At 74.9% G+C, this 40,932-nt stretch carries 41 protein-coding genes; 31 read left to right on the forward strand and 10 right to left on the reverse strand.

What is annotated here, in order from left to right; all coding sequences use genetic code 11:
- Nucleotides 1-20 precede the first annotated feature (20 nt).
- The gene (locus EPD83_RS12455) at nucleotides 21-866 is read left to right on the forward strand and encodes a DNA-formamidopyrimidine glycosylase family protein (protein WP_128366013.1); all 846 of its coding nucleotides are present in this window, start codon (nucleotides 21-23) and stop codon (nucleotides 864-866) included.
- Between the two features lie 21 nt (nucleotides 867-887).
- Here the strand turns inward: EPD83_RS12455 and EPD83_RS12460 are convergent, their stop codons facing one another.
- Complete coding sequence (locus EPD83_RS12460) at nucleotides 888-1,346, reverse strand: GNAT family N-acetyltransferase (protein WP_128366014.1); 459 nt, start codon at nucleotides 1,344-1,346, stop codon at nucleotides 888-890.
- Nucleotides 1,347-1,531: 185 nt separating this feature from the next.
- Here EPD83_RS12460 and dnaK point away from each other — a divergent pair, with 185 nt between their 5' ends.
- The 6 genes from dnaK to EPD83_RS12490 all read left to right on the forward strand — a co-directional run bounded on the left by dnaK (nucleotide 1,532) and on the right by EPD83_RS12490 (nucleotide 8,625).
- Complete coding sequence (gene dnaK, locus EPD83_RS12465; RefSeq protein WP_128366015.1) at nucleotides 1,532-3,436, forward strand: molecular chaperone DnaK; 1,905 nt, start codon at nucleotides 1,532-1,534, stop codon at nucleotides 3,434-3,436.
- On the forward strand, nucleotides 3,433-4,134 hold the full coding sequence (gene grpE / locus EPD83_RS12470; protein ID WP_128366016.1) for a nucleotide exchange factor GrpE: 702 nt from the start codon (nucleotides 3,433-3,435) through the stop codon (nucleotides 4,132-4,134). The genes dnaK and grpE overlap by 4 nt, the downstream gene beginning before the upstream one ends.
- Nucleotides 4,135-4,163: 29 nt before the next feature.
- Nucleotides 4,164-5,204 (forward strand): DnaJ C-terminal domain-containing protein, encoded by a 1,041-nt coding sequence (locus tag EPD83_RS12475; protein ID WP_128366017.1) that lies wholly within the window; start codon nucleotides 4,164-4,166, stop codon nucleotides 5,202-5,204.
- Nucleotides 5,205-5,218: 14 nt separating this feature from the next.
- A complete protein-coding gene (locus tag EPD83_RS12480) occupies nucleotides 5,219-5,674 on the forward strand; it encodes a heat shock protein transcriptional repressor HspR (RefSeq protein WP_128366018.1) in 456 nt (151 codons plus the stop codon).
- Nucleotides 5,675-5,713: 39 nt separating this feature from the next.
- On the forward strand, nucleotides 5,714-7,465 hold the full coding sequence (locus tag EPD83_RS12485) for a DUF2252 family protein (RefSeq protein ID WP_205859518.1): 1,752 nt from the start codon (nucleotides 5,714-5,716) through the stop codon (nucleotides 7,463-7,465).
- 140 nt (nucleotides 7,466-7,605) lie between these two features.
- On the forward strand, nucleotides 7,606-8,625 hold the full coding sequence (locus EPD83_RS12490; RefSeq protein ID WP_165566650.1) for a YihY/virulence factor BrkB family protein: 1,020 nt from the start codon (nucleotides 7,606-7,608) through the stop codon (nucleotides 8,623-8,625).
- 97 nt (nucleotides 8,626-8,722) lie between these two features.
- Here EPD83_RS12490 and EPD83_RS12495 read toward each other — a convergent pair whose 3' ends face one another.
- Together EPD83_RS12495 and EPD83_RS12500 are read right to left on the reverse strand one after the other, a co-directional pair.
- On the reverse strand, nucleotides 8,723-9,712 hold the full coding sequence (locus tag EPD83_RS12495; protein WP_128366669.1) for a hypothetical protein: 990 nt from the start codon (nucleotides 9,710-9,712) through the stop codon (nucleotides 8,723-8,725).
- Nucleotides 9,713-9,807: 95 nt separating this feature from the next.
- Nucleotides 9,808-10,599 carry a tryptophan-rich sensory protein gene (locus EPD83_RS12500; RefSeq protein ID WP_128366670.1) on the reverse strand — a complete coding sequence of 264 codons (792 nt, stop codon included), beginning with the start codon at nucleotides 10,597-10,599 and terminating at the stop codon, nucleotides 9,808-9,810.
- 146 nt (nucleotides 10,600-10,745) lie between these two features.
- Between EPD83_RS12500 and EPD83_RS12505 the strand changes: the two genes are divergently transcribed.
- The 6 genes from EPD83_RS12505 to EPD83_RS12530 all read left to right on the forward strand — a co-directional run bounded on the left by EPD83_RS12505 (nucleotide 10,746) and on the right by EPD83_RS12530 (nucleotide 18,259).
- A complete protein-coding gene (locus tag EPD83_RS12505) occupies nucleotides 10,746-12,236 on the forward strand; it encodes an LCP family protein (protein ID WP_128366671.1) in 1,491 nt (496 codons plus the stop codon).
- Between the two features lie 52 nt (nucleotides 12,237-12,288).
- Nucleotides 12,289-12,552 carry a ribonuclease E inhibitor RraB gene (locus EPD83_RS12510; protein ID WP_128366672.1) on the forward strand — a complete coding sequence of 88 codons (264 nt, stop codon included), beginning with the start codon at nucleotides 12,289-12,291 and terminating at the stop codon, nucleotides 12,550-12,552.
- Between the two features lie 146 nt (nucleotides 12,553-12,698).
- Nucleotides 12,699-15,263 carry an ATP-dependent Clp protease ATP-binding subunit gene (locus tag EPD83_RS12515; protein WP_165566651.1) on the forward strand — a complete coding sequence of 855 codons (2,565 nt, stop codon included), beginning with the start codon at nucleotides 12,699-12,701 and terminating at the stop codon, nucleotides 15,261-15,263.
- A 117-nt stretch (nucleotides 15,264-15,380) separates the two neighbouring features.
- Nucleotides 15,381-16,079, forward strand: a complete 699-nt coding sequence (locus EPD83_RS12520; protein WP_128368209.1) for an LppX_LprAFG lipoprotein — start codon at nucleotides 15,381-15,383, stop codon at nucleotides 16,077-16,079.
- The gene (locus tag EPD83_RS12525) at nucleotides 16,060-17,739 is read left to right on the forward strand and encodes an MFS transporter (RefSeq protein WP_205859519.1); all 1,680 of its coding nucleotides are present in this window, start codon (nucleotides 16,060-16,062) and stop codon (nucleotides 17,737-17,739) included. Before EPD83_RS12520 ends, EPD83_RS12525 begins: the two co-directional genes overlap by 20 nt.
- Nucleotides 17,740-17,749: 10 nt before the next feature.
- On the forward strand, nucleotides 17,750-18,259 hold the full coding sequence (locus tag EPD83_RS12530) for a mycothiol transferase (protein WP_165566652.1): 510 nt from the start codon (nucleotides 17,750-17,752) through the stop codon (nucleotides 18,257-18,259).
- A gap of 72 nt (nucleotides 18,260-18,331) precedes the next feature.
- On the opposite strand, the gene EPD83_RS12535 is transcribed toward EPD83_RS12530, so the two are convergent.
- A complete protein-coding gene (locus tag EPD83_RS12535) occupies nucleotides 18,332-18,604 on the reverse strand; it encodes an acylphosphatase (protein WP_165566653.1) in 273 nt (90 codons plus the stop codon).
- Between the two features lie 45 nt (nucleotides 18,605-18,649).
- Between EPD83_RS12535 and EPD83_RS12540 the strand changes: the two genes are divergently transcribed.
- Entirely contained in the window at nucleotides 18,650-19,456 is an 807-nt protein-coding gene (locus EPD83_RS12540; protein WP_128367624.1) for an Fpg/Nei family DNA glycosylase, read from the forward strand.
- 10 nt (nucleotides 19,457-19,466) lie between these two features.
- Here the strand turns inward: EPD83_RS12540 and EPD83_RS12545 are convergent, their stop codons facing one another.
- On the reverse strand, nucleotides 19,467-19,934 hold the full coding sequence (locus EPD83_RS12545) for a MarR family winged helix-turn-helix transcriptional regulator (RefSeq protein ID WP_128367625.1): 468 nt from the start codon (nucleotides 19,932-19,934) through the stop codon (nucleotides 19,467-19,469).
- 64 nt (nucleotides 19,935-19,998) lie between these two features.
- Between EPD83_RS12545 and EPD83_RS12550 the strand changes: the two genes are divergently transcribed.
- Nucleotides 19,999-20,364, forward strand: a complete 366-nt coding sequence (locus tag EPD83_RS12550) for a VOC family protein (protein ID WP_128367626.1) — start codon at nucleotides 19,999-20,001, stop codon at nucleotides 20,362-20,364.
- Between the two features lie 6 nt (nucleotides 20,365-20,370).
- Here the strand turns inward: EPD83_RS12550 and EPD83_RS12555 are convergent, their stop codons facing one another.
- Both EPD83_RS12555 and EPD83_RS12560 read right to left on the reverse strand, forming a co-directional pair.
- Entirely contained in the window at nucleotides 20,371-20,787 is a 417-nt protein-coding gene (locus EPD83_RS12555; protein ID WP_128367627.1) for a hypothetical protein, read from the reverse strand.
- A 57-nt stretch (nucleotides 20,788-20,844) separates the two neighbouring features.
- Nucleotides 20,845-21,630: an exodeoxyribonuclease III gene (locus tag EPD83_RS12560; RefSeq protein WP_128367628.1), complete on the reverse strand. Its 786-nt coding sequence runs from the start codon at nucleotides 21,628-21,630 to the stop codon at nucleotides 20,845-20,847.
- Between the two features lie 55 nt (nucleotides 21,631-21,685).
- On the opposite strand from EPD83_RS12560, the gene EPD83_RS12565 reads away from it, so the two are divergent.
- From EPD83_RS12565 to pyrE, 4 genes are all read left to right on the forward strand, one after another.
- On the forward strand, nucleotides 21,686-22,597 hold the full coding sequence (locus EPD83_RS12565) for an alpha/beta fold hydrolase (protein ID WP_165566654.1): 912 nt from the start codon (nucleotides 21,686-21,688) through the stop codon (nucleotides 22,595-22,597).
- On the forward strand, nucleotides 22,594-23,370 hold the full coding sequence (locus EPD83_RS12570) for an SDR family NAD(P)-dependent oxidoreductase (protein ID WP_165566655.1): 777 nt from the start codon (nucleotides 22,594-22,596) through the stop codon (nucleotides 23,368-23,370). Before EPD83_RS12565 ends, EPD83_RS12570 begins: the two co-directional genes overlap by 4 nt.
- A 52-nt stretch (nucleotides 23,371-23,422) precedes the next feature.
- Nucleotides 23,423-23,881 carry a hypothetical protein gene (locus EPD83_RS12575; protein WP_128368175.1) on the forward strand — a complete coding sequence of 153 codons (459 nt, stop codon included), beginning with the start codon at nucleotides 23,423-23,425 and terminating at the stop codon, nucleotides 23,879-23,881.
- Nucleotides 23,882-23,961: 80 nt separating this feature from the next.
- Nucleotides 23,962-24,516: an orotate phosphoribosyltransferase gene (gene pyrE, locus EPD83_RS12580; protein WP_128368174.1), complete on the forward strand. Its 555-nt coding sequence runs from the start codon at nucleotides 23,962-23,964 to the stop codon at nucleotides 24,514-24,516.
- Nucleotides 24,517-24,574: 58 nt separating this feature from the next.
- Here the strand turns inward: pyrE and EPD83_RS12585 are convergent, their stop codons facing one another.
- Nucleotides 24,575-26,026 carry an alanine/glycine:cation symporter family protein gene (locus EPD83_RS12585; protein ID WP_165566656.1) on the reverse strand — a complete coding sequence of 484 codons (1,452 nt, stop codon included), beginning with the start codon at nucleotides 26,024-26,026 and terminating at the stop codon, nucleotides 24,575-24,577.
- A complete protein-coding gene (locus EPD83_RS12590) occupies nucleotides 26,026-26,457 on the reverse strand; it encodes a universal stress protein (protein WP_128366338.1) in 432 nt (143 codons plus the stop codon). The genes EPD83_RS12585 and EPD83_RS12590 overlap by 1 nt, the downstream gene beginning before the upstream one ends.
- A gap of 116 nt (nucleotides 26,458-26,573) precedes the next feature.
- Between EPD83_RS12590 and EPD83_RS12595 the strand changes: the two genes are divergently transcribed.
- From EPD83_RS12595 to EPD83_RS12645, 11 genes are read left to right on the forward strand one after another with little or no spacing between them, the layout of a single operon-like run.
- Nucleotides 26,574-27,224: a LemA family protein gene (locus EPD83_RS12595; protein ID WP_128366337.1), complete on the forward strand. Its 651-nt coding sequence runs from the start codon at nucleotides 26,574-26,576 to the stop codon at nucleotides 27,222-27,224.
- Nucleotides 27,225-27,267: 43 nt separating this feature from the next.
- The gene (locus EPD83_RS12600) at nucleotides 27,268-28,503 is read left to right on the forward strand and encodes a toxic anion resistance protein (RefSeq protein ID WP_128366336.1); all 1,236 of its coding nucleotides are present in this window, start codon (nucleotides 27,268-27,270) and stop codon (nucleotides 28,501-28,503) included.
- Between the two features lie 6 nt (nucleotides 28,504-28,509).
- Nucleotides 28,510-29,103, forward strand: coding sequence for a hypothetical protein (locus EPD83_RS12605; protein ID WP_128366335.1), 594 nt, complete (start codon nucleotides 28,510-28,512; stop codon nucleotides 29,101-29,103).
- Entirely contained in the window at nucleotides 29,103-30,527 is a 1,425-nt protein-coding gene (locus EPD83_RS12610; protein ID WP_128366334.1) for an AAA family ATPase, read from the forward strand. Before EPD83_RS12605 ends, EPD83_RS12610 begins: the two co-directional genes overlap by 1 nt.
- Nucleotides 30,524-31,840 (forward strand): hypothetical protein, encoded by a 1,317-nt coding sequence (locus EPD83_RS12615; protein WP_165566657.1) that lies wholly within the window; start codon nucleotides 30,524-30,526, stop codon nucleotides 31,838-31,840. The genes EPD83_RS12610 and EPD83_RS12615 overlap by 4 nt, the downstream gene beginning before the upstream one ends.
- The gene (locus EPD83_RS12620) at nucleotides 31,837-32,805 is read left to right on the forward strand and encodes a glutamate ABC transporter substrate-binding protein (protein WP_165566658.1); all 969 of its coding nucleotides are present in this window, start codon (nucleotides 31,837-31,839) and stop codon (nucleotides 32,803-32,805) included. Before EPD83_RS12615 ends, EPD83_RS12620 begins: the two co-directional genes overlap by 4 nt.
- A complete protein-coding gene (locus tag EPD83_RS12625) occupies nucleotides 32,802-33,953 on the forward strand; it encodes a hypothetical protein (protein WP_165566659.1) in 1,152 nt (383 codons plus the stop codon). Before EPD83_RS12620 ends, EPD83_RS12625 begins: the two co-directional genes overlap by 4 nt.
- Complete coding sequence (locus EPD83_RS12630; protein ID WP_165566660.1) at nucleotides 33,950-36,319, forward strand: serine/threonine-protein kinase; 2,370 nt, start codon at nucleotides 33,950-33,952, stop codon at nucleotides 36,317-36,319. The genes EPD83_RS12625 and EPD83_RS12630 overlap by 4 nt, the downstream gene beginning before the upstream one ends.
- On the forward strand, nucleotides 36,316-37,425 hold the full coding sequence (locus EPD83_RS12635) for a protein phosphatase 2C domain-containing protein (protein ID WP_205859520.1): 1,110 nt from the start codon (nucleotides 36,316-36,318) through the stop codon (nucleotides 37,423-37,425). Before EPD83_RS12630 ends, EPD83_RS12635 begins: the two co-directional genes overlap by 4 nt.
- Nucleotides 37,418-38,695 carry a vWA domain-containing protein gene (locus EPD83_RS12640; protein WP_128368092.1) on the forward strand — a complete coding sequence of 426 codons (1,278 nt, stop codon included), beginning with the start codon at nucleotides 37,418-37,420 and terminating at the stop codon, nucleotides 38,693-38,695. The genes EPD83_RS12635 and EPD83_RS12640 overlap by 8 nt, the downstream gene beginning before the upstream one ends.
- Nucleotides 38,692-39,462, forward strand: coding sequence for an FHA domain-containing protein (locus EPD83_RS12645; RefSeq protein ID WP_165566661.1), 771 nt, complete (start codon nucleotides 38,692-38,694; stop codon nucleotides 39,460-39,462). The genes EPD83_RS12640 and EPD83_RS12645 overlap by 4 nt, the downstream gene beginning before the upstream one ends.
- Here EPD83_RS12645 and ligD read toward each other — a convergent pair.
- Complete coding sequence (gene ligD / locus EPD83_RS12650; protein WP_128368520.1) at nucleotides 39,459-40,370, reverse strand: non-homologous end-joining DNA ligase; 912 nt, start codon at nucleotides 40,368-40,370, stop codon at nucleotides 39,459-39,461. The genes EPD83_RS12645 and ligD overlap by 4 nt on opposite strands.
- Nucleotides 40,371-40,541: 171 nt before the next feature.
- Here ligD and EPD83_RS12655 point away from each other — a divergent pair.
- A partial coding sequence (locus tag EPD83_RS12655) for an ATP-binding cassette domain-containing protein (RefSeq protein WP_164896835.1) occupies nucleotides 40,542-40,932 on the forward strand: 391 nt, incomplete at its 3' end.

A 40,932-nucleotide genomic window follows, 5' to 3' on the forward strand; every position in this document is an offset into this window, starting at 1 on the left:
GTCGGTCGCAGGATGGTGCCGTGCCCGAGGGCGACAGCGTGTACCGGCTCGCGCGCCGGCTGGACCGGCAGCTCACCGGGCACGTCGTCGTGCGCTCGCAGCTGCGCCACCCACGGCTCGCCACGGCCGACCTCGCGGGCCGGGAGGTGCTCGACCACGAGACCCACGGCAAGCACCTCCTCACCCGGTTCGGCCCTCTCGGGGACGAGGACGGCTCCGACGCCGGGCTCACCCTCCACAGCCACCTGCGGATGGACGGCGAGTGGTCCGTCACCCGGCCCGGCCGCCGCCTCCCCGGCCGGATCATGCACGAGGTCCGGCTCGTCCTCGGCCTCGACGACGACCGGACGGTGTGGGGGCTGCGCCTGCACGACCTCGACCTCGTCCGCACCCCGGACGAGGGGCGGCTGCTGGCCCACCTCGGCCCCGACCCGCTACGCGCGGACTGGGACGCGGTCGAGGCGGTACGCCGCCTGGCCGCCGACCCGGACCTGCCGGTCGTCAGCGCCCTGCTCGACCAGCGCCGCGTCGCCGGGCTCGGCAACCTCTGGGCGAACGAGCTGGCGTTCCTCGCCGGCGTGAGCCCCTGGACGCGGGTCGGCGACGTCGACCTGGCCGCGCTCGTCGAACGGGCCGCGACGATGCTGCACCGCTCGGCCACCGTCCCGTGCGCCTACCAGGTGACCACCGGGTCCTCCCGCCGCGGCAGCGAGCACTGGGTCACGGGCCGGGTGCGTCAGGGCTGCCTGCGCTGCGGCGGACCGGTCCGGGTGGCCGCCGAGATCCCCGGCGACGCCGCGAACCGGCGCACCTGGTGGTGCCCCCACTGCCAGCCGGGACCGGGTCCGGAGGCCCGACGCCGGTGAGTCCACGACGCCTCGGCGCGCTCACTCGTCCTGTGCGGGCATCTCGTAGGTGACGAGCGAGGTCGCGGACGCGACCCGGTCGTAGGTCGCCCGCGCGCGCAGGTTGTCCTCCGAGGTGATCCAGCGGACCGCGCCCCAGCCCTCGTCGGTGGCGACCTGACGGACCCCGTGGAGCAGCGCCGTGGCCGCTCCGCCTCCGCGGGCCGCGGGGTCGACGAACAGGTCGTCGAGGAAGCAGCCGGTGCCCGCCAGCAGCGGGCGCGGGTAGGGCCGCAGATGGGCCAGCCCCGCGGCGGGAGCCGACCCGTCGCGCACGAGCAGCCCCCGGAGTACGTGAACGGGGTCGTGCAGCCACGACCAGACGAGGTCCAGGTGCGCGCCCGTGACCGGACGGCCGTAGAACTGCAGGTAGCCGGCGTACAGCTGCCGCCACCGGCTCTCGTCCTCGGCTCCCGGCGGGCCGACCTGCCACGCGGTCATCCCCGCACGCTAGCCGCGGGGGTCCTGGGCCGACGGCCGCGGTGCGGGAACAACGCCCGCGCCCCACAGGTTGAGCCTGGTGAACGCAAGTTTGGTCCCGCGGATTTGCGCAAGGTCGTCCGCTCGATCTACCTTGAGCCCAGACCACTCAACTCCTCACCATCAGCACAGCAAGGAGCACCCCCATGGCCCGTGCAGTCGGTATCGACCTCGGAACCACCAACAGCGCGGTCGCCGTCCTCGAGGGCGGCGAGCCGACGATCATCGCGAACGCCGAGGGCGGGCGAACCACCCCGTCGGTCGTCGCCTTCTCCAAGGGCGGTGAGGTCCTCGTCGGCGAGATCGCCAAGCGTCAGGCCGTCACCAACGCCGACCGCACCATCCGCTCGGTCAAGCGCCACATGGGCACCGACTGGGCGACCTCGGACATCGACGGCAAGACCTACAGCCCGCAGGAGATCAGCGCCCGCATCCTCCAGAAGCTCAAGCGGGACGCGGAGTCCTACCTCGGCGAGGACATCACCGACGCCGTCATCACCGTCCCCGCCTACTTCGACGACGCCGAGCGCCAGGCCACGAAGGAGGCCGGCGAGATCGCGGGCCTCAACGTCCTGCGCATCGTCAACGAGCCCACCGCCGCGGCACTCGCCTACGGCCTGGAGAAGGGCAAGGAGGACGAGCAGATCCTCGTCTTCGACCTCGGTGGCGGCACCTTCGACGTCTCGCTCCTCGAGGTCGGCAAGGACCCCGAGGACGGGTTCTCCACCATCCAGGTCCGCGCCACCTCCGGTGACAACCAGCTCGGCGGCGACGACTGGGACGACCGCATCGTCCAGCACCTCCTGACGACCGTGAAGAACAACAGCGGCGTCGACCTGGCCAAGGACAAGATCGCGATGCAGCGCCTCAAGGACGCCGCGGAGCAGGCGAAGAAGGAGCTGTCGTCGGCGAGCTCGACGAACATCTCCCTCCAGTACCTCTCGATGTCCGAGAACGGCCCGATCCACCTGGACGAGAACCTCACCCGGGCGCAGTTCGAGCAGATGACCAAGGACCTGCTGGACCGCACCCGTCAGCCGTTCGAGAACGTCATCAAGGACGCGGGCGTCTCGGTCGACCAGATCGACCACGTCGTGCTCGTCGGCGGCTCCACCCGGATGCCGGCCGTCAGCGCGCTCGTCAAGGAGATGACCGGCGGCAAGGAGCCCAACAAGGGCGTCAACCCGGACGAGGTCGTCGCGCTCGGCGCCTCGCTCCAGGCCGGTGTCCTCAAGGGCGAGCGCAAGGACGTCCTCCTCATCGACGTCACGCCGCTCTCGCTCGGCATCGAGACCAAGGGCGGGCTCTTCACCAAGCTCATCGAGCGCAACACGGCCATCCCGACCAAGCGCAGCGAGGTCTTCTCCACCGCCGAGGACAACCAGCCCTCGGTCCTCATCCAGGTCTTCCAGGGTGAGCGCGAGATCGCCCAGCAGAACAAGGCGCTCGGCACCTTCGAGCTCTCCGGCATCGCCCCGGCCCCCCGTGGCGTCCCGCAGGTCGAGGTGACGTTCGACATCGACGCCAACGGCATCGTCAACGTCTCCGCCAAGGACCGCGGCACCGGCAAGGAGCAGAAGATCACCATCTCCGGCGGGTCCGCCCTGTCCAAGGAGGAGATCGAGCGGATGGTCAAGGACGCCGAGGCGCACGCCGAGGAGGACGCGAAGCGCCGCTCGGAGACCGAGGCCCGCAACATGGGCGAGTCCCTCGTCTTCAGCACGGAGAAGTTCCTCTCCGAGTCCGGCGACAAGGTGTCCGACGAGCACCGCAAGCCCGTCGACGAGGCGCTGGCCGCGCTCAAGGAGGCCATCAAGCCCGACAGCGGCGCCTCCACCGAGGACATCCAGGCCAAGATCGACGCCCTCAACACCTCCTCGCAGGAGATGGGCGCGGCCGTGTACGCCGCGGCCGCCGAGCAGGGCGAATCCGGCGACGTCCCGGGCGGCGAGGCCGGTGACGGCACCACGCAGCCCGGGAGCGGCTCCGACGACGACGTCGTCGACGCCGAGGTCGTCGAGGACGACGAGGACCCGAAGGAGACGAAGTGACCGACGAGTCGAGGGACGACCCGGTGGACACCGGGACGGCCGACGACCAGCCGGTCCGCGCCGAGGAGGCGGCCCCGGAGCAGTCCGGGGCCGCCCCCGGCCCGGGGTCGGAGGGCGAGGGCGTCACCGGTGGCGAGGCCGCCGGTGACGGCGCCGCCCCGCCGCCCGCCGCCGAGGACGACGCCGTGGTGGAGGGCGAGCCCGACACCGGGGCCGACACCGACGCCGAGGTTCCGGATGCCGGGGCCTCCGCCGACGCGGTGCTCGCGGCCGAGCGGCTCGCCGACCTCCAGCGGCTGCAGGCCGAGTACGTCAACTACAAGCGCCGGGTCGACCGGGACCGGGCGGCGGTGCAGGAGCGCGCCGTCCGCGACGTCCTGGAGTCCCTGCTCGGGGTGCTCGACGACATCCACGCCGCGCGCGAGCACGGCGACCTCGAGGGCGGTCCCTTCGAGCGGATCGCCGACAAGCTCGAGGGCACGCTCGGCCGGTACGGCCTGACCCGCTTCGGCGGCAAGGGCGAGCCGTTCGACCCGCAGCAGCACGAGGCGCTCATGCACGCCCCGTGGCCCGCGGACGACGACGAGCTGCCCGCCGACGCCTCGGCGACGACCGTCGTCACCGTCCTGCAGCCGGGCTACCGTGCCGGTGAGCAGGTGCTGCGGCCGGCGCGCGTCGCGGTCGCCGACCCCGCCTGACCCACCCCCGCGACGGAGAGGAGACGCCGATGGCCAGCCAGGACTGGTTCCAGAAGGACTTCTACGCCATCCTCGGCGTCCCGAAGGACGCCGACGCCACGACCATCAAGAAGGCCTACCGCAGGCTCGCGAAGCAGTACCACCCGGACCGCAACGCCGGGGACGCCGCCGCCGAGCAGCGGTTCAAGGACGTCGGTGAGGCGAACGCGGTGCTGTCGGACCCCACGCAGCGGCAGGAGTACGACGCCGTGCGCTCGATGGCCGGGGGTGGCGCCCGCTTCCGGGCCGGGGCCGGCGGCGGGGGCGGTGGTACCGGCGGCTTCGAGGACATCTTCAGTGCGTTCGGCGGCGCCGGTGGTGGCGGCACCCGGGTGCGCTTCCAGCAGCCCGGGTCCGGCCACGCCGGCGGGCAGGAGGACATCAACGACCTCCTGGCGCAGATGTTCGGCGGCGCGGCCGCCGGCGGCCGCGGCGGTGACCCGTTCGGCGGGGCCGGCTACGGCGCGCCGCGCGGTCCGCGTCCCGGCGCCGACGTGCAGGCCCGCACGACGCTGCCCTTCCGCGACGCCGTCGAGGGCTCGACCGTCACCCTCACCACCGCCGACGGCGGCCGGGTCACCGCGAAGATCCCCGCCGGAGTCCGCGACGGCCAGAGGATCCGGCTGCGCGGCAAGGGCCGGGAGGGCGACCCCGGCGCCGCGAGGGGCGACCTCATCCTCACCGTGAGCGTCGACCGGCACCCCGTCTTCGGGCGCTCCGGGGACGACCTCACGCTCGACCTGCCCGTGACGTTCGCCGAGGCCGCCCTCGGCGCCACCGTCCGCGTCCCGACCCTCGACGGGTCCAGCGTGCGGGTCAAGGTCTCCCCCGGCACCCCGAGCGGCCGGGTGCTGCGGGTCAGGGGTCGTGGCGTCCCGGCCGGCGGCGGCGCCGGCGACCTGCTGGCCAAGGTGCAGGTGCTCGTCCCGCAGCGCCTCACCGACGAGGCGCGACAGGCCGTCGAGACCCTGCGTGACGCCGACGGCGACAGCGACCCCCGTGCCGGCCTGTTCGAGCAGGCCGGCACCTGACCGGAGGTTCCCCGATGGCGAGACTCGACCTCTCCGCGTTCGCGCCCAACGACGACACCCCGGTGTTCGTCATCTCCGTCGCGGCCGAGCTCGCCGGCATGCACGCCCAGACCCTGCGCCAGTACGACCGGCTCGGCCTCGTCATCCCCTCGCGCACCAAGGGCGGTGGCCGGCGCTACTCCCAGCGCGACGTCGCCCTGCTCCGCGAGGTCCAGCGCCTGTCGCAGGAGGAGGGCGTCTCCCTCTCCGGCATCGCCCGCATCCTCGAGCTCGAGAACCGGGTCGACGCCCTCCGCGCCCGGGTCACCGAGCTGTCCGCGCAGGTCGAGGCGCTGCAGGCCGGCTCCGGCCGCACCACCCGGGTGTTCTCGGTGAGCCCCACCGGTGACGTGTACGCCTCCCGGCTCGGCGAGCGGCCGCGCACCACCCGCAGCCAGGCGCTCGTCGTGTGGAGCCCCCACCGCCGCTGATCCCGCCCGGCGCCCGGGACCGGCTGGTAGACAGGCCCCATGCCCCCCGCGAAGCGTGCTGCCCGGAAGACGTCCACCGGCTCGACGGCGAAGGCCGCGCCCGGGTCGTCGGCGTCGGGGTCCGGCGGGGACGGGACGTCGGGGACCCGCAAGCAGGCGACCTCGACCGCGCGGTCGCGCTCCGGCACGACGAAGACCTCCGGCGCGAAGAAGACCGCCGGGACGAAGAAGACCGCCTCCCGCACGCAGAGGACGTCGGCGGCCTCCCGCGGCACGACGGCGCGCACCGGACCCAAGGCGACGACCAAGAAGAGCAGCCCCGCGGCGCCGAACAAGTCGGCCCCGCGTCGGAAGGGGTCGTCCGGGCCGTCCACCTCGGGTAAGCGGGCCCCCGCGACGTCCCGCGGCACCCGGGACACGGCGATGGGCGACCGGGACGGGGCCTCCCGCCTCGACGCCTTCCGTCGCCTGGCCGAGGCCCGCGCGGGCGGCGACATGGTCCCGCTGCCGCGCAACATCGACGGTCACGACCGCCGCATCCACGTCCGGCAGACGATCCGCGAGGACCACCAGTCGCGCATCGCCTCCGCCTCGGACGACGCGAAGGAGAAGTTCGACAAGCTGTCGGGCTCGCTGTTCTCCTTCTTCCGCGGCACCGCCCTGCTCTTCTACCGGGACATGGCCGGCGAGGACGCGTGGATGCCCACGGTGCTGTGCCTCGGCGACGTCCACCCGGAGAACTTCGGCGTCATGCCGAGCGCCGACAACGTCCCGTTCTTCGGCGTCAACGACTTCGACGAGGCCTACTACGCCCCGTTCACCTGGGACCTGAAGCGCGGCGCCGTCGGGTTCATCCTCGGCGCCGAGGAGGAGGGCGGCAAGGGTCGCAAGAAGCAGCGCAGGATCGCCGAGATGTTCATCAAGGGCTACGTCGAGGGCATGTCGCGCTTCGCGCGCGACGGCGACGAGACCCACCACCAGCTGCGCATCGACAACGCGCCCAAGATCGTCAAGACGCTGCTGGAGGACTCCCTCAACGCCCGCGCGGAGTGGCTGAAGGAGGACTACCACGACGAGTACGGACGGGGCTTCAGGGCGAGCAAGAAGCTGGTCCCGGAGTCCACCCGCGTCGAGGAGTTCCAGGAGGTCCTGAACCGCTTCGTCGAGGAGAGCGGCATGACCGTCCCGCCGCGTGCCGGCGAGATGAAGGTCAAGGACGTCGCCGCCCGCATCGGGCAAGGCACCGCGTCGCTCGGCCTCACCCGCTACTACGTCCTCGTCGAGGGACCGACGAAGGACGGCAGCGACGACGTCATCATCGAGCTCAAGCAGGCCCGCCGCTCGGCGCTGGACGGCCTCGTGCCGCCGACCGACTTCGGCATCCAGGGGACGGGCGAGCGCATCACCGAGGCCGCCCGGGTGCAGCTGGTCAACGGCGACGTGTTCTTCGGCCACGTCGAGCACGAGGACATGAGCTTCATGACCCGGGAGCGCTCGCCGTACAAGAACGAGATCGACCTCGACGAGCTGTCGACGAAGGCGTGGAGGAAGTACGCGCGGCTGTGCGGGCAGACCCTCGCCCACGCGCACGCGCTGTCCGACGACGCCGGCGAGCGCGACGTCGACATCGAGCCGCTCATCCTCGACGCCATCGGACCGCCCAAGCTGTTCCTCGAGGACATGCTGGCGTTCGCGATGGACGCCGCCGACCGGGTCCGGCGCGACCACGCGCACTTCCGCGCCGACCACGCCCTCGGCGCCTTCGCCTCCGTGGACCGCGTCTTCCGCTGACCCCGGCCGGCTCGACGCCGGCTCCTCGACGGTTCATCGCCGGCGCACAGCCGGAGTCCAGCGGGTTCCCCGGGACCGGGAGCAGCGTCGATATCGACGCCGCCGCCCGACGGCGCCATCCCACCCGGGAGGAGCGCGTCATGACCACCTCCACGATCCCGCGGGCCCCGGTGGCCCGGAGCCACCTGGGCCGGCCCGCCTGGCTCTACGTCATCCGCCGGTCGGTGCACGAGTTCTCGCGGGACCGGTGCACCGACCTGGCGGCCGGGCTGACCTACTACGGGGTCCTTTCCCTGTTCCCGGCCGCGATCGCCCTGGTCTCGGTCGTCGGTCTCGTCGGGCAGGGCCAGGCGGCCGTGCGCACCCTGACCGGCATCCTGCGCGACGTCGGGGCGGGCTCGGTGGCCACGACGGTGCAGCCGGTCCTGATGTCCCTGGCCCAGACCCACCGGGCGGGCACGGCGTTCGGGATCGGGCTGCTGGCCGCCCTGTGGTCGGCCTCCGGCTACGTCGCCTCGTTCGGGCGGGCCATGAACGTCGTCTACGACGTCGGCGAGGGGCGTCCCGCCTGGACGCTGCGCCCGCAGATGCTCCTCGTGACCCTCGCGGCCGTCGCGCTGGTGGCGCTGGTGGCGGTCGGCCTCGTCGTGAGCGGCCCCGTCGCCTCCGCCGTCGGCCGAGCGCTGGGGCTCGGCTCCACCGTCGTGCTGGTGTGGGAGGTCGCGAAGTGGCCGGTCGTCCTGGTCGCCGTGGCCGTGGTCGTCGCGCTGCTCTACTTCGCCACACCGAACGTCCGCCAGCGGTTCCGCTGGGTCAGCACCGGCGCGCTGTTCGCGATCGGCGTCTGGGCACTCGCGTCGGCGGCCTTCGGCGTCTACGTGACCGGGTTCTCGCACTACGACCGGACGTACGGCTCGCTGGCGGGCGTCGTCGTCTTCCTCCTCTGGCTCTGGATCACCAACCTCGCCCTGCTCTTCGGCGCCGAGCTCGACGCCGAGCTGGAGCGGGGCCGCGAGCTCCAGGCCGGCATCCCCGCCGAGGAGACCGTGCAGCTCCCGCTGCGGGACGACCGCGGCATCCGCAAGAGCGAGGCGACCCTCGCCGACGACGTGGGCCGCGGAGCCGTCCTGCGTGGGTCCGCCGGCGCGCGGGAGAGCTGACCCCGGAACACAGCGCGGCGGCCGTGTCGACCCGGCCGCCGCGCTGTCCTGTGTGTGCGTGCGGGCGTGCGAGCCGCGGCCCGGACGCCCTCCGCGGTCAGCGGGCGGGCAGGCGGGTGATCCAGTACGAGGCCGACCCGGGGTCGGCCACCCCGAAGCGGGCGTTGACCGCCCAGAGCCACCCGCCGGCGAGCGTGGCGGTCGAGGGGACGTCGAGCGTCTCGTCCTCGGCCCGGCCCCGCCAGCGCGCGGTCCAGCCGTCGGCGGTCGCGGTGAGACGCAGCACCGAGACCTCGTTCTGGCCGCTGCCGCGCACGACGTAGGCGGTGTTCCCGTCCAGCTCGATGCCGTCACCGCCGGTGATGCCGGGCCCGCCGGAGACCGGGACCGCCGCGGTCACGCCGGTGCCCGGGTCGACGGCCCAGAGCCCGCCGGCGCTGCTGTGGTCGAGCAGCAGCATCCCGTCGGACAGCTCGCGGATGCCGTTGGCGGCGAGGTTGCTGCCGTCGTAGCCCGGCCACTCGCCGGTCAGGGGCAGGTACGTCGGTGCCGCGCCGGTCGGCATCCCGTCGGGGCCGACGGCGATCGCGGTGAGCCGGTCGACGCGCGAGTCGGTGACCCACACCGTGGTGTCCGTGACGACGAGGTCGTTGAGGAACCCGCCGCCGGGCACGACGACGTCGTAGCGGACGGCGCCGGTGCTGCCGTCGACCGCCCAGACGTGCGCCTCGGCGCCGACGTTGCCGGCGGCCCACACGAGGTTCGAGCGCCCGTCCCAGAAGAGACCGCGCAGCTGGCGGCCCTCGGCCCCGGGGAGCAGGAGCATGCTCGTGGCGGCGAGGAGGTCGCCGGTGACGATGCGGCCGTCGGCGAGGGAGCCGACGTAGTAGCGCGTGCCCGGCCCGGAGGTGATGCCCTCCGGCCGGATGCCGTCGGGGAGGGGAACGGTCTCCGGCGCGCGCGGGGCGCGTCGGGCGAGGGCCGACTCGGGGAGGGCGACGGCCCCGACGGCGGCGAGGGCGGCGACGCCCAGGGCGCTGCGGCGGGACGGTCGGAGGTGGGTGGGGCGGCTCGAGGTGCTGTCCATACCCCACGATGCACAGGTCGGGCCGCCCACGGGAACCCCCCGGGCGGTCCGGGCGCGTCCCCGTCGAAGGCCGGGGACCCGGGCCGAGGCGGCGGTCAGGCGGCGAGGCGCGTGCGCTCCCCGGCGCTGCCGCCGAGGACGACGACCGCGGCCACCACCGCCGCGAGGCCGACGGCCACCGACGCGGGCTCGTCGGCGAGGCGGGCCCACCCCACCCAGCCGAGCCCCCACGCGATGGCCAGCGCCACCGACCAGCGGCCGGCGAACCGGCGGTTCAGCCACACCCCGAGCGCCGCGACGCCCGCGAGGACCACGACGGTGACGACGACGGCCGCCGTGCCCCCGTCCAGCGTCACCCCGCTGCCGGCGAGGGCGGCGAAGACGTTCGCGAACGTCGCGACGCACACCCAGCCCAGGTGGAGCCCGAAGGTGCCGTCGACGAGCAGCGACTCCGCGACCCCGTAGGACGGCCGCCGGTGCAGCCGGTCGACGAGGACGAACAGCGTGCCGGCGAGGGCGACGATGACGAGGACGCTGACCCAGACCCAGCCCTGCTGGGTGACGAGCAGCCAGACGGCGTTGAGCACCATCGACGCCGCGGCGAGCCAGCCCGTCGAGCGGTGCCGGGTGTCGGTGGCCTGCTCAGGCAGCCACTGCCACACGGTGTAGCCGAGGAGGCCGAGGTAGATCGGCGTCCAGATCGAGAACGCCGGGCCGCCGGGGGCGATGAGCGTGGCGTCGGCCGCGAGCGAGCCGCCCGCGGACTCCTCGACCCGGGTGCCGATGACCCCGAGGCCGACGAGGGTGCCGACGACGCAGAACACCTCCGCGACCGTCACGGCCACCTGGCGACGTCGGTCGGCGGGCTGGGCGGGGCGCGGGCTCACCCCGTCATTCGACCACGACCGCGCGCCGCCGGGTGCCCGCCCGTGTTCCCGCAGGTCCGGACCGTTCCGGCGCGCCGATCCGCGGCGTATCGTGGCGAGATCGGAGGACGTCGACGACACGCTCGCCCGAGCGGGAGAGAGCCAGGGTGCACGAGGGCGAGGACGCCAGGGTTCCGCGCTTCTACCGGAAGGTCGCGCTCGGCACCGTCGTGCCCGGAGCCGGGCTGTTGAGCTCGCCGTGGCGGGCGCTCGGCGGGGTCCTCGTCGCCGCCTGGGGGGTGAGCATCGTCGTCGTCGCCGTCCGGCTCCTCACCGGCGGCGGCCCGCAGGATGTGCTGCTCCGGCTCGCGGTCGACCCCGGCGCCCTCGAGGCGCTGGCCGTCGTCGTCGGCGTGGCGGCGGTGCTCTGGGTCGGGTCGATCGTGCTCACGGCGGTGCTGGCGTGGGCGCCGCGCGACCGCCGCCACGTCGTCCTCGAGGGCGTCGCGGCCACCGCCGGCTGCCTGCTCGTCGCGCTGCCGGCGATGACGGCCGCCCGCTACCTCGACGTCCAGGCCGGCCTCGTCACCGACGTCTTCGCGTCGGCCTCCACCCCGGGCCCGGTCGAGGAGGTCCCCGGACGGCCGGCGCCGGCGCCCGTCGACGCGCCCTCGCCCGCCGCCGACCCGTGGGCGAAGATCCCACGGGTCAACCTCGTCCTCCTCGGGTCCGACGCCGGACCCGACCGCACCGGTGTGCGCACCGACTCGATGGTCGTCGTGAGCATCGACACCCGCACCGGCGACACCCTGCTCGTCGGGATCCCGCGCAACCTCGAGAACGTCCCCATCCCCGCCTCGGACCCGCTGCACCGGCTCTACCCGAACGGGTACGACTGCGGCGACCAGTGCCTCATGAACGGCATCTGGACCCTCGCCGAGGACCACCCGGACCTCTTCCCCCGCGGGGTGAACCCGGGGCGCACCGCCACCGTCGACGTCCTCGGCGCGGTCACCGGGCTCGACATCTCGCACTCGGTCGTCATCGACCTCGACGGCTTCCAGCAGCTCGTCGACGCGATGGGCGGCGTGGACATCGACGTCACCGAGCGGGTGTGCGTCTCGTGCCACCTCACCCCCAGCGGGCAGTTCGCGTGGACGTCGGACAAGCACGAGTGGATCGACCGCGGGCGGCAGCACCTCGACGGGTTCCACGCCCTCTGGTACGCCCGGTCGCGGGCCACGAGCGACGACTACAGCCGGATGCGCCGGCAGCGGTGCGTCGCCGGGGCCGTCCTGCAGCAGGCCGACCCGGCCCGGCTGCTCGCCCGCTACCCGGCCATCGCCAAGGCCGTACGCGGCAACCTCTCGGTCGACATCCCCACCGACCAGCTGCCCGCCTGGGTCGAGCTCGTCGACCGCATCCAGTCCGGCGGCTCCATCCGCTCGCTGCCGCTGACCGACCAGGTCGTCGACCCGGGCAACCCCAGCTACCGGAAGATCCACCGCCTGGTGCGTGCCGCGCTGCGCCCACCGGCCGCCTCGTCCCCGCGGCCCGACAGCACCGCCAGCCCGGCGCCGTCGCGCACGAAGCGGCCGGCCACGGCGTCGCCGCGGCCCGACTCCGCCCGCGGCCTGTCCCTCTCCGCCACCTGCTGACCCCCTCGGGGGGATCTCCCCAGGGGGGCGCGGGCTCGGCCATACTGCGAGCATGACCGAGCACCTCCTCGTGTTCCCGGACCGCGACGTCGCGGAGCAGGTGGCGGACGAGCTCGCGGAGGAGGGGTTCACCGAGGTCCGCGTCGTCCGCGAGGCGCTGGCGGGCGAGGAGGACGACGAGGACCACGAGTGGGGCGTCTACGTCCGCGAGAAGAACGTCGCCGACGAGACCGGACCCGTCGAGAGCGGACTCGAGGACCGTTTCTCCGCCCTCGTCGCCGAGCACGGCGGCTGGTACGACCCCCACCCCCGCTGACGCCCACCCGCGCCCGACCCACGCCGCGTCCCCACCCGCCGAGGCGGGCCCCGGCGGTGCTCCCTGCGTTGAGTGGAATAGGCTCAACTTTGGTGAGTGTTGCACCAGGTGACCCGTAGACCTCGCACGAGCAGGAGACCTCCGCGATGGAGCTGAAGCCCACGACCAAGGTGGCCGAGGCGCTCGCCCTCGCCCAGCGCGCCGCGCAGGGCGCCGGCCACGCCGAGATCACCCCCGACCACCTCACGAGTGCCGCCGTCCAGCTGGACACCCCGCTGGCCGACGCGCTGCTCGCCGCCGCCGGCACCGGCGCGGCCCACGTGCTGGGCCAGGCCGACGCCCGCCTGCGCGCCCTCCCGACGACCAGCGGCGCCGCGGCCGCCCCCACCTTCGGGCGGTCCGCGCTCGCCGTCCTCCAGCAGGCCGACACGCTCATGCGGGCCAAGGGCGACACCTTCCTCGCCCTGGACCTGTTGCTGCTCGCGCTCGCCGAGACCGGCCACCTCGCCGCCGTCGAGAAGCGCGGCGCCGCCGACCTCGAGGCGAAGGTCACCGAGCTGCGGGCCGGTCGGCAGGTCACCTCCGAGACCCCGGCCGAGTCCGGCGAGGCGCTCGCCCAGTACGGCACCGACCTCACCCAGGCCGCCCGCGACGGCCGCCTCGACCCCGTCATCGGCCGCGACGCCGAGATCCGCCGCGTCGTCCAGGTGCTCTCCCGCCGGACGAAGAACAATCCCGTCCTCATCGGCGACCCCGGCGTCGGCAAGACCGCCGTCGTCGAGGGCCTCGCCCAGCGCATGGTCGACGGCGACGTCCCCGAGTCCCTGCGCGACAAGCGGCTCGTCAGCCTCGACCTCGGCGCCATGGTCGCCGGGGCGAAGTACCGCGGCGAGTTCGAGGAGCGCCTCAAGGCCGTCATCGAGGAGATCCGGGCCAGCGACGGCCGGGTCGTCACCTTCATCGACGAGCTGCACACCGTCGTCGGCGCCGGCGCCACCGGCGACTCCGCGATGGACGCCGGCAACATGCTCAAGCCGCTGCTGGCGCGCGGCGAGCTGCGGCTCGTCGGCGCGACGACGCTCGACGAGTACCGGCGCCACATCGAGAAGGACGCCGCCCTCGAGCGCCGCTTCCAACAGGTCTTCGTCGGCGAGCCGTCCGTCGAGGACACCGTCGCCATCCTGCGCGGCCTCAAGGAGCGCTACGAGGCGCACCACAAGGTCGAGATCGAGGACTCCGCGCTCGTCGCCGCCGCCAGCCTGTCCGACCGCTACATCACCGGACGGCAGCTGCCGGACAAGGCCATCGACCTCGTCGACGAGGCCGCCTCCCGGCTGCGCATGGAGATCGACTCCAGCCCGGTCGAGATCGACGAGCTGCGCCGCGCCGTCGACCGGATGCGCATGGAGGAGCTGCACCTGCAGCAGGAGACCGACGACGCCTCGGTCGAGCGGCTCGCCCGGCTGCGGGCCGACCTCGCCGAGCGCACCGAGGAGCTCGGCGGCCTCACCGCGCGGTGGGACGCCGAGAAGCAGGGCCTCAACCGGGTCGGAGACCTCAAGGCGCGCCTGGACGACCTGCGCACCCGCGCCGACCGCTTCGAGCGCGAGGGCGACCTCGGCAGCGCGTCCGCCGTCCGCTACGGCGAGATGCCGGCGGTGCAGACCGAGCTCGAGGCGGCGCAGGCCGCCGAGAGCGCCGCGTCCGCCGACCTCATGGTCAAGGAGCGGGTGGGCGCCGACGACATCGCCGAGGTCATCTCCGCGTGGACCGGCATCCCCGCCGGCCGGCTGCTCCAGGGCGAGACCGAGAAGCTGCTGTCGATGGAGTCGATCATCGGCTCGCGGCTCATCGGCCAGACCGAGGCCGTGCGGGCCGTCTCCGACGCCGTCCGCCGGGCCCGCGCCGGCATCGCCGACCCCGACCGCCCGACCGGCTCGTTCCTCTTCCTCGGCCCCACCGGCGTCGGCAAGACCGAGCTCGCGAAGTCGCTCGCGGACTTCCTCTTCGACGACGAGCGGGCCATGGTCCGCATCGACATGTCGGAGTACGCCGAGCGGCACGCCGTCGCCCGGCTCATCGGCGCCCCGCCCGGCTACGTCGGGTACGAGGAGGGCGGCCAGCTCACCGAGGCCGTCCGGCGCCGCCCGTACTCCGTCGTCCTGCTCGACGAGGTCGAGAAGGCGCACCCGGAGACGTTCGACATCCTGCTCCAGGTCCTCGACGACGGCCGCCTCACCGACGGGCAGGGCCGCACGGTCGACTTCCGCAACGTCATCCTCGTCATGACCTCCAACCTCGGCTCGCAGTTCCTCGTCGACCCGACGAGCGACGTCGGCGATCGGCGCGAGGCGGTGATGGCGACGGTGCGCCAGGCGTTCAAGCCGGAGTTCCTCAACCGGCTCGACGAGGTCGTCGTCTTCGACCCGCTGGCCATGGACGAGCTGGCCCGGATCGTCGACCTCCAGGTCCACGAGCTCGGGGCGCGGCTGCGCGACCGCCGGGTCGACCTCACCGTCACCGACGACGCCAAGGCGTGGCTCGCGCAGCGCGGCTACGACCCGGCCTTCGGGGCCCGGCCGCTGCGCCGCCTCGTGCAGCGCGAGATCGGCGACCGGCTGGCCACGGCGATCCTCGCGGGCACCGTCCGCGACGGCGACACCGTCACCGTCGGCCTCGACGCCCCCGCCGACACCCTCACCCTCACCTGACCCCGCCGGACATTTCGGGGTCACCCCGAAATGTCACCCGGCTCGGTGGGGGTCGGGCGGTGCCCGAGTGCCCGGATCGTCCGGGGACGGCGGCGCATCGCGGCTACCCTGACCGCCATGCGCCGCCGTCCGATCCTCGCCGGAGGACTGCTCGCCCTCACCCTCCTCGCCACCGGCTGCACGGGCGGGGGCGACCCCGAGCCCGCGCCGCGCAGCGCCGCCGAGCGGCTCGCGGCCGCGCAGAAGGTCCTCACCGACGCCGGCGACGTGACCTTCGAGCTGACGAGCACCGGCGTCCCCGAGACCGAGAACGGGGTGTCGGCCGCGACGGGCGACGGCGTCGTCAGCGCCACCGAGCCGAAGTTCGAGGGCACGATCACCGGCACCGTCCGCGGGGTCGCGGCGACGGTCGACGTCATCGCGGTGGGGGAGGACACCTACCTCAAGCTGTTCACCCCCGACTACCGCGAGTTCGACCTGTCGACCCTCAACGCGCCGAACCCGGCGACCTTCTTCGACCCCGAGGCCGGGCTGCCCGGGCTGCTGCCGCAGACGCAGTCGCCGGCCCTCGGCGGCCAGAAGCGGGCCGGCGGGGACGTGCTCACCGAGATCACCGGCACGCTGCCCGGGAAGCAGGTCTCGGACCTGTTCCACCTCGGCGACGGCACCGAGGACTTCGACGTCACGTACGGCCTCACCGAGGACGACCAGCTGCGCACCGCCGTCATCGCCGGTCCCTTCTTCGGCGACACCGACTCGACGTACACCGCCACCCTCAGCGACTACGGCGTCCCGGTTGAGATCACCCGCCCCTAGGGCCCTCCTCGCCGTCGCGTCGGTGGCGGTGGCCCTGGCCGCCGCCGACACCTACGTCGTCGTCCTCGCGCTCACCGACATGATGCGCGGCGTCGGGGTCGGCATCGACGACCTGCAGCGCGCCACCCCCATCGTCTCCGGCTTCCTCCTCGGGTACGTCGCCGTGCTGCCGCTCGTCGGGCGCCTCTCGGACCTCGTCGACCGGCGCCGGGTGCTGCTCGGCTGCCTCGCCGTCTTCGTCGTCGGCTCGGCGGTGACGGCGCTGGCCGTCGAGCTCGACGTGCTCGTCGCCGGCCGGGTGGTCCAGGGCGTCGGCGGCGGCGGCCTCGTGCCGGCCACCCTCGCGCTCGTCGCCGACCTCTGGCCCGCGGGCCGCCGGGGCGTGCCGCTCGGGGTCGTCGGGGCGGTGCAGGAGCTCGGGTCGGTGCTGGGGCCGGTGCTCGGGGCCGCCGTGCTCGCGGTCGCCGACTGGCGGGCCATCTTCTGGCTCGGCGCGCTGGCCGGGGTGCTGCTCGCCGGCGGGGTCCTCCTCGCCGGAGGCACCGCCGGGCTCCGCCGTCCACGGGCGGTCCCCACCGCGCTGGCCGTCCTCGCCGCCGCGGCCGGCTGGCTCGCGCTCGCGGCCCCGGAGCGGCTCGCGACGAGCGTCACGCTCGGCGTGCCGTTCGTCCCCTTCGGCGAGGCGAGCTCCCGCGTGGCCACGCCGATCGGGGTGCTCGCCCTGGTCCTCGCCGTGGCCGCCCTGACGGCGACGATGCACGGCCGCTGGTCGGTGCTGGGCCGGGCGGACCTGCCGGGCGCCGCGCTGGTCGGCGGCGCGCTCGGCTGCGTCGTCCTCACCTTCGCCGCCGCCCAGCCGGAGACCGAGGTCGTCGGCCCGCTGGGGTACGCTCTGCTCCCGGTCGCCGCGGTCCTCGCGGCGGCCTACCTCGTGCACCACCGCCGGTCGCTCGCGCCGCTCGTCCCCCGCGGCCTCGTCCGGCCGCGGCTGGCGCGGGCGCTCGTGGTGTCGCTGCTCACCGGGGTGGCCCTCGTCGCCGTCGTCGTCGACGTGCCCCTGCTCGCCCGGCTCGTCCTCACGACCGACGAGACCGAGGCCGCGTTCGTCCTCGCCCGCTTCCTCGTCGCCGTCCCGGTCGGGGCGCTGGCCGGGGGCTGGCTGCTGCGCGTCGTCGGCCCGGGGGTCGTCGCGGCGGCCGGCCTGGCCCTCGCCGCCGTCGGGCTGCAGTTCCTCGCCGCCGACCCGACCGCCCGCCCGCTCGACTCCTGGGAGGCGGCGGTCGTCCTCGGCACCGTCGGCCTCGGGCTGGGGCTCGTCGTCGCGCCGGTCAACGACGCCGCCCTCGACGAGTCCGACGAGCGCAGCCACGGCGCGGCCTCGGCGCTCGTCGTCGTCGCCCGGATGGTCGGGATGGTCGTCGGGTTGGCCCTGCTCACCGCCGTCGGCCTGCACCGCTACTTCGAGGCCGTCGCCGCGCTGCCCGACCCCGGGGACCTCGACGCACTGCGGCAGGCGGCCGTCCTCCAGGTGTCCTCGGTGTTCCGGGGAGCCCAGGTGGCGGCGGTGCTCGGCGCCCTGCTGGCCCTGACCCTCGGCCACCGGGGACCGCCGGCGGACCGGCCCGCCCCGGAGCGCACCGCGGTCCGCGGGCTGGCGTAGCGTCACCGGCATGGCCACGACCAGCGACCTCCTCCTCGACGCCCTCGACCGGGTCCGCGAGACCGTGCACGGCCTGCTCGACGACGTGCCCGAGGACCGGCTGGCCACCCCGCCCGCCGACGGCGCGAACACCGTCGCCTGGCTCGTCTGGCACCTGACGCGGGTCCTGGACACCCATGTCGCCGACGCCTTCGACCGCGACGTCGTCTGGACCTCGCAGGGCTGGGCCGAGCGCTTCGACCTGCCCTTCCCGGCCAGCGCCCACGGCTACGGCATGTCCTACGACGACGTCCTCGCCGTGCGCACCTCGGCCGAGAACCTGCGGGGCTACTTCGACGCGACCCACGACCTCGTGGCCGACGCCCTGCGCGACCTCACCGACGCCGACCTGGACCGGGTGGTCGACGAGGAGTGGGACCCGCCGGTGACCCTCGGGGTGCGGCTCGTCAGCGCGCTCAACGACGCGACGCAGCACGTCGGGCAGGCGTCCTACGCCGCCGGCATCCTCACCCGCGACTGACCGCCCCCGCGCGGCCACGGGCGCCGCGCACCCGGCGTCTCGCCCGCGTCGAGGCGCCGCCCCGACGTGGTGTCAGTAGCGGACCTCGAAGGTGGCCGCCGCGGTAGGCTCGTCCGGGGCGACGTCGACCTCCTCGACGGACGCCTCCGGTGAGCCCTCGAGGCACCAGGCCACCATCTCGTCCACGTCGCTCGACGGCCCCTCGACGTGCAGCAGCACGTCGCCGTCGTCGGTGTTGCGCACCCAGCCGCGCAGCTCGAGCCGGACGGCCTCGCGGGCGGCGTACCCGCGGAAGCTCACGCCCTGGACCTCGCCGGACACCTGGACACGCACGGCCTTGGTCATCACCCCAGCATGCCCGGCCCGCGACCCAGCCGCGAGGATCGGGCCATGCCGGAGTTGCCCGAGGTCGAGTCCGCCCGTGCCGTCATCGAGCGGTCCGGCCTGCACCGCACCATCGTCGACGTCGACGACACCGACGCGTGGGAGTGCCGGCCGCACGGCCCGGGCGAGATCCGCGACGCCCTCGTCGGGCACCGGCTGGTGGCGGCGAACCGCCGGGGCAAGTCGATCTGGTGCGAGCTCGGCGGCGACGCGCCCAGTCTCGGCATCCACCTGGGCATGAGCGGGCGCATCCTCGTCGCCGGGCCGGACGGGGAGGACGAGGGCGGCGACTACCAGGGCTCGCGGCGGCAGCGGCGGCGGCCGCGCAAGCCCGAGTGGTACCGGTTCTCGCTGACCTTCGAGGGCGGCGGCATGCTGCGGCTGCTCGACGTGCGCAGGCTCGGCCGGGTCCGCCTCGACCCCGACATCGGTGCCCTCGGCCCGGACGCCGCCGAGATCACCCGGGCCGGGTTCCGCGAGCGGGTCGGCCGGGGCACGGCGCCGGTGAAGGCCCGGCTGCTCGACCAGTCGACGGTCGCCGGGGTCGGCAACCTCCTCGCCGACGAGGTGCTGTGGCAGGCCCGGCTGGACCCGCGTCGGCCGTCGGGCGACCTCACGTCCGAGGAGCTCGACGAGCTGCGCCGCCGGCTGCGCTCCGCCGTCCGGACCGCGATCCGCCAGGGCGGGGTGCACACCCTGGAGATCGTCGGGCACCGGGGCCGCGACGGGCACTGCCCGCGGTGCGGCGCCGAGATGGCCCGCGCCACGGTCGGCGGCCGGACGACGTGGTTCTGCCCCCGCGAGCAGGTCTGACCGGCGGCGCTCAGCCGCCGGGCGGCCCGTCGGCGCGGGCGTCGTCGTGCAGCGAGCGGACCATGGTGCGCAGCAGCCGCAGCGCGCTCGCCCGCTCGCCCTCGTCCAGGCCCGACAGCATCCGCACCTCGACCGCCCGAACCGCCGCGCTGGCCTGCGCGAGCAGGGCGCGGCCGTCGTCGGTCAGGCGGGTGGGCAGGACCTTCCCCACCGGGGCGGCGGCCGGCCGGGTCACCTGCCCCTGGTCCTCGAGCGAGCGCAGGAGGACGTTCATCGACTGCCGGGTGACGAACGCTCCCCGGGCGAGCTCGGAGCCCGAGAGCCCCGGCCGCTGGGCCAGCAGCTCGAGGCACGAGTAGTGCGTGACCGTCATGCCCAGCGGCCGCAGCACCTCCTCCATCGCGGCCCGCAGCGCGCTCGAGGCCTCCTTGAGGAGGTAGCCGACCGACGCGTCGAGGTCGACACCGGGTTGCTCCATGTCAGTAGCCTGACATAGAGTGCGTTGTGTCAACAAACTGACACAGCACAGAAGGAGCAGCACCATGCCCGTCACCGGACCCGACTTCGTCTCCCTCCAGGTGCGCGACCTCGACGCCGCCCAGGCGTTCTACGAGCGCTACCTCGGCCTGCGGCGGACCGACGGACCCCCGCACGCCGTCGTCTTCGCCACGAGCCCCATCGCCTTCGCGCTGCGCGACGTCGTCCCCGGCACCGACCTCGACTCCGGCGACCGCCCCGGCGTCGGCGCCGCGGTCTGGCTGCACGCCACCGACGTCCAGGACATCCACGACGCGCTCGTGGCCGACGGTCACGCCATCGTCTCCGCCCCGGTCGACGGCCCGTTCGGGCGGACCTTCACCTTCGCCGACCCCGACGGCTACCACGTGACGCTGCACGACCGGGCGTGACGCCGCTCAGGCGCGGCGGCGGGCCCGGGGCCCGGTCCCGGCGCCGTCGACGCCGACCGGCACCTCCAGCGGCGGGACCCCGGTGAGCCACTTGCGGTAGTGCACGTGCCCGGACCAGCGGGCGAGCTCGTCCCACAGGGCGGCGTGCGCCGACCACGGCAGGGGCTCGGCGCCCTCGCGCCAGGACGCCCCGAACGACACCCACACCGGCGTCCAGTGCTCGGCGTCGTCCCACGCGCCGCGCTTGGCGACGAGGGTGCGGCGGCGGTACTGCACCGCGGCCCGCGGGCCGTCCACGCAGATGGGCGCGGTGGCCATCGGCCAGACCCGCAGGTCCAGGTGCATGAGCGCGACCTCGAGCTCGCCGAGGACCGCCGGGTCGACGAGCACCGTCGCGACGTTCTCGTGCGGTGGCCTGCTCACCTCGGCACCGTAACCCGCGGCCCCGACGCTCGTCAGCCCCCGGCCGCGAACCGGACCTCAGTCGTCCAGCTGGACGACGACGGGGGCGTGGTCGCTGGCCCCGGTGCCCTTGCGCTCCTCGCGGTCGATGGCGGCGCCCGCCACCCTGTTCGCGAAGGAGCGCGAGCCGAGGACGAAGTCGATGCGCATGCCGCGTCGCTTGGCGAAGGCGAGGCGCTGGTAGTCCCAGTAGGTGTACGTCCCGGGACCCGGGGCGTGCGGCCGCACGACGTCGACGAAGCCGGCCTCGAGGAAGGCGCTGAATGCGGCCCGCTCGCCGGGGCTGACGTGCGACTTGTCGGCGTAGTACTCCATCGACCACACGTCCTCGTCCATCGGCGCGATGTTCCAGTCGCCGCACAGCGCGACCGGCGACCCGTCCGCGGCCCACCCCACCGCCTGCTCCTTGAGCGCCGCCAGCCAGGCGAGCTTGTACTCCATGTGCGGGTCGTCCAGGCCGCGGCCGTTCGGCACGTACACCGACCACAAGCGCACCCCGCCGCACGTGGCGCCGATGGCGCGCGCCTCGGCCGCCACGGGGTCGCCCCAGCCGGGGTCGCCGTCGAAGCCGACCTGCACCTGCTCCAGCCCCACCCGGGAGAGCACCGCGACACCGTTCCACTGGTTCGTGCCGTGGTGGGCGACGTCGTAGCCGAGCGCCCGCAGCCGCTCGTGGGGGAACTGCTCGTCCTTGGCCTTGGTCTCCTGGACGCACAGGACGTCGACGTCGGAGCGCTCCAGCCAGGCCTCGAGCCGGTCGATGCGGGAGCGGATGGAGTTGACGTTCCACGTGGCGATGCGCACGCGCCTCACCCTAACGACGCGCGCCGACGCCGGTCCGGCGTGCCATCCTGCGGGGATGACGGACGGCAGCGGCACGACGGTCCACGAGCTCGACGTCGACACCCGCGGCGCCCGCCTCCACGTGACGCGGCGCGGGTCCGGACCGCCGGTGCTGCTGCTGCACGGCTACCCCCAGACGCACCGGATGTGGGACCGCGTCGCCGCCGGGCTGGCCGACCGCCACGAGGTGCTCGCCCCCGACCTGCGCGGCTACGGCGACAGCGCCGCACCGCCCGGCGACGCGGGTCACGAGACCTACTCCAAGCGCGAGATGGCGGCCGACGTGGCCGAGGTCATGACCGCGCTCGGCCACGACACCTACGCCGTCGTCGGCCACGACCGCGGCGCCCGGGTGGGGCACCGGCTCACCCTGGACCGCCCGGAGGCGGTGACCCGGCTGGCCGTCCTCGACGTCGCCCCGACGCTGCACATGGTCGAGCACACCGACGAGCGCTTCGCGACCGGCTACTACCACTGGTTCTTCCTCGCCCAGGAGGACGGCCTGCCCGAGCGGCTCATCGGCGGCGACCCCGGGTGGTTCCTCCGCGAGACGCTGCGCCGCTGGTCCGCCCCGGGGGCCTCGTTCGAGGAGGACGCCGTCGCCGAGTACGTGCGCTGCTTCACCCCCGAGACCGTCCACGCGAGCTGCGAGGACTACCGGGCCGCGCTCGGCGTCGACCTCGAGCACGACCGCGCCTCCCGCGGGCAGCGTGTGGAGTGCCCGGTCCTCGTGCTCTGGGGCGAGCAGGGCTTCGTCGCCCGCACCTACGACGTGCTCGACGTCTGGCGCGGGTACGCCACCGACGTGCGCGGCCACGCCGTGCCCGGCGGCCACTTCTGCCCCGAGGAGGCGCCCGGTGCGGTGCTCGACGCCCTCGGGGACTTCCTCGCGCCGGACCGCGAGCGGACCGGCGGGGGACCGGCGTGAGCACCGCCCTCGTCACCGGCGCCTCGGCCGGCATCGGCCGCGCCCTCGCGGCCCGGCTGGCCCACGACGGCCACGACCTCGTGCTCGTCGCGCGCGACCGGGCCCGCCTCGAGCGCCTCGCCACTGAGCTCGGGGCGGCGCACGGCGTCGGCATCGAGGTGCTCGTCGCGGACCTCGCCGACCGGGAGCAGACCGAGGAGGTCTGCCGCCGCCTGGCCGACCCCGACCGCCCCGTCGACGTCCTCGTCAACAACGCCGGCTTCGGGATGCACCGGCCGTTCCTCGACAACGACGTCGCCCAGGAGGAGGCGGCGCTGGACGTCATGGTGCGGGCGGTGCTGCTCACCTGCCACGCCGCGGGCCGGGCGATGCGCGAGCGCGGCCACGGCGCCGTCCTCAACGTCAGCTCGGTGGCCGGGTTCATGGCCGGCGGCACCTACTCGGCCGAGAAGTCCTTCGTCACCGTCTTCTCCGAGTCGCTCGCGAGCCAGCTGCACGGCACCGGCGTCACCGTCACGGCCCTGTGCCCCGGCCTCACCCGCACCGAGTTCCACGAGCGGGCCCGGATGTCGGTGCCGGGGCTGCCCGCGGGGCTGTGGCTGGACGCCGACGAGGTGGCGCGCCAGGCCCTCGCCGACCTCGCCGCCGGGCGGGTGCTCTCGGTGCCCGGGCCGCAGTGGAAGGCCGCGAGCCTGGCCCTGCGCGCGCTGCCGCGTCCGCTGACACGCGGCGGGGCGATGCGGCTGCTCGAGCGCCGCCGGCGGCGCGACTGAGGTCCACCCTCGGCGGAGGTATCACTCGTCCCCGGCCCCGCTCCTTCCCCACATGACGACACTCGTGCGCGTCCATCGAGAAGGGGACACCCGCGTGGACTGGCCGTGGAGGTTCCTCGCGCTCATCACCGCGATCCCGCCGCACGCCTGGGCGGCGATCCCGCAGCGCGGGCGGGTGCACGAGCGGCTCGTCGACCGGGTCGGCGAGGTCGTCGCCCACCTGCCGTACCCGATGCCGCACGAGGCGGTCATCGGCGCGCGGCTGCTCCAGGGCCTCGCCGCCGCCACCCGCGGCGCGGGGATCGCCGAGGAGGTCGAGCACTGGTGCGTCGTCGGCTGGCCCAGCCGCTGGCCGGCGCCCTCCCACACCCGCGGGCTGGACGAGGGGCTGCTCTTCGCCGGGGCGGCCCTCGCCGCCGCCCGGATCGCCGAGTCCTCGGAGCACCGCGAGGTCCGCGAGGAGTTCGCCCGGGTCGCCGAGCGCCTGGCCGTCCGCGCCGTCCGGTCCTGACCCCGGCCCGGGGCCGCTGCGCGGCGTCCCGGCCGGGACGGGTGAGAGCGCCGAGCGCCGTGCGCTCTACGGTGGGACCCGTGACCGACATCTCCGCCGACCGCTCCCGGCTCCTCACGATCATCCGCGACCAGGCCGTCGTCCACGGCCGCGTGACCCTGTCCTCGGGGAAGGAGGCCGACTACTACGTCGACCTCCGCCGGGTCACCCTCGACGGCGAGGCGAGCCCGCTCGTCGGCCGGGTGATGCTCGACCTCGTCGCCGACCTGGACTTCGAGGCCGTCGGCGGCCTGACCCTCGGCGCCGACCCCGTCGCGACCGCGATGCTCCACGCCCGCGCCGCCGCCGGGGGCCGGCTCGACGCGTTCGTCGTCCGCAAGCAGGGCAAGGCGCACGGCCTCCAGCAGCGGATCGAGGGCCCCTCGGTGCAGGGCCGCCGCGTGCTCGTCGTCGAGGACACCTCGACCACCGGGGCCAGCCCGCTGGACGCCGCCCGCGCGGTCCAGGACGCCGGGGGGACGGTGGTCTCCGTCGCGACCATCGCCGACCGGGACACCGGGGCGGCGCAGGTCTTCGCCGACGCGGGCCTGGAGTACCGCCACGTCTACGGCCTCGCGGACCTCGGCCTGGCCTGACCCCACCGGGCCGGGCGCCTCCTTCTGGCGGTGGGAGGCGCCCGGCCCGCGGACCGGGTCAGTGGACCGGTTCGGCCACCTGCTGCACCTCACCGGACTGCACCCGGTCGAAGTAGCTGGAGATGACGTTCCGGATCTCCGGGGCCATGATGTAGAGCCCCACGAGGTTCGGCAGCGACATGAGGAAGATCATCGAGTCCGAGAAGTTGATGACCGGGCCCAGGGCTGCGGCCGAGCCGATGACGGTGAAGACGAGGAAGACGACCTTGAAGACGTTCTCGGCGAGCCGGCTGTCGCCGAACATGTAGCCCGTCGCCTTCATGCCGTAGTACGACCAGCTGATCATCGTCGAGAACGCGAAGAGCACGACCGCGACCGCGAGCACCGTCGGGAACCACGGCAGCACCGTCTCGAAGGCGTTCGAGGTCAGCGCCACGCCGCCCAGCTCCGAGGCGTCGGGGTTGGTGTACGCGCCCGTGATGACGATGGTCAGCGCCGTCATCGTGCAGATGACGACCGTGTCGATGAACGGCTCGAGCATGGCCACGAAGCCCTCGGTGGCCGGCTCCTCGGTCTTCACGGCGGAGTGCGCGACGGAGGCGGACCCGAGGCCGGCCTCGTTCGAGAACGCCGCGCGCTGGAAGCCGACGATGAGCGCGCCGATCGCGCCACCGGCGACCCCCTCGGGACTGAAGGCGCCGGAGAAGATCGAGCCGATGGCCGTCGGGATCGAGGAGATGTTCCAGACGAGGACGACGATGCAGGCGAGGATGTAGAGCACGGCCATGAACGGGACGATCTTCTCCGTCACCCGGGCGATGCTCTTGATGCCGCCGATGATGACGGCGCCCGCGAGGGCCGCGAACACGAGACCCACGACCCAGGGGACGTCGGCGAGGAAGGAGTCCTCACCGCCGGTGACGGCGACGATCTGCGCGGTGGCCTGGTTGGACTGGAACATGTTCCCGCCGCCGACCGCGCCGCCGATCATGAAGATGGCGAAGAGGACTGCGAGGACCTTGCCGGCCGTGCCGTAGCCGCGGTCGGCGAGGCCGTCGCGCAGGTAGTACATCGGCCCGCCCGAGACGCTGCCGTCGGCGTGCCGGCGCCGGTACTTCACGCCCATCATGCACTCGGCCATCTTCGTGGCCATGCCGAGGAGGCCGGCGAGGATCATCCAGAACGTCGCTCCGGGACCGCCCAGCGAGATCGCGATGGCGACGCCGGCGATGTTGCCGAGGCCGACGGTGCCGGAGACGGCGGTCGCCAGGGCCTGGAAGTGGGTGACCTCACCGGCGTCGTTGGGGTCGGAGTACTTGCCCTTGACGAGGTCGATGGACAGCTTCGGCCCGCGGACCTGCATGAAGCCGAGCCAGACGGTGAAGAACGCGCCGGCCACCACGAGCCAGACGACGATGAGCGGCAGGTCGGCGCCCGCGATGCTCACGGAGTAGAAGACGGTGTTCGTGACGCCTTCGGAGAGGTCGTTGAACCATTCGACGGGATTCATCAGGGCACCACCGTGACGGGGAGATGGGCGTGCTGGACCAGGCGGCTCGCGACCGAGCCGAAGACGGCCTCGCGCAGGCCGCCGTCGCCGGTGCGACCGACGACGATGTGGACCGCGGAGGCGTCGCCGGCGACGTCCACGATCGTGTCCGAGGGCTTGCCGTGCTTGACGAGCTCCTCGTGGGGGACCCCGCCCTTCTCGGCGATGTCCGCCATCGGGTCGAGGATCTGCTCGCGGGCCAGGGCGGTCTCGCGCTCCTTCTCCCCGGCCCGGTGCTCGTTCTCGCTGGGTGTCTGGAAGGAGTAGGGCGACCACGGCACGACGTGGACGAGGACCACCTTCCAGTCGTTGCGCTGCGCTCTCTCGACGGCGAACTCCACCGCGCGGGTGGACGCGTCGCTGTTGTCGACACCGACGACGACTGTCTCCATGATGCGGGCCTTCCGGTCCGGGATCGTGTGGTGGTCGGGGAGCCTAGCGGGGCGCTTGTCAAGGCGCCAGGGCGTGACGCCCTTAGGATTCGTTCAGCCTGACCGAAGGAGGCCCCGTGATCGTCGCGGTCGTCGTGCTCGTCGTCCTCGTCCTCGCCGTCCTCGGGTGGGGGGTCGTGACCTACAACCGGCTGGTCCGGCTGCGCAACCTCGTCGAGGAGGCCTGGCGGCAGATCGACGTCGAGCTCACCCGCCGGCACGACCTCGTCGGCAACCTCGTCGAGACCGTCAAGGGCTACGCGTCGCACGAGCGGACCACCCTCGAGGAGGTCGTCGCGGCGCGCTCCCGGGCCATGTCGCCGGGGCAGTCGCCGGCCGCCCAGGCCGAGAGCGAGACCGTTCTCGGGCAGGCGCTCGGCCGGCTGCTCGCGGTCGTCGAGGCCTACCCGGACCTCAAGGCGAACGAGAGCTTCCTCGCGCTGCAGACCGAGCTCGCCTCGACCGAGGACCGGATCGCCTCGGCGCGGCGCTACTACAACGCGACGGTCCGCGACCTCAACACCACGGTCGAGACCGTCCCCTCGAACCTCGTCGCCGGGATGGCGGGGGTGCGGCGGGCGGAGTACTTCGAGGCGGAGGAGGCCTCCCGCACCGCGCCACGCGTCGACTTCGGCTCCGGGGGCGAGACGACGACCCCTCCGGGGACCTACCGTGGAGCCGAGCCGCCGACCCCACCCGGGGGACCGGCGGAACCGGGGGGCGCCTGACCGGCGTCGCACCGGCCCGACCCCGTGAGGAAGGTTGCCGCCCATGAGCACCGACGACGCCGCGGCCGCAGCACCGGCCCCGCTCGCCCCGCCCCAGGACGTGCTGACCCTCAGCGCCCCCGCCCCGTCCCAGCCGGTGACGACGACCCAGGCCCCGCGGATGGCCCCGGCCGTCCAGGCCGACGCCGTCCCGGCGCTCGACGCCCGGGTCGACACCTTCATGGACGCCCTCACCGCCGCGGCCCCGCGCAGCCCCGAGTTCGCCCAGCAGGCGGAGGTCGTGCGCACGATGGGCGACGCCGACATCCGCAAGGCGGCCGAGACCTCCAACCGGCTCCTCCAGCAGCCGGTCCGGGCGCTGAAGGAGGGCGGCCTGGCCGAGGGGTCGACGGTGGGCCGCACCCTGCTGGAGCTGCGCCGCACCGTCGAGGACCTCGACCCCAGCCAGGTCACCGGCACCCGGCGGATCCTCGGGGTCATCCCGTGGGGGGACAAGGTCGTCGACTACTTCCGGCGCTACCAGAGCGCCCAGAGCCAGCTCGACGGCATCCTGCACAGCCTGCGCAGCGGCCAGGACGAGCTGACCCGTGACAACGTCGCGCTGAACCTCGAGAAGACGAACCTCTGGGCCGCGATGGGGCGCCTGAACCAGTACGTCTACATCGCCGAGCGGCTCGACGAGCGGGTCTCGGCACGGGTGGCCGAGCTGGAGATGTCCGACCCCGACGCCGCCAAGGCGCTCAGCCAGGACGTCCTGTTCTACGTCCGGCAGAAGCACCAGGACCTGCTGACCCAGCTGGCGGTCTCGATCCAGAGCTACCTGGCCATCGACATCGTCATGAAGAACAACGTCGAGCTCATCAAGGGCGTCGACCGGGCGACGACGACGACCGTCGGTGCCCTGCGGACGGCGGTCATCGTCGCGCAGGCCCTCGGCAACCAGAAGCTCGTCCTGGACCAGATCACGGCCCTCAACCGCACGACGTCGGGTCTCATCGAGCGCACCTCGGAGATGATGCGCGACAACTCCGCCGCCATCCAGGAGCAGGCCGCCTCCTCCACCCTCGGGATGGACGAGCTCCAGGCCGCGTTCCGCAACATCTACGCGACGATGGACTCCATCGACGCCTTCAAGCTCCAGGCCCTGGACTCCATGGCGCAGACCATCGGCGTCCTCGAGACCGAGGTCGAGAAGTCCACGCAGTACCTCGCCCGCGTGCAGGCCCAGGACCAGCGGGGCGCGCAGGACCTGGACCTCGGGAACACCCCGGGTCGGTGATCCGGAGTGGGGCTTCGCGAGTGGCTGGCCGCTCGCTCGGGGGACGCGTCGTCGCCGGCGGCGCCGGCGCCGCCGGGTGACGCGGAGATCGTCGGCGCCCTCGACCGGCTGGCGACGATGCTCGACGAGGGGCACGCGCCGGCCCTGGTCCGCGCCCGGGTGACCCGCGTCGACCGTCTCATCCGCGCGATCCTGCCCCGCCTGCCCGACCTCGGGGTCGGCAGCGCCGACGGGTACGCGGTCGTCGCGACGGCCACCGACTACCTGCCGGGCACGGTCGGCGGCTACCTGCGCCTGCCGCGCGCGTGGGCCGACACCCGGCCCATCGAGAACGGTCGCAGCGCGCTGCTCGTCCTCGTCGACCAGCTGGACCTGCTGGCGGCGACGATGGAGCGGATGCTGGACGCCGCGGTGCACGCCGACGCCCAGGCGCTCGTCGCCCACGGCCTCTTCCTCGAGAGCCGGTTCGGCGCGCCGGCGGCCGGCGGGGCGCTGGACCTGCGGGCCCCGGCCACGCCCGGGGCGGCGGGCGGAACCGCGGACCCGGCGCCGGACGTCCCACCGGCCGCCCCCCGCACCGTCCTGGACCTGGAGCCGTGATGACCCTCGACCCGCAGCCGCCGCTCGCCGCGGCCCTGGCGGCGCTGGCCACGGCCGCCGAGCGCGCCGGACTCGACGTCGCCGCCGCGCGTGCGGAGGGCGAGGCGCTGGCGGCCACGGTGGCCGAGGCCGCGCGCGGCGCCTTCGTCGACTGGGCCGCCGCCACCGACCCCCGCCGCGGCGCCGAGGACTTCGCCCGCGCCGCCTCCCGCGGACGCCGCTGGCGGGCCGCGCCCACCCCGCTGCTCAGCGGCCTGGCCGGCACCTCGCGCCCGCTGGCCGAGGCCTACGGCCGGGCCCTGGCCGCCGTCTGCGCGGCCGCCACCGGGCTCGGCGAGCCGACGCCTCGGGTCGTCGGCAACGCCGCCACCGCCACCGGGGCGCAGCTCGCGGCCCTCGGCAAGGCGCCGGCCGGCCCCGTCGAGCGGCCGGGCGGTCTCGACCTCGACGGGCTCGACGACTGGGCCGCCGGCGCCTTCCCCGGGCTGGGAGCCGCGACCGGTCCGGGTCCCGTGCCGACCGGGGACCCCCGTCCGGAGGGGCCGGTGCTGCCGTCCGCCACCACCGCCGCCCACCCCGCCGAGCCGCCGCCGGCCGAGGAGGCCGCGCCGGCCCGCAGCCTCGAGGAGCTGCTCGCCGAGCTCGACGGGCTCATCGGGCTGGCCGAGGTCAAGGCCGAGATCCACCGGCAGGTCGCCGTGCTGCGCATCGAGGGCAAGCGCGAGACCGCCGGGCTGCGCACGCCGTCCCTGACCCGCCACCTCGTCTTCACCGGCAACCCGGGCACCGGCAAGACGACCGTCGCGCGCCTGGTCGCGGGCATCTACCGCGCGCTGGGGCTGCTGTCGTCCGGACAGCTCGTCGAGGTCGACCGCAGCGAGCTCGTCGCCGGCTACGTCGGGCAGACCGCGCTCAAGACCGCCGAGGTCGTCGCGTCCGCCGACGGCGGGGTGCTCTTCGTCGACGAGGCCTACAGCCTGGCCGGCGACCAGTACGGCACCGAGGCCGTCGACACCCTCGTCAAGGAGATGGAGGACCGGCGAGACGACCTCGTCGTCGTCGTGGCCGGCTACCCGCTGCCGATGGCCGTCTTCGTCGCCCAGAACCCGGGGCTGGAGAGCCGCTTCCGCACGACGATCGAGTTCGCCGACTACAGCGACGACGAGCTCGTCGCCATCTTCCGGCTGCTCGCCGGCAACGCCGACTACGACGTGAGCGACGCCGTCGAGCAGCGCTTGCGCACCCTGCTGGCCGCCACCCCCCGCGGCCAGTCCTTCGGCAACGGGCGCTTCGCCCGCAACGTCCTGGAGGGCGCCATCGGCCGGCACGCCTGGCGGCTGCGCGAGGTGGACGAGCCGACCGTCGAGGCGCTGCGGGGGCTGGACCCCGACGACCTCGTCGTCCCCGAGGAGGCCGCACCGTGACGCAGCAGACCGCCCCGGCCCCGACGGCCGGCACGGCGCCGGCCCCACCCGCCCCGCAGGGTCGGCACGCGTCGACGCCGACCGTTCCCCGGGGCGTGGCGCTCCTGGGTCCGCTGACGATGGGGTCCACCCCGGCCGCCCTCGTCCGGCTGCGGGCGCTGTCCGCCGCCGTCGTGCTCCTCGCCACGGCGCTGTCGGCGCTCCTCCTCGTCCTCGGCTGGACCGCCAACCGGGCGGCGGCCGCCGACACCGAACAGCTCATCCGGGCCCAGTCGGTGAAGACCGACCTGCTGCGGGCCGACGCGCTGGCCACCAACGCCTTCCTCGTCGGCGGCCAGGAGAGCCCGGCCTCCCGGGCCGCCTACGACGACGCGCTCACCTCCGTCACCGAGACGATCGCCGCGGCCGCGCGGGCGCAGCCCGCCGACCAGCAGGTGCTGGCCCGGCTCAACGCCGACGTCCTCGACTACGCCTCGACGATGGAGCTGGCCCGGGCCAACAACCGGCAGGGACTGCCGGTGGGCAGCGCCTACCTGCGCGACGCCAGCGGCATGCTGCGCTCGGACCTCCTCCCCCTCACGGACGCCCTCGTCACGGCCAACTCCGACCGGGCCGAGGGTGCGATGGGGGGCCAGCACCCGGTGCTGCTCGTCCTCGTGGCCCTGGTGCCGCTCGCGGTGCTCCTCGTGGTCAACCAGTGGCTCGCGGGGCGGTTCCGCCGCGGCGTCAACGTGGGGCTCGCCGTGGCGGCCCTCGCGGTCGTCGCGGCCACGGTCGCCGCCGTCGCGGTGGCCGGTACCCGGGCCTCCGACAACACGGTGGTCCGCCAGAACTCCTACGCCACCGTCGTCGACGGCGCCGACGCCCGCACCGCCGGCAACGACGCGAAGTCCGACGAGAGCCTGCGGCTCATCGCGCGCGGCTCCGGCCAGTCCTTCGAGGACGCCTGGACCGCCGCCGCGGCCCGGGTCGACACCTCGCTGCAGGCCGCGGGTGACGCCACGGCCCAGGAAGCCTGGCAGCGCTACCGCGAGCGGCACGCCGAGATCGTCGACCTCGACCAGAGAGGGAACTGGGACGAGGCCGTGCGGCTCGCCACCGGCGGGAGGCCCGACAGCGCCACCGCCGCCTTCGCCGAGTTCGACTCGGCCATCGCCACGCTCGTCTCCCAGGCGTCCGGGGACGCCACGGCCGCGCTGCGCGGCGGTACCTGGCAGCTGCTCGGGGCGGCCGTCGTCTGGGTCCTCCTCGGTCTCGCCGCGGCCGCGTCCGCGTGGCGAGGCCTCACCGTCCGGCTCCGGGAGTACGCATGAGAACCCGCCGGCTCACCGCCGTCCTGGTCGCCGTCGCCGCGCTCGTCGCGGGCTGCGGCTACGCCCCGACGCCCCTTCCGGCCCCGCCGACCCCGTCGGCGATGTCCGGCGGCAGCACCGCGGCGCCGAGCCAGGCGCCGCAGTGCGACGACGCCCTGCAGTCCTACGCCCCGCAGGGGGCGGTGCCGGCGCCCGGGAGGATGCCCTCCGGTTCGACGATGAAGACGATCCAGGACCGCGGGCGTCTCGTGGCCGGGGTGTCCGCCGACACCTACCTCTTCGCCTCCCGCAACCCGCTGTCCGGGCGCATCGAGGGCTTCGACATCGACCTCGTCGACGCCGTCGCGGCCGCGATCTTCGGGACCGCGAAGGGGCACGTCCAGCTGCGGGTCATCACCGCGGCGGACCGCCTCCCGCTGCTCGAGTCCGGCGAGGTCGACGTCGTCGTCCGCACGATGACGATCACCTGCGACCGCTGGACCCGGATCGCGTTCTCCGGCGAGTACTACCGCGCAGGCCAGAAGCTGCTCGTCAAGGAGGGCTCCGACGTCACCGGCCTGGCCGACCTGGCCGGGGTGCGGGTCTGCGCGCCCAGCGGAACCTCGAGCCTGAGCACGCTGCGGGCCCGGGCGCCGCAGGCGGTCGCCGTCCCGGCCGCGAACCACACCGGTTGCCTCGCGCTCTTCCAGCAGGGCGAGGTCGACGCCATCACCGGCGACGACACGGTCCTGGCCGGGCTCGCCGCGCAGGACCCCTACGCGACGGTGGTCGGCGACGCCTTCACCGCCGAGCCGTACGGCATCGGCGTCAACGCCGACCGGGTCGACCTCGTCCGCTTCGTCAACGGCGTGCTCGAGACGCGGCGCACCGACGGCAGCTGGACCGCGGACTACGACCGCTGGCTCGCCGACACCCTCGGCCCGGCGCCGAAGCCCCCGGTGCTGCGGTACGGACGGACCCGGTGAGCGGCGCCACCGCCCCCCTCGCTCCCGGGCGCCTCGGGCAGCCGCTGGAGCCGGCCGCGGCACAGACCTACCTCGCGGCGCTGGAGGAGTGGCTGCGGCTGCGGCGGGCCGAGCTGGACGAGATCGACGCCGCGGCGCTCGCCGCGCAGCGGGCCGACGAGCTGACCCACGACCTCACCCTGTCCATGGCGCTGTGGAAGGCGGCGTCCGACCGCCACCAGCTGCTCGTCGCCACCTGGGACGGCGGCCGCGTCGGCGCCACCGAGCGCGACCGGCTGTCGGTGCTCGTCTGGGGCCAGCTGCAGGAGCGCGGCGTCGCGGGCGGTGGGGGACTGGCCCTGTCGCTGCCCGAGGCCTGCCGGCTCTCCGACGCCCTGGCCGGCGAGCTGCGCAGCCGGCTGGCGCTCGACCCCGCCGCCGACGCCCACGCCCGGCGGGTCTCGGACCTGCGGGTCGCCCTGGACCGGCTGCGCGACCAGGTGGCCCTCGAACCGGTGGAGTCCCGTCCCGCTGCGCAGCGCACCCTGGACGCCCTCGTGGAGCGCACCGAGGCCGTCGCCGAGCGGGCCCGTCGCGGCGGGGACGTCGGCGGGCTGCTCGGTCCGCTGGAGAACGACGCCGCGCGCGTCGAGCGCGACCTCATCGTCGGGGGAGCGCAGCGCCGCTCGGCCCGCGAGCAGGTGGCCCGGGCCGCCGAGCAGCTGGCCGGGCTCGAGGCCCGGCAGGGCGCCCTGGCCCAGCTGGCCCGCCAGGCCGTCGGCACGGTCTCGCCCGCCCCGCGGCACGCCGTGCCGGACGTGTCGATGCTCGGCCCCGTCCCGTCGGCCGAGTCCGACCTCACCGCGTACCTGGCCCGGCTCGAGCGGGTCGACGCCGCGATGTCGCTGGCGCAGAGCCGGTACGCCGCGGCCGTCGCCGAGCGCGACGAGCTCGTCTCGCGGCTCGACGGCTACGCCGCCAAGGCGTCGGCGGTCGGCGTCGGCCACCTGCCCGACGTCGTCGGCGCGGAGCGGACGGCCCGCGAGGTCCTGGACCGGCGGCCGGCGCCCATCCCCGTCGCCCACCGGCTCGTCGAGGCGTTCCAGGCCTGGGTCGACTGGTCGGCCACCGAGGGCGCGGCCCGAGCGGACACGGAGGACCCGGCATGAGCACCTGCACCCAGCCCGGCTGCACCGGCAGCGTCGTCGACGGCTACTGCGACGTCTGCGGGATGGCGGCCACCCCCGCGTCCGGGTCGCCCGCACCCGCGGCCTCCGCCGCCCCGAGCGCCGACGGCAGCGCCTGCGCCGTCCCGGGGTGCTCCGGGCACCTCCTCGACGGCTGGTGCGACGTCTGCGGCACCCCGGCGGGCGACGCTGCGGCCGCGAGCGCCCCCGCCGCCTCCCCGGCCGGCGGCGCCGGGGAGACGCCGGCCGGCGTCGACTCGGCCGCGTCCGTCGCCACCTCCTCGAGCCGGCTGGACTCGGCGGCGATCGGGTCGCGGCGGGCGGCCTCCGGCAGCACCGTCACCACCCGCACCCGCACCGGGTCGACGCGCACCCGGGCGGCGCGGCTCGGTGCCGGGCTCACCTCGGTGCCCCCGGCGGCCGCGGTCGACGCCGCCCGGGCCGTCCTCACCGACCCGCAGGTCCCGGAGAACAAGCGGTCCTGCGCGAGCTGCGGCGGCCCCGTGGGCCGGTCCCAGGGTGACCGGCCGGGGCGTCCCGAGGGGTTCTGCCCCGCCTGCGGCGCCCCGTACTCCTTCACCCCGAAGCTGACGCCGGGCGAGCTCGTGGCGAACCAGTACCTCGTCGCCGGCGCCCTGGCCCACGGCGGGCTGGGCTGGATCTACCTGGCCCGGGACCGCAACGTCTCCGACCGGTGGGTCGTCCTCAAGGGGCTGCTGAACTCCGGCGACCCCGACGCCCTGGCCGCCGCCATCGCCGAGCAGCGCTTCCTGGCCCAGGTCGAGCACCCGCTCATCGTCGAGATCTTCAACTTCGTCACCCACGAGGACGCCGGCTACATCGTCATGGAGTTCGTCGGCGGCCGGTCGCTCAAGCAGCTGCTCAAGGAGCGGATGCGGGCGGCCGGCGGCGCGTACGACCCGCTGCCGGTCGACCAGGCGCTCGCCTTCGTCGTCGAGGTCCTGCCCGCGTTCCAGTACCTGCACGACCTCGGCCTCGCCTACTGCGACTTCAAGCCCGACAACCTCGTCCAGGTCGGGGACGCGGTCAAGCTCATCGACCTCGGCGGCGTGCGGCGCATCGACGACGACGACTCCGCGATCTACGGCACGGTCGGCTACCAGGCGCCCGAGGTGCCGCAGGTCGGCACGAGCGTCGCCTCCGACCTCTACACCGTCGGGCGGACCCTCGTCGTCCTCGTCCTGGAGTTCACCGGCTACCAGGGCCGTCACCTGCACTCGCTGCCCGACCCCGTGACCACCCCGGTGTTCCGAGACAACGACTCGCTGTACTGGCTCGTCGCCAAGGCCTGCGCCCCCGACCCCGCGGACCGGTTCGTCTCCGCCGACGAGATGCGCGGCCAGGCGCTCGGGGTGCTGCGCGAGGTCGTCGCCCGGGGCTCGGACGGCACGACGCTGACCTCGGCGTCCTCGGAGTACTTCGCGACCCCGGCGGTCGCCACGTCCCGGCTGGACTGGGACCAGCTGCCCGACCTGCGGCCCGACACCGCCGACCCGCAGCTCGCCTGGCTGCTCAGCCTGGCCCCGGGCGAGCCGGAGGAGCGCCTGCGCGAGCTGGCCGCGGCCCCCGAGGACACCGCCGAGGTGTGGCTGGCCCGGGCCCGGGAGTCGCTGCGGGCCGGGGACGCGACGGGCGTGTCCGCCGCGACGTCGTCGCTGCTCCAGGCCGACCCGTGGGACTGGCGCGCGCTGTGGGTGGGCGGCCTGTCGGCCCTGGCCGCCGGGCGGTGGGACGACGCCCAGGCCGCCTTCAACGCCGTCTACCGCCAGGTGCCGGGCGAGCTCGCCCCCAAGCTGGCGCTCGCGCTGGCCTGCGAGCGCGGTGGCCGGCTCGACCTGGCCGAGACCCTGTACGGGACCTGCGCCGCCACCGACGCCGCCTACGTGGCGCCGGCGGCCTTCGGGATGGCGCGGGTGCGCGCGGCGCGCGGCGACTCGCGCGGGGCGGTGACGGCGCTGGACCTCGTCCCGTCGACGAGCCGTGGGTTCGTCGAGTCCCGCCGGCTGCGGGCCGAGGTCCTCATCGACACCCCGACGGCCGGACTGGCCGCGCTCGACGACGCCATGCGCAGCATCGAGAGCGTGCGGATGCTCGACGCCGAGCGCAACCTGCTGAGTGCGCGCATCCTCGAGCGGGCCCTGGAGGCCGTGACCTCCGGCGGGGGCTCGCCGACGGGGACGGTCGGCAGCCACGCCGCCACCGAGTCCTCGCTGCGCACCGCGGTCGAGGGCCACCTGCGGGCCCTGGCCCGCGACGAGCCCGACGCCGGCCGCCGCGTCGAGCTCGTCGACCGCGCCAACGCCGTCCGCGACTGGAGCCTCACGTGAGCACCGACACCGCCACCGCCTGCCCGACCTGCGGCGCGGCGGTGACCCCCGGCGCCCGGTTCTGCGAGGGCTGCGGCGCCCCGCTGGCCGGCACCGACCCCTCCGCGCCGGTGCCCCGCCACGAGCCGGACGAGGCCGGACCCATCAGCCGGCCGACCAACCGCCAGCGCGTCACCGCCCCCGAGCCCGCCGTCCGGCCCTGCGCCGCGTGCGGCGGCGAGGTGGGCCCGGACCTCTACTGCACGACGTGCGGCACCAAGGCGCCGAGCCCGCGCGACCACTACCGCGAGAGCCCCGCCCCCTGGGTCGCGGGCGTCTGCGACCGCGGGGTGCGGCACACCCGCAACGAGGACGCGATGGCGCTCTTCGCCGACCCGACGCCCGACGGCGGCCGCGCGGTGCTCGTCGTCTGCGACGGCGTCTCGTCCTCCGCCGACTCCGACACGGCCTCCCTGGCCGCCGCCCGGGCCGCCCTCGAGGTGCTCGTCCCGCCGCTGCCGCGTGGCCTCGGCACCGCCGACAGCGAGGACGCCGCCGCCGCGGCCGTCCTCAGCCGCGCCGCGGCGGCCGCCAACGCCGCCGTCATCGCGAACAGCGACCCGAGCTCGGACAACCCGGCGTCGTGCACGTGGGTGGCGGCCGTGCTCGAGGGCGGCACCGTGCGGTACGCCGGGCTCGGGGACTCGCGGGCGTACCTGCTGCCCGACGACGGGCCGGGGGTCCAGCTGACGGTCGACGACTCGCTGGCCCAGGAGCTCGTGGACGCCGGCACCCCGCGGACCGACGCCGAGCGCTCCCCGACGGCGCACACCATCGTCCGGTGGCTCGGGCTCGACGCCCCCGACGTCAGGCCCCGGGTCGGCTCGGCGCGGGTCGAGGGCCCGGGCTGGCTGCTCGTCTGCTCCGACGGGCTCTGGAACTACGCGTCGGAGCCGCAGGCGCTGCGCGCGCAGGTCGACGCCGCCGGCGTCACCGACCCCGAGGGTCTCGCCCTGGCGCTGGTCGAGTGGGCCTGCGCGCAGGGCGGGAGGGACAACGTCACGGTGGCCCTGGCCCGGGTTGGGTCACAATGGGCCGACAGCGAGGTGAGGGAGGACCATGGCTGAGTTCGCAGCCGCCGTCTACCAGAACGAGTTCCTGCCCGTGGGCGGCACCGACGTCAGCGCCATCGTGTCGGTCACGTGCACCGGGGCGGGCACGGCCGGCCAGGGCTCGGGGGGCGACGCCGGCGAGATCATCGTCATCGACACCTCCGGGTCGATGGGCACCACGGCCATGGACGCCGCCCGCCGGGCCGCGCAGGCCGCGCTGGGACAGATCGTCGACGGCACGTACTTCGCGGTCGTCTCCGGCAACGGCGCCGCCTTCCTCGCCTACCCGCACGTGCAGTCCGGGCCGGGCATGGTGCGCATGGACGCCCGCACCCGCGCCGAGGCCGGCCGGGCCGTCGCCGCCCTCACCTCCGGCGGCGGCACCGCCATGGCCACCTGGCTCGACCTCACCGGGGTGCTCTTCCGCTCCGTCCCCGAGGTCGTGCAGCGCCACGCCATCCTCCTCACCGACGGCGCCAACAACGAGGCCACCCACGTGCTCGACGCCGCCGTCCGCCGGGCGGAGGGGCTCTTCCAGTGCGACTGCCGCGGCGTCGGTGTCGACTGGAAGGTCAGCGAGGTCCGCCGGATCGCCCAGCCGCTGCTCGGCACGATCGGCATCATTCCCACGCCGGAGGCGATGGAGGCCGAGTTCGCGGCGATGATGCAGGCCTCGATGTCCCGCGGCGTCCCCGACGCGCAGCTGCGGGTCTGGGCGCCGCTCGGGGCGCAGGTGCTCTTCGTCCGGCAGGTGTCGCCGACCGTCGAGGACCTCACCGCGCGCCGCACGTCGGTCAACGACCTCACCGGCGACTACCCGACCGGCGCCTGGGCCGACGAGTCCCGCGACTACCACGTGAGCGTGCGGCTGGCCGCCAAGGACATCGGCCAGGAGCAGCTGGCCGCCCGCGTCCAGCTCGTCGTCGGGGGCCAGGCCGCGGCGCAGGGCCTGGTCAAGGCGACGTGGTCCGACGACCACTCCCTCACGGCCCGGATCGACCAGCAGGTGGCGCACTACACCGGCCAGGCCGAGCTCGCCGAGGTCATCCAGGAGGGGCTCGCGGCCAAGGCGGTCGGCGACGAGGAGACGGCGACGACGAAGCTCGGCCGCGCGGTGCAGCTCGCCGCGGAGACCGGCAACGAGGAGGCCACCTCGCGGCTGCGCAAGGTCGTCGACATCGACGACGAGGAGACCGGGACGGTGCGCCTCAAGCGGAGCGTCGACAAGGCCGCCGAGATGGAGCTGGACACCGCGTCGACGAAGACCACCCGGGTCCGCCGGTGAGCCGCTGCCCCGCGGGTCACGACAGCCGGGCGGACGACTACTGCGACGTGTGCGGCCTGGCCGTCCCGGCGGCCCCGGCGGACGGGACGGCCGCGGGGCCCGCGGCCGGGGGTGCCCCCGTCGCGGAGGCGCCGGCGGCCGGACCGGGTGGCGCCGGCGGCGTCGCCTGCCCGCACTGCGGAGCCCCCAACGCCCCGGACGCCCTGTTCTGCGAGGCCTGCGGCTACGACCACACGACCGGCGCGATGCCCCGGCGGACGGTGCCGTCGCCCGGCCCCACGCCGGGGTCGGGACCGGCCACGGGGTCGGGACCGGTGGCGAGCCCGGCCCCGTCGCTCCCGGGCGAGTGGGTGGCCGAGCTGTGGGTCGACCCGGCCTGGTACGAGGGGCAGTCCAGCCCCGACCCGCTGCCCTCCCCGGGCCCGCCGGCGGTCGTCCCGCTGCGTAGCACCTCCCTCCTCGTCGGCCGGGCCTCGGCCAGCCGGGGTATCCACCCCGACGTCGACTGCGGCGCCGACGCCGGGGTCAGCCGCCGTCACGCCCAGCTGACCACCGACGGCACCCGCTGGTGGGTCGAGGACCTCGACAGCTCCAACGGCACCTTCGTCGGCGACGCCACGGGCGGGCTGCCGACCACTCCGGTGCCGGTGGGGCGCAAGACCGAGATCGGACCCGACGACCGGGTCTACCTCGGCTCGTGGACCCGCCTCGTCATCCGGGCCGCCGTGCCCGGCGAGCTCGGGGACCGACCGGCCTCGGTCGGCTAGCGCAGGAGCCGGGCCAGGCGCTCGCGGGGACGGCCCAGGCCGCGGGCGCGGCGGCGCATCCCGGCCCACGGGTCGCCCGTGCGGGCCAGCCGCGCTCGGACGCCGTCGAGGTCGAAGCGGTCGGGAGGGGTGCGGGACAGCTCGTCCCACGTGATGGGGGTCGAGACCGGGGCGCCGGGCCGGGCCCGCGGCGCGTACGGGGCGACGATGGTCTGGCCGTAGCCGTTGCGCAGGACGTCGAGGTAGACGAGCTCGCCGCGGTCGGCCTTGCGGGCGGCCGTCGTCAGCAGGTCCGGGTGGCGCCGGGCGAGCAGCCCGGCGAGGTCGGTGGCGAGGGCGCGGACGTCGTCGAACCCCTCGTCGGGGCGCACCGGCGCCGCGACGTGGTAGCCGCGCGACCCCGTCGTCTTGAGGAACGGCACGAGGCCGAGGTCGTCCAGCGCCTCCCCGACGACGCGGGCCGCGCGGCGCACGGCCGCGAGGTCGCTGCCCGAGGGGTCGAGGTCGACGACGAGGAGGTCGGGGTGGTCCAGCTCCGGGCGACGGCTCAGCCAGGTGTGCGGCGTGACGCACGCCTGTTGGGCGAGGTGGACGAGGGTGCGGACGTCGGAGACGACGACCTGGTCCTGCTCGCCGTCCGACGTCGTGACCGTCACCCGGTCGACGTGGTCCGGGAAGTGCGACGGCAGCTTCTTCTCGTAGAACCCGCCCGCCTCGATGCCGTCGGGGAAGCGCTCCATGCTCACCGGCCGGTCACGCAGGTGGGGGAGGGCGGCGTCGGCGACGGCCACCCAGTACCGGGCGAGGTCGGCCTTCGTGACGCCGGCGTCCGGCCACAGCTCCTTGTCGGGGTGGCTGATGTCCACGCCCTCGAGGGTCACGAGGGCCGGCTCGGTCGGGGGGCTCATGCCTCGCCATCATCGTCGGGCGGGGGCCCCACGGGGAGGACGGGACCGTGGAGGTTCCCGAGGCGGGCACGTCGGCGGGGTGCTCGCGGCGCTCGTCGTCCACCGGTCGGTGGACGGCGGATCCACCGGCCGGGCGTCCCGGTCCGCCCCGGCGCCGAGCACGCTGGAGGCATGACAGCAGCCATCCGCGTCCGCGGGCTCCACAAGACCTACGGCGGCCACCGGGCCGTCGACGGACTCGACCTCGACGTCCACCCCGGCGAGGTGTTCTCCCTCCTCGGCCCCAACGGCGCCGGCAAGACGACGACGGTCGAGATCCTCGAGGGGTTCCGCACCCGGGACGGCGGCGAGGTCTCCGTGCTCGGCACCGACCCGCAGGGCGCGCCGCGGTCCTGGCGCGACCGGATCGGCATCGTCCTGCAGACCACCGGCGGCCTGGACCTGCTGACCCCGCGCGAGGTCCTGCGCAGCGCCGCCCGCTGCTACCGCAGCCCCCGCGACGTCGACGACGTCATCGAGGTGACCGGCCTGGCCGAGAAGGCCGACCGGCGCGTCTCGGGGC

The sequence above is a fragment of the Phycicoccus flavus genome, from assembly GCF_004025965.2.
Classification (GTDB): domain Bacteria; phylum Actinomycetota; class Actinomycetes; order Actinomycetales; family Dermatophilaceae; genus Phycicoccus; species Phycicoccus flavus.

Excerpts from the sequence above, each read along its gene's own strand:
- EPD83_RS12550 (WP_128367626.1), top strand. The coding sequence starts at position 19,999 with ATGCCCGTCACCGGACCCGACTTCGTCTCCCTCCAGGTGCGCGACCTC.
- EPD83_RS12610 (WP_128366334.1), top strand. The coding sequence starts at position 29,103 with ATGACCCTCGACCCGCAGCCGCCGCTCGCCGCGGCCCTGGCGGCGCTG.
- EPD83_RS12480 (WP_128366018.1), top strand. The coding sequence starts at position 5,219 with ATGGCGAGACTCGACCTCTCCGCGTTCGCGCCCAACGACGACACCCCG.
- EPD83_RS12600 (WP_128366336.1), top strand. The coding sequence starts at position 27,268 with ATGAGCACCGACGACGCCGCGGCCGCAGCACCGGCCCCGCTCGCCCCG.
- EPD83_RS12575 (WP_128368175.1), top strand. The coding sequence starts at position 23,423 with ATGACGACACTCGTGCGCGTCCATCGAGAAGGGGACACCCGCGTGGAC.
- EPD83_RS12545 (WP_128367625.1), bottom strand. The coding sequence starts at position 19,934 with ATGGAGCAACCCGGTGTCGACCTCGACGCGTCGGTCGGCTACCTCCTC.
- EPD83_RS12630 (WP_165566660.1), top strand. The coding sequence starts at position 33,950 with ATGAGCACCTGCACCCAGCCCGGCTGCACCGGCAGCGTCGTCGACGGC.
- EPD83_RS12530 (WP_165566652.1), top strand. The coding sequence starts at position 17,750 with ATGGCCACGACCAGCGACCTCCTCCTCGACGCCCTCGACCGGGTCCGC.
- EPD83_RS12540 (WP_128367624.1), top strand. The coding sequence starts at position 18,650 with ATGCCGGAGTTGCCCGAGGTCGAGTCCGCCCGTGCCGTCATCGAGCGG.
- EPD83_RS12640 (WP_128368092.1), top strand. The coding sequence starts at position 37,418 with ATGGCTGAGTTCGCAGCCGCCGTCTACCAGAACGAGTTCCTGCCCGTG.
- EPD83_RS12620 (WP_165566658.1), top strand. The coding sequence starts at position 31,837 with ATGAGAACCCGCCGGCTCACCGCCGTCCTGGTCGCCGTCGCCGCGCTC.
- EPD83_RS12535 (WP_165566653.1), bottom strand. The coding sequence starts at position 18,604 with ATGACCAAGGCCGTGCGTGTCCAGGTGTCCGGCGAGGTCCAGGGCGTG.
- EPD83_RS12510 (WP_128366672.1), top strand. The coding sequence starts at position 12,289 with ATGACCGAGCACCTCCTCGTGTTCCCGGACCGCGACGTCGCGGAGCAG.
- EPD83_RS12590 (WP_128366338.1), bottom strand. The coding sequence starts at position 26,457 with ATGGAGACAGTCGTCGTCGGTGTCGACAACAGCGACGCGTCCACCCGC.
- EPD83_RS12520 (WP_128368209.1), top strand. The coding sequence starts at position 15,381 with ATGCGCCGCCGTCCGATCCTCGCCGGAGGACTGCTCGCCCTCACCCTC.
- EPD83_RS12495 (WP_128366669.1), bottom strand. The coding sequence starts at position 9,712 with ATGGACAGCACCTCGAGCCGCCCCACCCACCTCCGACCGTCCCGCCGC.
- dnaK (WP_128366015.1), top strand. The coding sequence starts at position 1,532 with ATGGCCCGTGCAGTCGGTATCGACCTCGGAACCACCAACAGCGCGGTC.
- EPD83_RS12585 (WP_165566656.1), bottom strand. The coding sequence starts at position 26,026 with ATGAATCCCGTCGAATGGTTCAACGACCTCTCCGAAGGCGTCACGAAC.
- EPD83_RS12515 (WP_165566651.1), top strand. The coding sequence starts at position 12,699 with ATGGAGCTGAAGCCCACGACCAAGGTGGCCGAGGCGCTCGCCCTCGCC.
- EPD83_RS12565 (WP_165566654.1), top strand. The coding sequence starts at position 21,686 with ATGACGGACGGCAGCGGCACGACGGTCCACGAGCTCGACGTCGACACC.
- EPD83_RS12490 (WP_165566650.1), top strand. The coding sequence starts at position 7,606 with ATGACCACCTCCACGATCCCGCGGGCCCCGGTGGCCCGGAGCCACCTG.
- EPD83_RS12485 (WP_205859518.1), top strand. The coding sequence starts at position 5,714 with ATGCCCCCCGCGAAGCGTGCTGCCCGGAAGACGTCCACCGGCTCGACG.
- EPD83_RS12475 (WP_128366017.1), top strand. The coding sequence starts at position 4,164 with ATGGCCAGCCAGGACTGGTTCCAGAAGGACTTCTACGCCATCCTCGGC.
- EPD83_RS12460 (WP_128366014.1), bottom strand. The coding sequence starts at position 1,346 with ATGACCGCGTGGCAGGTCGGCCCGCCGGGAGCCGAGGACGAGAGCCGG.
- ligD (WP_128368520.1), bottom strand. The coding sequence starts at position 40,370 with ATGAGCCCCCCGACCGAGCCGGCCCTCGTGACCCTCGAGGGCGTGGAC.